At 33.4% G+C, this 57,671-nt stretch carries 46 protein-coding genes, 2 tRNA genes and 6 rRNA genes (2 of these 54 cut by a window edge); 44 read left to right on the forward strand and 10 right to left on the reverse strand.

Features of this window, described 5'->3' with window-relative positions; all coding sequences use genetic code 11:
• The 28 genes from ACN6I1_RS00270 to ACN6I1_RS00405 all read left to right on the forward strand — a co-directional run.
• Positions 1–295, forward strand: partial view of a thymidine kinase gene (locus ACN6I1_RS00270; RefSeq protein WP_148552008.1) — the 3' portion only. The gene continues 281 nt to the left of window position 1, outside the view; the window shows 295 of its 576 coding nt (coding positions 282–576); its start codon lies beyond the left edge, outside the window; the stop codon is at positions 293–295.
• Positions 296–383: 88 nt separating this feature from the next.
• Positions 384–1,280 carry a DUF1385 domain-containing protein gene (locus tag ACN6I1_RS00275; RefSeq protein WP_323729929.1) on the forward strand — a complete coding sequence of 299 codons (897 nt, stop codon included), beginning with the start codon at positions 384–386 and terminating at the stop codon, positions 1,278–1,280.
• Positions 1,281–1,294: 14 nt separating this feature from the next.
• A complete protein-coding gene (gene prmC, locus ACN6I1_RS00280) occupies positions 1,295–2,146 on the forward strand; it encodes a peptide chain release factor N(5)-glutamine methyltransferase (protein ID WP_419742355.1) in 852 nt (283 codons plus the stop codon).
• A gap of 43 nt (positions 2,147–2,189) precedes the next feature.
• On the forward strand, positions 2,190–3,254 hold the full coding sequence (gene prfA, locus ACN6I1_RS00285; RefSeq protein ID WP_021434196.1) for a peptide chain release factor 1: 1,065 nt from the start codon (positions 2,190–2,192) through the stop codon (positions 3,252–3,254).
• Between the two features lie 137 nt (positions 3,255–3,391).
• Positions 3,392–4,069 carry a ZIP family metal transporter gene (locus tag ACN6I1_RS00290; RefSeq protein ID WP_021430422.1) on the forward strand — a complete coding sequence of 226 codons (678 nt, stop codon included), beginning with the start codon at positions 3,392–3,394 and terminating at the stop codon, positions 4,067–4,069.
• 25 nt (positions 4,070–4,094) lie between these two features.
• Entirely contained in the window at positions 4,095–5,138 is a 1,044-nt protein-coding gene (locus ACN6I1_RS00295; protein WP_419742356.1) for an L-threonylcarbamoyladenylate synthase, read from the forward strand.
• A 123-nt stretch (positions 5,139–5,261) separates the two neighbouring features.
• Positions 5,262–5,708 (forward strand): ribose 5-phosphate isomerase B, encoded by a 447-nt coding sequence (gene rpiB / locus ACN6I1_RS00300; RefSeq protein ID WP_021430373.1) that lies wholly within the window; start codon positions 5,262–5,264, stop codon positions 5,706–5,708.
• A 12-nt stretch (positions 5,709–5,720) separates the two neighbouring features.
• On the forward strand, positions 5,721–6,350 hold the full coding sequence (gene upp / locus ACN6I1_RS00305; RefSeq protein WP_021430412.1) for a uracil phosphoribosyltransferase: 630 nt from the start codon (positions 5,721–5,723) through the stop codon (positions 6,348–6,350).
• A gap of 465 nt (positions 6,351–6,815) precedes the next feature.
• Positions 6,816–7,157, forward strand: coding sequence for an AtpZ/AtpI family protein (locus ACN6I1_RS00310; RefSeq protein WP_419742357.1), 342 nt, complete (start codon positions 6,816–6,818; stop codon positions 7,155–7,157).
• Positions 7,158–7,161: 4 nt separating this feature from the next.
• Positions 7,162–7,551: an ATP synthase subunit I gene (locus tag ACN6I1_RS00315; protein WP_168932693.1), complete on the forward strand. Its 390-nt coding sequence runs from the start codon at positions 7,162–7,164 to the stop codon at positions 7,549–7,551.
• 2 nt (positions 7,552–7,553) lie between these two features.
• The gene (gene atpB / locus ACN6I1_RS00320; protein ID WP_025161272.1) at positions 7,554–8,255 is read left to right on the forward strand and encodes a F0F1 ATP synthase subunit A; all 702 of its coding nucleotides are present in this window, start codon (positions 7,554–7,556) and stop codon (positions 8,253–8,255) included.
• A gap of 59 nt (positions 8,256–8,314) precedes the next feature.
• On the forward strand, positions 8,315–8,569 hold the full coding sequence (atpE, locus tag ACN6I1_RS00325) for an ATP synthase F0 subunit C (protein WP_021430381.1): 255 nt from the start codon (positions 8,315–8,317) through the stop codon (positions 8,567–8,569).
• A gap of 85 nt (positions 8,570–8,654) precedes the next feature.
• Entirely contained in the window at positions 8,655–9,155 is a 501-nt protein-coding gene (gene atpF, locus ACN6I1_RS00330) for a F0F1 ATP synthase subunit B (protein WP_021430394.1), read from the forward strand.
• A complete protein-coding gene (locus ACN6I1_RS00335) occupies positions 9,152–9,694 on the forward strand; it encodes a F0F1 ATP synthase subunit delta (protein WP_021430392.1) in 543 nt (180 codons plus the stop codon). The genes atpF and ACN6I1_RS00335 overlap by 4 nt, the downstream gene beginning before the upstream one ends.
• A gap of 15 nt (positions 9,695–9,709) precedes the next feature.
• Complete coding sequence (atpA, locus tag ACN6I1_RS00340; RefSeq protein ID WP_021434189.1) at positions 9,710–11,212, forward strand: F0F1 ATP synthase subunit alpha; 1,503 nt, start codon at positions 9,710–9,712, stop codon at positions 11,210–11,212.
• Positions 11,213–11,240: 28 nt separating this feature from the next.
• Positions 11,241–12,104 carry an ATP synthase F1 subunit gamma gene (gene atpG, locus ACN6I1_RS00345; protein ID WP_220795947.1) on the forward strand — a complete coding sequence of 288 codons (864 nt, stop codon included), beginning with the start codon at positions 11,241–11,243 and terminating at the stop codon, positions 12,102–12,104.
• 16 nt (positions 12,105–12,120) lie between these two features.
• Positions 12,121–13,515: a F0F1 ATP synthase subunit beta gene (gene atpD, locus ACN6I1_RS00350; protein WP_021430421.1), complete on the forward strand. Its 1,395-nt coding sequence runs from the start codon at positions 12,121–12,123 to the stop codon at positions 13,513–13,515.
• Between the two features lie 2 nt (positions 13,516–13,517).
• Positions 13,518–13,778 (forward strand): ATP synthase F1 subunit epsilon, encoded by a 261-nt coding sequence (gene atpC, locus ACN6I1_RS00355; RefSeq protein ID WP_021430426.1) that lies wholly within the window; start codon positions 13,518–13,520, stop codon positions 13,776–13,778.
• 219 nt (positions 13,779–13,997) lie between these two features.
• Positions 13,998–14,378, forward strand: coding sequence for a holo-ACP synthase (gene acpS, locus ACN6I1_RS00360; protein WP_025161275.1), 381 nt, complete (start codon positions 13,998–14,000; stop codon positions 14,376–14,378).
• Between the two features lie 4 nt (positions 14,379–14,382).
• Positions 14,383–14,844 carry a CBS domain-containing protein gene (locus ACN6I1_RS00365; RefSeq protein ID WP_419742358.1) on the forward strand — a complete coding sequence of 154 codons (462 nt, stop codon included), beginning with the start codon at positions 14,383–14,385 and terminating at the stop codon, positions 14,842–14,844.
• Positions 14,845–14,866: 22 nt separating this feature from the next.
• Positions 14,867–15,457 carry a germination lipoprotein GerS gene (gerS, locus tag ACN6I1_RS00370; protein ID WP_021430359.1) on the forward strand — a complete coding sequence of 197 codons (591 nt, stop codon included), beginning with the start codon at positions 14,867–14,869 and terminating at the stop codon, positions 15,455–15,457.
• A 14-nt stretch (positions 15,458–15,471) separates the two neighbouring features.
• Positions 15,472–16,635: an alanine racemase gene (alr, locus tag ACN6I1_RS00375; protein WP_234249430.1), complete on the forward strand. Its 1,164-nt coding sequence runs from the start codon at positions 15,472–15,474 to the stop codon at positions 16,633–16,635.
• 42 nt (positions 16,636–16,677) lie between these two features.
• A complete protein-coding gene (locus ACN6I1_RS00380) occupies positions 16,678–16,953 on the forward strand; it encodes a hypothetical protein (RefSeq protein WP_035118413.1) in 276 nt (91 codons plus the stop codon).
• A gap of 10 nt (positions 16,954–16,963) precedes the next feature.
• A complete protein-coding gene (locus ACN6I1_RS00385) occupies positions 16,964–17,308 on the forward strand; it encodes a type II toxin-antitoxin system PemK/MazF family toxin (protein WP_370014220.1) in 345 nt (114 codons plus the stop codon).
• 164 nt (positions 17,309–17,472) lie between these two features.
• Positions 17,473–18,300, forward strand: coding sequence for a transketolase (locus ACN6I1_RS00390; protein ID WP_021430364.1), 828 nt, complete (start codon positions 17,473–17,475; stop codon positions 18,298–18,300).
• The gene (locus ACN6I1_RS00395; protein WP_195947999.1) at positions 18,293–19,228 is read left to right on the forward strand and encodes a transketolase family protein; all 936 of its coding nucleotides are present in this window, start codon (positions 18,293–18,295) and stop codon (positions 19,226–19,228) included. The genes ACN6I1_RS00390 and ACN6I1_RS00395 overlap by 8 nt, the downstream gene beginning before the upstream one ends.
• Positions 19,229–19,345: 117 nt before the next feature.
• Complete coding sequence (locus ACN6I1_RS00400; protein ID WP_025161277.1) at positions 19,346–19,771, forward strand: hypothetical protein; 426 nt, start codon at positions 19,346–19,348, stop codon at positions 19,769–19,771.
• Positions 19,772–19,973: 202 nt separating this feature from the next.
• The gene (locus ACN6I1_RS00405) at positions 19,974–22,355 is read left to right on the forward strand and encodes a Lon protease family protein (RefSeq protein WP_419742359.1); all 2,382 of its coding nucleotides are present in this window, start codon (positions 19,974–19,976) and stop codon (positions 22,353–22,355) included.
• Between the two features lie 44 nt (positions 22,356–22,399).
• Here ACN6I1_RS00405 and ACN6I1_RS00410 read toward each other — a convergent pair whose 3' ends face one another.
• Entirely contained in the window at positions 22,400–22,963 is a 564-nt protein-coding gene (locus ACN6I1_RS00410) for a 5-formyltetrahydrofolate cyclo-ligase (protein WP_419742360.1), read from the reverse strand.
• Positions 22,964–23,125: 162 nt separating this feature from the next.
• Between ACN6I1_RS00410 and ACN6I1_RS00415 the strand changes: the two genes are divergently transcribed.
• Complete coding sequence (locus ACN6I1_RS00415) at positions 23,126–24,247, forward strand: S41 family peptidase (protein ID WP_419742361.1); 1,122 nt, start codon at positions 23,126–23,128, stop codon at positions 24,245–24,247.
• Positions 24,248–24,319: 72 nt separating this feature from the next.
• Here ACN6I1_RS00415 and ACN6I1_RS00420 read toward each other — a convergent pair whose 3' ends face one another.
• Complete coding sequence (locus ACN6I1_RS00420; protein WP_419742362.1) at positions 24,320–25,195, reverse strand: aldose 1-epimerase family protein; 876 nt, start codon at positions 25,193–25,195, stop codon at positions 24,320–24,322.
• Between the two features lie 263 nt (positions 25,196–25,458).
• Between ACN6I1_RS00420 and ACN6I1_RS00425 the strand changes: the two genes are divergently transcribed.
• The 11 genes from ACN6I1_RS00425 (at position 25,459) to uvrA (ending at position 42,304) form a co-directional block, all read left to right on the forward strand.
• A 16S ribosomal RNA gene (locus tag ACN6I1_RS00425) occupies positions 25,459–26,960 on the forward strand.
• 120 nt (positions 26,961–27,080) lie between these two features.
• Positions 27,081–27,156 (forward strand) — tRNA-Ala (locus ACN6I1_RS00430).
• Positions 27,157–27,252: 96 nt separating this feature from the next.
• Positions 27,253–30,167 (forward strand): 23S ribosomal RNA (locus ACN6I1_RS00435).
• Between the two features lie 60 nt (positions 30,168–30,227).
• Positions 30,228–30,344: ribosomal RNA gene (gene rrf, locus ACN6I1_RS00440) — 5S ribosomal RNA — on the forward strand.
• A gap of 1,031 nt (positions 30,345–31,375) precedes the next feature.
• A 16S ribosomal RNA gene (locus ACN6I1_RS00445) occupies positions 31,376–32,877 on the forward strand.
• 58 nt (positions 32,878–32,935) lie between these two features.
• Positions 32,936–33,011, forward strand: a tRNA-Ala gene (locus ACN6I1_RS00450).
• 165 nt (positions 33,012–33,176) lie between these two features.
• A 23S ribosomal RNA gene (locus ACN6I1_RS00455) occupies positions 33,177–36,091 on the forward strand.
• Positions 36,092–36,151: 60 nt separating this feature from the next.
• Positions 36,152–36,268 (forward strand): 5S ribosomal RNA (gene rrf / locus ACN6I1_RS00460).
• Together the 16S, 23S and 5S rRNA genes with 2 tRNA genes alongside form the textbook arrangement of a ribosomal RNA operon.
• A gap of 404 nt (positions 36,269–36,672) precedes the next feature.
• Positions 36,673–37,089, forward strand: a complete 417-nt coding sequence (locus ACN6I1_RS00465) for an acyl-CoA thioesterase (protein WP_419742363.1) — start codon at positions 36,673–36,675, stop codon at positions 37,087–37,089.
• Between the two features lie 383 nt (positions 37,090–37,472).
• Entirely contained in the window at positions 37,473–39,440 is a 1,968-nt protein-coding gene (uvrB, locus tag ACN6I1_RS00470; RefSeq protein WP_419742364.1) for an excinuclease ABC subunit UvrB, read from the forward strand.
• 35 nt (positions 39,441–39,475) lie between these two features.
• Positions 39,476–42,304: an excinuclease ABC subunit UvrA gene (gene uvrA, locus ACN6I1_RS00475; RefSeq protein WP_419742365.1), complete on the forward strand. Its 2,829-nt coding sequence runs from the start codon at positions 39,476–39,478 to the stop codon at positions 42,302–42,304.
• Between the two features lie 47 nt (positions 42,305–42,351).
• Here the strand turns inward: uvrA and ACN6I1_RS00480 are convergent, their stop codons facing one another.
• The 5 genes from ACN6I1_RS00480 to ACN6I1_RS00500 all read right to left on the reverse strand — a co-directional run bounded on the left by ACN6I1_RS00480 (position 42,352) and on the right by ACN6I1_RS00500 (position 46,836).
• On the reverse strand, positions 42,352–43,305 hold the full coding sequence (locus ACN6I1_RS00480; protein ID WP_419742366.1) for an ABC transporter ATP-binding protein: 954 nt from the start codon (positions 43,303–43,305) through the stop codon (positions 42,352–42,354).
• Positions 43,298–44,338 (reverse strand): ABC transporter ATP-binding protein, encoded by a 1,041-nt coding sequence (locus tag ACN6I1_RS00485; protein ID WP_419742367.1) that lies wholly within the window; start codon positions 44,336–44,338, stop codon positions 43,298–43,300. Before ACN6I1_RS00485 ends, ACN6I1_RS00480 begins: the two co-directional genes overlap by 8 nt.
• A gap of 11 nt (positions 44,339–44,349) precedes the next feature.
• Positions 44,350–45,411, reverse strand: coding sequence for an oligopeptide ABC transporter permease (opp3C, locus tag ACN6I1_RS00490; RefSeq protein ID WP_419742368.1), 1,062 nt, complete (start codon positions 45,409–45,411; stop codon positions 44,350–44,352).
• Positions 45,411–46,355: an ABC transporter permease gene (locus ACN6I1_RS00495; RefSeq protein WP_419742369.1), complete on the reverse strand. Its 945-nt coding sequence runs from the start codon at positions 46,353–46,355 to the stop codon at positions 45,411–45,413. Before ACN6I1_RS00495 ends, opp3C begins: the two co-directional genes overlap by 1 nt.
• Before the next feature lie 121 nt (positions 46,356–46,476).
• Positions 46,477–46,836 carry a DUF3899 domain-containing protein gene (locus tag ACN6I1_RS00500; RefSeq protein WP_419742370.1) on the reverse strand — a complete coding sequence of 120 codons (360 nt, stop codon included), beginning with the start codon at positions 46,834–46,836 and terminating at the stop codon, positions 46,477–46,479.
• A gap of 326 nt (positions 46,837–47,162) precedes the next feature.
• Between ACN6I1_RS00500 and ACN6I1_RS00505 the strand changes: the two genes are divergently transcribed.
• From ACN6I1_RS00505 to hprK, 4 genes are all read left to right on the forward strand, one after another.
• Positions 47,163–48,842, forward strand: a complete 1,680-nt coding sequence (locus tag ACN6I1_RS00505) for an ABC transporter substrate-binding protein (protein WP_419742371.1) — start codon at positions 47,163–47,165, stop codon at positions 48,840–48,842.
• A 172-nt stretch (positions 48,843–49,014) separates the two neighbouring features.
• The gene (locus ACN6I1_RS00510) at positions 49,015–50,676 is read left to right on the forward strand and encodes an ABC transporter substrate-binding protein (RefSeq protein WP_419742372.1); all 1,662 of its coding nucleotides are present in this window, start codon (positions 49,015–49,017) and stop codon (positions 50,674–50,676) included.
• A gap of 191 nt (positions 50,677–50,867) precedes the next feature.
• Positions 50,868–52,679, forward strand: a complete 1,812-nt coding sequence (uvrC, locus tag ACN6I1_RS00515) for an excinuclease ABC subunit UvrC (protein ID WP_419742373.1) — start codon at positions 50,868–50,870, stop codon at positions 52,677–52,679.
• A gap of 25 nt (positions 52,680–52,704) precedes the next feature.
• Complete coding sequence (hprK, locus tag ACN6I1_RS00520; RefSeq protein WP_021430144.1) at positions 52,705–53,652, forward strand: HPr(Ser) kinase/phosphatase; 948 nt, start codon at positions 52,705–52,707, stop codon at positions 53,650–53,652.
• Positions 53,653–53,703: 51 nt separating this feature from the next.
• Here hprK and ACN6I1_RS00525 read toward each other — a convergent pair whose 3' ends face one another.
• The 3 genes in view from ACN6I1_RS00525 to ACN6I1_RS00535 are tightly spaced (at most 19 nt apart) and all read right to left on the reverse strand, a layout consistent with a single transcriptional unit that may run on beyond the window.
• Positions 53,704–55,476 (reverse strand): NADH-dependent [FeFe] hydrogenase, group A6, encoded by a 1,773-nt coding sequence (locus ACN6I1_RS00525; RefSeq protein ID WP_419742374.1) that lies wholly within the window; start codon positions 55,474–55,476, stop codon positions 53,704–53,706.
• A gap of 12 nt (positions 55,477–55,488) precedes the next feature.
• A complete protein-coding gene (locus ACN6I1_RS00530) occupies positions 55,489–57,363 on the reverse strand; it encodes an NADH-ubiquinone oxidoreductase-F iron-sulfur binding region domain-containing protein (RefSeq protein WP_419742375.1) in 1,875 nt (624 codons plus the stop codon).
• A 19-nt stretch (positions 57,364–57,382) separates the two neighbouring features.
• On the reverse strand, positions 57,383–57,671 hold the 3' portion of the coding sequence (locus tag ACN6I1_RS00535; protein ID WP_419742376.1) for an NAD(P)H-dependent oxidoreductase subunit E. It continues 209 nt past the right edge of the window; 289 of the gene's 498 nt are visible here — the last part of the coding sequence; its start codon lies off the right edge, out of view — the gene reads right to left on this strand; the stop codon is at positions 57,383–57,385.

Genomic DNA, 57,671 nt, shown 5'->3' on the forward strand with positions numbered 1-57,671 from the left:
TAATGAAGTAGTTGATATGGCTATAAAGTTAGCGGATAAAGGAATTAGAGTTATTGCAGCTGGATTAGATATGGATTTTAAAGGAGAGCCTTTTGGACCTACTCCTAAATTATTGGCTGTGGCTGAATTTGTAGATAAAATTCAAGCTATATGCTCAGTTTGTGGACAACCAGCAACTAGATCTCAAAGACTTATAAATGGTAAACCAGCTAAGTATGATGAACCAATAATACAAGTTGGAGCTATAGAGAGTTATGAAGCTAGATGTAGAAAATGTCATGTAGTTGAAAAATAAATTTATAAACAACAAACACCTTTTAGGTGTTTTTTCTTTGCCTAATATAGTAATATTATATATATAGTTTAGGAGTAGAGGTGAATATATGAAAAAACAACCGGTAGGTGGTCAAGCTGTAATAGAAGGAGTTATGATGCAATCTAAAAACAAGAGAGCCATAGCTGTTAGAAAAAATGATGGAGAAATTATAATTAGAAAAAGAAATATAAAAAGTTGGATATCTGACAAGAATATAGATAAGATTCCTTTTTTAAGGGGTGCATTTATATTAATAGAGACTATGATTGAAGGAATAAACAGTATGAATTTTTCATCTGAATTTTTCCTAGATGACGAAGAAGAAGAGTCGGGGTTTGATAAATTCATAAATAAGCTATTTAAAGATAAGGCAAATGATGTAATAATAATAATTTCCCTAATAATAGGATTGTTTTTTGCTATGTTATTATTTGTAGTAACGCCCACGATGATAGGTGGATTATTTTCAAGATTTATAAATAGCGACTTAATATTAAATCTAATAGAAGGTTTTACGAGAATATGTATTTTATTTATCTATATACTTTTAATATCTATGAATAAAGATATTAAAAGAGTGTTTGAGTATCATGGAGCTGAGCATAAAGCTATTTATTGTTATGAAAATGATTTAGATTTAACTGTTGAAAATGCAAGGAAATTTAAGACACAACATCCAAGATGTGGAACTAATTTTTTATTTATAGTAATGTTCACTTCCATAATACTTTTTTCTTTTTTTGGATGGCCTAATCCAATTATAAGAATAGTTATGAGAATTGTATGTGTTCCTATAGTTGCGGGAATATCATATGAAATAATAAAATTGCTTGGGAAATATAATAACATTTTGACAAAAATTGTAGCTTATCCAGGAATGATGTTACAAAAACTTACAACTAAGGAACCAGATGATAAACAACTTGAAGTTGCATTAAAAGCATTAGATGCTGTCATAAAGTAAAAAAGGAGAATTATATGACAATAAGAGAAATTTTAATTAAATATATGGAGGAGTTATCAAACATCAGTGATACTCCGAGATTAGATACAGAAATAATATTGCAGAAAGTATTAGGTGATGTTGATAGGCTGTATATTCAATTAAACTTGAACAAAAAACTTTCACATGAACAAATGGAAGACTTTAATAGAATGATTAAGGAAAGATTAGATGGAAGACCTATTGCATATATCGTTAATAATAGAGAATTTATGGGATTAGATTTTTTTGTAGAAGAAGGAGTTTTAATTCCAAGACCAGATACTGAACCGTTAGTTGAGGAAATAATAGAACTTACTAATGGTAAGGAAATGTTAAACATAGTTGATATAGGAACTGGATCAGGGGCTATATCTGTAAGTTTAGCAAAGTATATAAAGGATTGTCATGTTTATTCACTAGACATATCCGAAAAAGCTTTAAGTGTAGGCAAAAAGAATGCTATAAGTAATGGAGTTGACAATAAAATTGATTTTATAGAATCTAATTTATTTAGTGGGATTGAAGATAAAAACATAAAGTTAGATTTAATAGTTTCTAATCCTCCGTATATAAGAAAAAAAGATATAGAGACGCTTCATACTCAAGTTAAAGATTATGAACCATATATAGCTCTTGAAGGTGGAGAAGATGGTTTAGATTTTTATAGGGCAATAACTAAACAATCTGTTTGTTATTTAAAGGACGGAGGAATATTAGCTTTTGAAGTTGGCCATGATCAAGCTAAAGATGTATGTGATATTATGAACGATAATGGTTACTCTAAAATATATACAAAGAAAGACTTGCAAGGAATCGATAGAGTTGTTATAGGTTATAAACTATGATATAATCAACTATTGATATTTTACAATTAAAGAGGTGAAAAGTATGCTAAACAAATTAGAAGTACTAGAAGATAAATATAAAGAACTAAGTGAAAAAATAGCAGACCCGGAAATAATAAATGACCAAAAAGTATGGCAGAAATTTATAAAAGAACATGCTGAAGTAGAGCCAATTGTAATGAAATTTAGAGAATATAAAGATGTAATGAACGCTATAGCTGATTCTAAAACTATCTTACAAGAGGAATCAGATGAAGAACTAAGAGAATTAGCTAAAATGGAACTATCTGAAATGGAAGAAAAAGTTGAGCCTATAGAGGAAGAATTAAAAATATTATTATTACCAAAGGACCCTAATGATGACAAAAACGTTATAGTTGAAATCAGAGGAGGAGCTGGAGGAGATGAAGCAGCTCTATTTGCTGGGGACTTATTTAGAATGTACTGCAGATATGCAGAAAGAAGAAAATGGAAAATTGAGTTACTAAGTGCTAGTGATACTGGTGTTGGGGGATATAAAGAAGTATCTTTCATGATAAAAGGTAATGGAGCATACTCTGTTCTTAAATATGAATCAGGAGTTCATAGGGTTCAAAGAATACCATCTACTGAATCAGGAGGAAGAATACATACATCAACAGCAACAGTTGCAGTTTTACCAGAGGTAGAAGATGTTGAAGTAGAAATAAACGCAAATGACTTAAGAATAGATGTTTTCCGTTCTTCAGGAAATGGGGGACAAAGTGTTAATACTACAGACTCTGCAGTAAGGGTTACACATATACCTACAGGAGAAGTAGTATCTTGCCAAGATGGAAAATCTCAATTAAAGAATAAAGAGCAAGCATTAAAAATATTAAAAGCTAGATTATATGATAAAGCAGTTGCTGCACAACATAAAGATATAGCTGCAGAAAGAAAAAGTCAGGTTGGAACAGGGGACAGATCTGAAAGAATAAGAACTTACAACTTCCCTCAAGGAAGAGTAAGTGATCATAGAATAAACTTAACTTTATACAAATTAGATGCATTCTTAGATGGAGATTTAAATGAAATGATAGATGCATTAATAACTGTAGATCAAACTGAAAAAATGATGTCTATATAGTTTTAATATAAAAAAATCCCTATTAAAAATAGGGATTTTTTGCAAGTAAAAAGAGTTATTATCTAGTATTGTAATAATAGTAATTTATATTACATAAAATTTAGAGCAAGTTAAATAATACTAGGGGGTAACAAGAATTGTTTCGAATAACATTGATTGGATTGATATCTGGAGTTATAGGGACAGGAATCGGAGGCATTATATCCACTGTTTTTAGAAAAAATGTAAAAAGATATATAAGTTTTTTTATGGGAATATCTGGAGGCGTAATGCTAGCTGTTGTGGTATTTGATCTTCTTAAAGAATCCATGAACCAAATAGGAGTTATTTATACAAGTTTGTTTGTATTTGCTGGAGCTTTACTTACTATGTTAATAAAAAATAAACTAGAAGTAGAATCGGATCTTAAATCAGGGTATTTAATATTTTTAAGTATACTTTTACATAACTTACCGGAAGGTTTAGCGATAGGATCTTCATTTATAGCAACTGAAAACCTAGGAATTACCTTAGCAATTGTAATAGGTATTCATAATATACCAGAAGGTCTAGCAATGGCGCTTAGTTTAGCTGGGAGTAAAATGAGCACGTTTAAAGTTGTATTATTAACATTAATAGCAGGAATTCCTATGGGTATAGGTAGTTTTTTTGGCGCATATTTCGCAGGTATGTGTACTTCTTTAATAGGGGGGTTCTTAGCTATAGCAGCAGGAACTATGATGTATGTAGTTTTAGAAGAAATATTTCCATCAGCAAAATCTATGTATTCTATAATAGGTTTTTTGATCGGAATTTTAGTAGTCAGCTATATATAAACTAAATATGAAGGAAGGTATACTAATGATAAATACAAAAATAAGTAAAATCGATGAATCAAATATAGATATAGAAGAAATAAGAAAGCATGCAAAATTATTATCTGAAGGAAATACAGTTATTTTTCCTACAGAAACAGTTTATGGTTTAGGTGCAAATGCTTTAGATGAAGATGCTGTAAAAAAAATATATGAAGCAAAAGGACGACCTAGTGATAACCCTTTAATAGTACATATATGTGAAAAAGATGAGATAAATAAATTGGCTACACATATAAATGAAAAAGCTAAAAAATTAATGGATGAATTTTGGCCAGGGCCACTTACTATGATTTTTAAGAAAAAAGAAATAGTTCCACAAAGAACTAGTGGTGGTTTAGATACAGTAGCTATAAGAATGCCTTCGAATCTTATTGCCAGAGAAATTATAAGACAATCAGGAGTACCTATAGCTGCTCCATCAGCTAATATATCAGGTAGACCATCTCCAACAAAGGGACAGCATGTATGCGATGAAATGAACGGAAGGGTAAATGGAATTATAGTTGCAGGAGACTGTGATTTTGGACTTGAATCTACGGTTGTAGATATGACATCTGAAAAGCCTATGATCTTAAGACCTGGAAGTGTTACTAAAGAGCAAATGGAACTTTTAATAGGAGAAGTTCTTATAGACCCGTCTATTGAGGGTAAAGCAGACGTAAAAAAAGCTAAAGCACCAGGAATGAAATATACACACTATTCACCAAATGGAGACGTTTTTATAGTAAAAGGAGAAGATTTAAAAGTAATTAATAAAATAAATTCTTTAATAGATGAAAATGAAGAAAAAGGATTAAGATGTGGTGTTATGTGTCTTAATAAAAATAAAGAAAACTATAAAGGCGAAGTGATAGGTCTTGGAGATAATTTAGAAGAAGTTGGAAGCAACCTTTTTAATGCATTAATAGAAATGGATAAAAAAGAAATGGATATAATATATTCTGAAGCTTTTTCTAACCATGGAGTTGGTAGAGCTATAATGAATAGGTTAATGAAGTCAGCTGGGTATAAAATTATAGAATTATAAATAATAAAGTCTAAAAAATATATGAAATAATTATGTATAAAGGATGCAAAAATATTTAAAGTTTAGTATAATATAAAATTAAGTATAAATCTATGTATACAAAAGTATTGGAGGTATTGGACTATGAAGATAGGTTTAGGTAGCGATCACGGTGGATACAATTTAAAAGAAGAAATAAAAAAACACTTACAATCAAAAGGAATTGAATGTGTAGACTTTGGAACTGAAAATGGAGTAGATTCAGTTGATTATCCTATATATGGAGAAAAGGTTGCCAAAGCGGTTGTTAGCAAGGACGTAGACTATGGGATATTATGTTGCGGGACAGGTATAGGAATCTCATTAGCAGCTAACAAAGTTAAAGGTATTAGATGTGCTGTTGTTTCAGATACATTTTCAGCTAAAATGTCAAAAGCACATAATAATGCAAACATGCTTTCTTTAGGAGAGAGAGTAATTGGAAAAGGGCTAGCTCTTGAGATAGTTGATGCGTGGATAAACACTGAATTTGAAGGTGAAAGACACTTAAGAAGAGTAAATATGTTAAATGACATAGAACAAAAAAATTAGGAGGCTTACATAATGAAAAAAGTAGTAGTTGCAGATCATCCATTAATACAACACAAATTAACTTTAATGAGGGATAAAAATACAGGATCTAAAGATTTTAGAGAACTTCTAACAGAAATAACAATGCTTATGGGATATGAAATAACAAGAGAATTACCTTTAGAGGAAATAGAAATAGAAACTCCTGTTGTTAAAACTAAAGCAAAAGTTATAGCTGGAAAGAAATTAGGAATAGTTCCAATATTAAGAGCTGGATTAGGAATGGTAGATGGACTTGTAAACTTAGTTCCAGCAGCTAAAGTTGGACATGTTGGTTTATACAGAGACCCAGAAACTTTACAACCAGTTGAATACTATAGTAAATTCCCACAAGATATACAAGAAAGAGAAATGATAGTAGTAGATCCAATGTTAGCTACTGGTGGATCTGCTGTAGCAGCGATAGATGTATTAAAGAGAGATGGAGCTAAAACTATAAAACTAGTTAATTTAGTTGCTTCTCCAGAAGGTATAGAAGAAGTTCACAAATATCACCCAGATGTTGATATATACGTAGCTAATATCGATGAGAAATTAAATGATCATGGATATATAGTTCCAGGATTAGGAGACGCTGGAGACAGATTATTTGGAACTAAGTAATAAGTTTAAACAAGGTATCTATAAAGTTTTATAGATGCCTTTTTCCGTTGAGTCATTAGCTCAAATATTAGGAAAACACTTATTAAAATAACCAATGTATACTATAAAAAAATTAAATTTAAAAAAATATTTTAAAATATTTTTTTAAAATGTAATTATTTGTAGAAAAATTTTCATAAAAGGTATAATATATATATATCTTTTATGGATTTATATCCAAAATTTAAATTAAAAAGTTTAAATTTTTCAAATGTTTTAAAAAGTAAAAATGTGCATAAATACTAGCATAATGAAGATTATATAAGTATAAACTAAAAAATGAAATGAATTATACAAAAATTATTTCATAATATATACATTTGAATAATTAAAAAAAAATTATTCAAAATTTATACAAAAATGAAAAAACTGAAATTTAAAAATCAATATTAGGTATTGATAAAAATATTTAAAAGAAATATAATAATGAAATATAATTTACAATTAAAATATTCAACGTTTCAAACAAACATCTTACATATGTACAATAAATTAATAGAATTTAAAATAAATTACGATACAAGAGGTATGATATTTATGGAAGATAAACATAGAAAATATGTACAGGCTCTTAGTATGCTTTCTTTAATAAGCCAAGTAGGATTAATGATTTTAATCCCTATTTTAGGATGTGCTTTTATAGGAAAGTACTTAGATGATAAATTTGGAACTAGTCCATTTTTATTATTGATTTTCCTTTTATTAGGAATAGGCGGTGCATTTAGTGGTGTTTATAAAACCTTAATTGTATACGCAAGAAGGAAGTGATTAAATGAATGATGGTTTAGGAAAACAAATAAGAGACGTAAATAAAGGTATACTCATAATTGATTTAATCGCAGCTATCCTTATTGTTTTTTTATCAAACTCTCCAAAAGAAATGCTTACAGGTCTTTTGTTTGGGAGCATAATAGCTATGTTAAATTTTAGATTACTAGCTATCTCGTTACAAAAATCAGTAACGTATCCTCCTACTAAGGCTCAAATATATTCAACTAGTAGATACATAATAAGGATGACAATAGTAGGTGTGGTTTTATTTGTTTCAGCAAAATCTCCACATATAAGTGTTATTGGAACTACCATAGGCTTATTGAGCACTAAGTTTTCTATATTAGGCAAAAGAGTAGTAGTAGACAAACTTAAAAGAAAGGAGGCGTAACTGTGAGTCAAGCTAAATATATACTATATTTTGGAAACTTCAAGTTAAGTGATACAGTTATAACAAGTTGGATAATATTAGCAGGTCTTGCTATAGCATCTTATTTTTTAACTAGAAACTTAAAGAAAGTTCCAACTAGTAAAGTACAAATATTTTTAGAATTTGTTATAGGCGGATTTGATAAGTTTGTAAAAGCAACTATGGGACCAACAGCTATAAAAGAATTACCTTTTATGGTTCCGTATGTAGGAAGTTTATTCTTATTCTTCGCATGTTCAAACCTTATAGGACTATTAGGATTTAGATCACCTACAACAGATTTAGACACTACATTAGCATGGGCATTAATAACATTTGTTATGATTTACTATGCAGGTGTCAAGAAAAAAGGTATGGGAATGTTCAAGGAGTTACTTGAGCCAATACCATTCTTATTACCACTTAATATAATAGGTGAGTTAGCAAAACCTATATCATTAAGTTTCCGTCCATTTGGTAATATATTAGGAGGATCTGTTATAATGGCACTTTTATATCAATTCTTAGGATTCGTGTCAACAAGCTTAACAGGCATAAATATACCTTTTGGACAATTAATAATACCAGTACCATTACATTTATACTTTGATATATTTGCTGGTGTATTACAAGCGTTCATATTCATAATGCTTACAATGGTATTTGTATCAAATGCTACAGAGTAATTGATATGTAAATAAACAAAAAACAATAAAAATTATTGAAATTTAAGGAGGAAACAATCATGGAAACAGCTATATTATTAGCAGGTTCAGCTATAGGAGCAGGTATCGCAGTTGCAACAGGTATAGGAGCAGGAATAGGACAAGGATTCGCAGCAGGTAAAGCTGCAGAGGCAGTTGGAAATCAACCAGAAGCTAAAGGTGATATAACTCAAACAATGTTACTTGGAGCTGCAGTTGCAGAGTCTTCAGCAATATATGGTTTAGTTGTAGCTATAATACTTCTATTCGCTAATCCATTCATAACAAAATTATAAGAATTAAATTTTAGGCATAATAAAATAGGAGGTGGGGAACCATCTCCTAATTACGAATTGTGATTAGTAGAAAGGAGGAATAAGGATGGAAATAAAACCACTAATTGGGTTAACATATGAATTACTATTCCAATTAATAAATACATTCTTAGTGTTTGTTATTTTAAAGAAACTTTTATTTAAACCTGTTTTAGGAATAATAGAAGCTAGAGAAAAAGATATTCAAACAAACTTAGCTCAAGGAGAGAAATCTAAATCTGAGGGTGAAAAGTTCAAAAAAGAATTTGAAGAAAAGTTAAGTTCTGCTAAAGAGCAAGGGCAAGAGATAATAAAACAAGCAACTGTAAGAGCAGAACAAAAATCAGAGGAAATAATATCTACAGCTAAAAATGAAGCTACAAGCATAAAAGAAAAAGCTAGCAAAGATATAGTACAAGAAAGACAAAAAGTTATGAATGAAGTTAAGGATGATATATCTTCAATAGCTTTACTTGCAGCATCTAAGGTTATAGAAAGCGACCTAGATAAGTCTAAGCATGAAAAGCTAATAAATGACTTTATAAAAGAGGTAGGCGAAGCTCAATGATAAATATAGTTGCAAGCAGATACGCTGAAGCCTTATTCCAAGTTGGAGAAGACTCTAAGTCGACTGAAAAACTATATAATGAGCTAAAGGCTGTAGTAGATATAATAAATGAAAATAAAGAGTTTGCAAATATATTAAAATCTCCAATAGTTTCAAAGGACGATAAAAAAGATTTAATATCTAATGTATTTGGATCTCAATTAAATAAAGAAATGTTAAATTTCATGAAAATATTAGCTGATAAAGATAGATTATCTTTAATAACTGGTATAGCAGAAGCTTTTAAAGCTTTATTAAATGATAAAAACAATATATTAGAAGGAGTTGCTATAACAGCAGTTCCTATGGAAAGTGAAGAACTTGAAGGACTTCAAGCTAAACTTTCAACTAAATATAACAAAACAGTTATTTTAAAAAATGAAGTAGATGAGTCTGTATTAGGTGGAGTCCTAGTTAGACTTGGAAACGAAGAGATAGATGGAACAGTTAAAAATCGTTTAGATAAGATGAAGGAACAACTATCTCAAGTAATATCTTAGGAGGGCGGTGAACCCATGAATTTAAAACCAGAAGAAATAAGTGCTATAATAAAAGAGCAAATAAAGAATTACGAAAATAAAGTAGAGTTAACAGATACAGGAAGTGTTTTAAAAGTTGGGGACGGTATAGCTAGTGTTTACGGATTAGAAAAAGCTATGGCTGGTGAGTTATTAGAGTTCCCAGGTAAAGTATACGGAATGGCTCTTAACCTTGAAGAAGAAATGGTTGGGGCAGTTATGCTAGGAGATGACTCTGGAATAAAAGAAGGAGACATCGTAAAAAGAACTGGTAACATAGTTCAAGTTCCAGTTGGAGACGAAATGATAGGTAGAGTTGTAAACTCATTAGGTCAACCAGTTGATGGAAAAGGACCTATAAATGCAACTAAATTCAGACCAGTTGAATCTGAAGCTACAGGAATAATGGCTAGAAAATCTGTTCATGAGCCATTACAAACAGGTATAAAAGCTATAGATGCCATGATACCAATAGGTAAAGGGCAAAGAGAGCTTGTTATCGGAGATAGACAAACAGGTAAAACATCTATATGTGTAGATACAATACTTAACCAAAAAGGTAAAGATGTTATATGTATATATGTTGCAATAGGACAAAAACGTTCTACTGTTTCTCAAGTTGTTAGTACATTAGAAAAAGGTGGAGCAATGGATTATACAATAGTAGTTTCTGCTACTGCATCTGAATCTGCACCACTTCAATTCTTAGCTCCATATGCAGGTGTTGCTATGGGTGAAGAATTCATGTTCAATGGAAAACATGTATTAATAGTATATGATGACTTAACTAAGCATGCCGTTGCATACAGAGAAATGTCATTATTACTTAAGAGACCACCAGGTCGTGAAGCGTACCCAGGAGACGTATTCTACCTACATTCAAGATTACTTGAAAGAGCAGCTAAGTTATCTGATGAATTAGGAGCAGGATCAATAACTGCATTACCTATAATAGAAACTCAAGGTGGAGACGTTTCTGCTTATATACCAACTAACGTTATATCTATAACAGACGGACAAATATACCTTGTACCAGAATTATTCTACGCAGGAATAAGACCTGCAGTTGACCCTGGTATATCAGTTTCAAGGGTTGGAGGATCTGCACAAATAAAATCAATGAAAAAAGTTGCAGGACCATTAAAACTTCTTTACTCACAATATAAAGAACTTGCTGCATTCTCTCAATTTGGATCTGACTTAGATGAAGATACTAAGAAGAGACTTGCTCAAGGGGAAAGAATAGTTGAGGTTCTTAAACAAGGAGAACATCAACCAATGGAAGTTTCAAATCAAGTTGTAATGGTATTTGCAGTTACAAATAACTTATTAGCAGATATACCTGTAAATAACATAAAGAGATTTGAAGCAGAATTATTAGAATTTATAGATGCTAATTATCCACAAATAGGAGAAAAAATTCTTGCAAATGAAGATTTTGCTCAAGAATTAACGAACGCTATAAACGATTTCAAAAAGAAATTTGTTATAGAAGCGTAATCCTTTTTAAAAAAAGGAGGTAACTCAATTGGCAGGAGCTGGAATGAAGGAAATTAAAACTCGTATTGCCAGTGTTGAAAATACGAAACAAATAACTAAAGCAATGGAATTAGTTTCTTCTTCTAAATTTAGAAGAGCTAAGGAAAAAGCTGAAAGTTCTAAAGCGTATTTTAACACTTTAAAAGAAGCTGTAGAGAATATAGCTAAGAGTACGAGCGGAGTTAAAAGTGAATTTCTTAAACAAAGAGAAGTTAAAAATAGATGTTATGTAGTAATAGCAGGAGATAGAGGTCTTGCAGGTGGATACAACGCAAATGTATTTAAAGCATTAGCGGCTGAAACTCAAGGTTCTAAAAATATTAAAGTTGTTACTATAGGAAAAAAAGCAAAAGAATTTGTTAGCAAAAGAGACTTTGAAGTAATAGGATCAATACCTTCTGTTGAAAATGCTAGCTATGAAGATATAATGAATATATCAAAAACTGTAATGGATTCGTATCAAAACGGAGACATAGACGAAGTTAAATTAATATATACAGAGTTCGTTTCTGCATTAAGTCAAGAGCCAAGATTAGTTAAGCTTTTACCAATAAGTATAGAAGCTAACAAAGGTGAAGAGAAGAAGCAAAGTGGAGCGGCAGTTCAATACTTACCTTCTGCAGACGCTGTGCTTGGATTTATAGTTCCTAAGTATGTATCAGGAATGATATACGGAGGATTAGCTGAGTCTTACGCTTCAGAGCAAGCTGCAAGAAGAACAGCTATGGAATCAGCAACAGACAATGCAAATGAAATGATATCTAATTTAGAATTACAATACAATAGAGCAAGACAAGCTGCAGTTACTCAAGAAATATCTGAGATAGTTGCAGGAGCTTCTTCAGCTCAATAAATAAGGAGGTTAGGACATGGCAAACATAGGTAAAATAGTTCAGGTTATCGGGCCAGTTGTTGACGTAAAGTTCAATGATGAAAAAAGCTTACCTAATCTATTAAATGCATTAGAGATAAAGCACGGAGATAAAAAAATAGTTGTAGAGGTTGCACAACATGTTGGTGATGATACTGTAAGATGTATATCAATGAGTTCAACTGATGGACTAGTAAGAGGTATGGAAGTTGTTGATACAGGAGCTGCTATAAGTGTTCCTGTAGGAGAAGAAACTTTAGGAAGAATATTCAATGTATTAGGTGAGCCAGTTGATGGTAAAGAAGCTCCAAAAGATGCTCCTAAAAACCCTATACATAGAGAAGCACCAGCATTCGATGAATTAAACCCAGGAGCTGAGATATTAGAGACTGGTATAAAAGTTGTTGACTTACTAGCACCATACTTAAAAGGTGGTAAGATAGGTCTATTCGGAGGGGCTGGAGTTGGTAAAACAGTTCTTATACAAGAGCTTATCAACAATATAGCTACTCAACACGGTGGTATATCAGTATTCGCAGGTGTTGGAGAGAGAACAAGAGAAGGTAACGACTTATTCCATGAGATGAGCGATACAGGAGTTATAAATAAAACAGCTCTAGTATTCGGACAAATGAATGAGCCACCTGGAGCAAGAATGAGAGTTGCTTTAACTGGTCTTACAATGGCTGAATACTTCAGAGATCAACAAGGACAAGACGTTTTATTATTCGTAGATAATATATTCCGTTTCACTCAAGCAGGATCTGAGGTTTCTGCACTTCTTGGACGTACTCCATCAGCAGTTGGATACCAACCAACATTAGCAACAGAGATGGGTAGATTACAAGAGAGAATAACATCTACAAATAAAGGGTCTATAACATCAGTTCAGGCTGTATATGTACCTGCCGATGACTTAACTGACCCAGCACCAGCTACAACATTCACTCACTTAGATGCTAAAACAGTTTTATCTAGACAAAAAGCTTCTCTAGGTATATTCCCAGCTGTTGACCCATTAGAGTCTACATCTAGAGTTCTTGACCCAGCTATAGTTGGTAAAGAACATTACGAGATAGCAGTATCAGTTCAATCTATACTTCAAAAGTATAAAGAACTTCAAGATATAATAGCTATACTTGGTATGGATGAATTATCTGATGAAGATAAGATAACTGTTAACAGAGCTAGAAAGATAGAGAGATTCTTATCTCAACCATTCTTCGTTGGTGAGCAGTTCACAGGAATACCAGGTAAATATGTACCTGTTAAAGAAACTGTAAGAAGTTTCAAAGAAATATTAGAAGGTAAGCATGATAACTTACCAGAATCAGCTTTCTTATTCGTAGGAAGTATAGAAGAGGCAGTTGAAAAAGCGAAGGAGAGTAGATAATAATGGCAAGCGAATTTGCGGTTAAAATTGTTACTCCTGAAAAAGTCTTCTATGAAGGTCAAACAGAGATGATAATAGTGAGAACTACTGAAGGAGATAGAGGTATATTAAAAAACCACAGACCTTTAGTTGCAGGATTATCAGATGGAACTCTACGTCTAAAAAGAGAAGGTAAATTTAAAGAAGCAAAAATATCTGGAGGATTCGTTCAAGTTGAAAAAGAGCAAGCTGTTATTTTAACTGAATCTGCAGAATGGTTATAGAAAAAAGGCTAGAGTTTAACTCTAGCCTTTTTATTTTTTTATAACTAAGTAAATTTGTAACCACTATTCACTTAAATTTAAATACTTGTGGAACTATTAAAATAAATTTCTCTATAGTAATATAAAAATAGATTTGTAAATAAAATTTAGTATAAACAATTGAATAGATTTGAATTTAAGTCACAAAATAGTAATATATACATAAATTTGGAGGTATCCATGAATATATTGGGTATAGGTATAGATATAGTAGAAATAGAAAGAATAGAAAACATATTAAAAAATAAAAAAAGATTTTTAAATAAAATATTCACTGATGAAGAGATAAAGTATTTTGAATCAAAAAATTTTAGATCTGAAACTATAGCTGGAAATTTCTCTGCAAAAGAAGCCATAAGTAAAGCTTTTGGAACAGGCATTAAAAATTTTAATTTTGATGACATAGAGGTTTTAAGAGATAAAAATGGAAAGCCTATAGTTAAAACTTATAATAATTTAAGACAAATGTGCATAGATTATAATGTTTTAGAAATACAAGTATCTATATCTCATAGTGAAAATTATGCTGTAGCTAATGCTATGGTAATAGTTAAGGAGTGATAAGATGAAAACTAAAAAAGCGAAAGATATAATGACTACTAATGTAAAGGTAGCAAGAGAAACTGATAATATACAGGATATAGCTAACATTCTTATAACTGAGAAAATAGGTGGAGTACCTGTAGTGGATAAAGATAATAAAGTTGTAGGTATTATCTCAGAAACAGATATAATGAAAAAAGAAAAATACGTAGATCCTCCAGAGTACATAACATTTTTACAAGGGTTAATATGTATTAATGATTTTAAAAAGATAGAACATGATATAAAAGATATAGCAGCTACTAAAGTCAAAGACTTAATGTCTAAAGATGTAATAAAAGTTTATGAGAATGATACATTTGATGATATTGCAAACATAATGATAAAAAAATCAGTAAACAGAGTTCCTGTAGTTGATGAAAATGACAAAATAAAAGGAATAATTTGTAGATACGATATAATAAAATCTATGTATGAAGAATAGGTTTTAAATTAGGAGGTATTGTGTGAAACGCAAGTGGACGTTATTTTTGATTTTAGTTATAAGCTTTACGACTATATTTATAGGTTGTGAAAAAAGCAAGTCCACAAAAGAAGAGGTATACAAAAACTTTCAAAATGACATATCGAAGATGAAGTACTATAAGTGTAAAGCAGATATAGAAGTTATAGGAAATAAAAAATCTCATAAATACTCTTTTTTGCATGAATATAATGGTCCTGGCAACTTTAAATTAGTTGCCTTACAACCTGAGCATCTTAAGGGTAAGACTATAGAATACAAACAAGATAAGATAATTGTAACTAACCCAGAGGTAGAAGATAAATTGATTTTACCTAATGTAGGAAAAGATAGTCAGCATTTATTTGTTGGAGATTTTGTGGAGAATTATCTACAAGGGGAAGATGTAGAGATTGGAATGAAAAATGGGTATTTAATGCTTACAGTATCAATACCTGGGAACACTAAATATTTCAACAAGCAGATACTTTATATAGACTCAAAAGAAAATTATCCTGCTAAATTAGAAATATTAGATCAGGAAGGGAATACCAGATTTATAGTCAATTATTCTGATTTTAAGTACAAGAAATAGCAAGGAGATAGACAATGAAGATAAATATAACAGCTCCTACATGGGCGGAGATAAATCTAGATAATATAAGTAATAATTTAAAAAATATAAAAAAAATATTAAAAGAAGATACTAAAATTTGTGGAGTGGTTAAGGCTAATGCATATAGTCATGGGGCAGTGCATATATCAAAGTTTTTAGAAAGAGAAAATGTAGATTATTTAGCAGTATCTAGGCTTGAAGAAGGTCTAGAACTTAGACAAAATGATATAGGATTACCTATATTATGTTTAGGATATATACCAAATCAATCTTTAGAAGAAGCTATAATTAATGACATCAGTTTAACTATATTTTCATATGAAACTGCATTTTTAGCAAATAAAATCGCAAAAAAACATAACAAAAAAGCTAAAATTCATATAAAAATAGATACAGGAATGAGTAGGATAGGATTTCAAGTAAATGATGAATCTATAACTGAAATAATTAGAATTAATCAACTTGAAAATATTTTTATAGAGGGCATATATACACATTTTGCTACAGCTGATGAAAGAAATAAAGAATACACTTATGGTCAAGTTTATAAATTTAACTTAGTAATTGAAAAATTGCAATCTGCAGACATTGATATTCCTATAAAACATGTTTCTAATAGTGCAGCAACTATGGAATGTAAAGATTTAAATTTTAATATGGTTAGATGTGGAATTATACTTTATGGACATTATCCTTCTGATGAGGTGAATAAAGATATAATTGATTTAAAACCTGCTATGACATTGAAAACTAGAGTTTCTCATATAAAGGAAGTAGATGAGAATATAGGTATAAGTTATGGTCTTAAATATGTAACTAAATCTAAAGAAAGAATAGTTACGGTACCTATTGGATATGCTGATGGATTTACAAGAATGCAAAAAAATCCTAAGGCTTATATACAAGGATTAGAGTTTGATGTTGTAGGAACTATATGTATGGATCAATGTATGATAAAAATAGATAAAGATATAGACATAAAAATTGACGATGAGGTTATAATATTTTCTGAGAGCGAAAATCAGAGTGTAGAAAAAATAGCTAAAGACTTAGGAACAATAAATTATGAAGTCTTATGTATGATTTCTAGACGAGTTGAACGTGTTTATATGGAAAGAAATGCAATTGTACAAAAAGATAATTATTTGGTAAAATAAAGATTATAGTATTACCCCCTAGGAGGCGATTTTGTGCACAATATGAGCAAAGAGAAAATTGTGTTTACTCTACCTGACTCTTTGATTTCTGAAGTTGATCATATAGTACAGATAGAGAACTCTAACAGAGAAGATTTTGCAAAAGCTGCTTTTCAATTCTACATTACACAAAAGAAAAAATTTGACTTAAAAGAATCCATGATCAAGGGTTATAAAGAAATGGGTCAAATAAATTTAACTTTAGCCGAGCTAGGAATGACAAATGAGGTATCTTCTGATGATAACCTTGAAGGGACTATAGCTCAAGGTGAGTTCTAACAATTTAGATATAAAACGCGGACATTTATTTTATGCCGATTTAAGCCCTGTAGTTGGATCTGAACAAGGTGGAATAAGACCAGTTCTAATCATTCAAAATGATATAGGAAACAAGTACAGTCCAACTGTTATTGTTGCGGCAATAACTTCGCAAATTAACAAGGCTAAATTACCAACTCATATTGAAATTAGTTCGAATGAGTATGGGCTTAATAAAGATTCCGTTATTCTCTTAGAGCAAATAAGAACTATAGATAAAAAGCGTTTAAGAGAAAAAATAGGTTATCTAGATGAATGTATGATGGAAAAAGTGAATAATAGTCTGCTTATAAGTTTGGGATTATTTCAAATTTAATTTAAATTATTGGTGTATTGAAAGAGTATATCAATAATTTTTTTTGGATTTTTAAGCAAAAAAAACGCAAAAAGTGATATAATAATATGGAATTAGTATGGTACAATTGCAAAGTACATAATATAGAGTCAGTAGTTTTACTCACAAAACAAGGAGGTAATTACATGAGAGACCATAAAGTATTAAATGGAATTGCACGTAATATAAGAAGAGATATAGTTACCATGATACATAGTTCTAAATCTGGACATCCAGGAGGATCATTATCTGCAGTTGAAATATTAACATCACTTTATTTTGATGAAATGAATGTAGATTCTAGAAATCCAAAGATGGAAGATAGAGATAGATTTGTACTATCAAAAGGACACGCAGCTCCAGTTTTATATTCTACATTAGCTGAGAAGGGTTATTTTGATAAAGCAGAATTAAACTCATTAAGAAAAATAGGAGCAATGTTACAAGGTCATCCAGATATGAAGGGAATACCAGGAGTTGAAATGTCAACAGGTTCTTTAGGACAAGGTTTTTCAGTAGCATGTGGTATGGCAATGGCATCTAAATTAGATAATGCGCCATGGAGAGTATACACATTACTTGGGGATGGAGAAATACAAGAAGGTATAGTTTGGGAAGCAGCAATGAGTGCAGCTCACTATAAATTAGATAATTTAGTAGCATTTTTAGATTACAATGGATTACAAATTGACGGAGAAGTTGAAAAAGTTATGAATGTAGGTCCTGCAATGGATAAATTCAAAAGCTTTGGATGGAACGTTATTGAAATAGATGGACATGATTTTGATCAAATATTCGCAGCTCTTGATATGGCTAAAGAAACAGTAGGGAAACCTACAATGATAATAGCTAAAACTGTTAAGGGTAAAGGTGTTTCTTTTATGGAAAATAATGCTGGATGGCATGGAACAGCACCTAGTGATAGCGATTTAGAAAAAGCATTACAAGAATTAGGAGGTTCGGATAATGAGTAGTATAGCAACTAGAGAAGCATATGGAAAAGCCTTAGTTAAATTAGGTCAAGTAAATGATAATGTGGTTGTTTTAGATGCAGATTTATCTAAATCTACAAAAACAAATGACTTTTCAAAAGCATTCCCTGATAGATTTTTCAATATGGGGATAGCGGAACAAAACTTAATAGGTGCAGCTTGTGGATTAGCAGCAGCAGGTAAAATACCTTTTGCAAGTAGTTTTGCTATGTTTGCAACAGGAAGAGGATTTGAAATAATAAGAAACTCTGCATGTTATCCTAAGTTAAATGTAAAAGTATGTGCTACACATGCAGGTATAACTGTAGGAGAAGATGGAGCATCTCACCAAAGTGTAGAAGATATAGCTATAATGAGATCAATACCTAATATGACTGTTATCGTTCCAGCTGATGGAGTTGAAACAGAACAAGTTATATTTGAAATTGCTAAATACAATGGACCGGTATATGTTAGACTTGGAAGATCTGCAGTTCCAACTTTATTTGATGAGAACTACAAGTTTGAAATTGGTAAAGGGGTAGTAGTAAGAGAAGGTAATGACGCTACTATAATAGCTTGCGGAATAATGGTTAATGAAGCTGTAATAGCACATGAGCAATTAAAAGAAGAAGGTATAAATGTTAGAGTTATAAATATGCCTACTATAAAGCCAATAGATAAAGAAATAATATTAAATGCAGCTAAAGAAACTAAAGTAATAGTTACAGCTGAGGAACATAATATAATTGGTGGACTAGGATCTGCAGTTAGTGAAGTTGTTAGTGAAGAGTGCCCAGTTATAGTTAAAAAAGTTGGTGTTAATGATGTATTTGGACAATCAGGAACACCGAAAGAATTATTAGAAGCTTATGGATTAACTTCTAAGGAAATAGTTAAGAGTGTAAAAGAAGCTATAGCTAAAAAATAAATTTATGATTATTTAGCCGCAAATATTAGGTATTATATCTAATATTTGCGGCTTTTTATTTTTCAAAAATCTTCTATTATTAAAAACAAGCTCATATATTTATATGGGGGTGATTAATTGAAAGTTAAATTTAATATTAGGGGCGTAATCTATGGAATGATAGTTTTGATTCTACTATTAGGAGGTTTTGTATTTGTGCCAAAAATGTTTATGGATGAGTCAAAACCTGTAGATTATATAATGCTTCAAAAAAATGAAATTCCAGAAAAGATTCTTGATATGATGGGTAAATATACAGATGAAGAAAGAGCTCTAGCTGTTAAACTAGATGGCAAAATATATGTAGTTGTAACTAGAGGTAAAGATGCAAATAAGGGAATAGAGATGAACTCTATAAAAATGTTTAAAGAAGAAGATAAAAATGTAATGAAAGTTGAAGTTGTACATAAAAATAAAGAGGAATCACATCCTTACATAGTAGTAGAGACTAACTTAAAAGAACTACCAGATAGAATTGAACTGAATTCAAAGGTAGAAAAATAAAAAAAAGTTATAAATAATTAGGCTAAACTAATTATTTATAACTTTTTTTATGTTTAAAAAGTTTTATGCGCAAACTAAATTTTATATTTTATAGATGTGGATTAAAAATATTAGTTTGAAGAATATTGTTTATAAGTAAAGTACATTATTTATGTTATATAGGTAAAACTAAATGTAAAAATAAATGCTATGAGGTGAATGGATGTTTAATTCGGATAAGTTTAAATTAGATATTGAGAAATTGAAATGTACTTGTGATTTAGATAATATAGAATTCAAATCTACAGAAGATATAGAACCAGTTAGGGATATAATTGGTCAAGATAGAGCTGTTAAAGCTATAGAATTTGGTCTTAATATGAAACAAAAAGGTTATAACATTTATGTTGCAGGAAGTAGTGGCACAGGAAGAAATAGCTATACGAATATGCTTATAAGTAAAGTTAAGAAAAATAATAAAAATATAAAAGATTGGGCATATGTTTATAATTTTAAGAATAATAACGAACCAATAGCTTTATCTTTTGAATGTGGACAAGGTAAGTTATTTAAAAAAGATATGGAAGATATTATTGAAAAGTTAAAAGTAGAGATACCTAAGATTTTTAGTACTAAGGAATATGAATATCATAATAGATTATTGATGACAGAACTTGAAAGTAATATTCAATATATAATAGATAAGCTAAATGGAATTGCAAAACCTAGAGGATTTAAATTTGAAGTAACAGAAAGAGGGTTGATAAGTGTCCCCATAAACTCAGATGGTGATATGCTGGAAGAAGCAGAAATTGGGAACTTAACACCTCAAGAGATAAAAGATTTAAGAGAAGAGGGCTTAAAGTTAAATCAAGATAGTAAAGAATATATTAATGAAATAAAGTTATGTGAAGATCAATATAAAGAGAAACTTGATGAATTAGATAAAAATGTAGGTAAAAGCTTGGTTGGATTCTATGAGAGATATTTACTAGAAAGATATGGAGAATGTAAAAAAGTTAAAGAGTATATAAATGATTTATGCGATGATATTGTGCAAAATATAAGTAAATTTAAGACTTCAGGAGAAGAAAATAATCAAAATCCAATGGCATTATTAGGTTTAATGGGGCCTAAAAGTGATGCTAAGTTTTTTATTAGATATGGAGTTAATTTACTAATTGATAATAGCGAGTGTACGGAAGGCAAGGTTATAAATGAGAACAATCCTACATATTACAATTTGGCAGGATCGATAGACTATAAAAATGAAATAGGATCATTAACTACTAGTTTTATGGAAATAAAGCCAGGATCATTACACAAGGCTAATGGAGGATTTATAATAATAAATGCTAAAGATTTATTATCAAGTCCTTTTTCATGGGAATGTCTAAAAAGATCACTTAAGACAGGTAAAATATCAATAGAATCTCTAAATAAGCAGTATGGATACTTAGTTACATCTAATTTGAAACCAGAACCTATTGATTTAGATATAAAGGTGATTTTAATAGGAGACAATTATATTTATAATATATTGTACTCTTATGAGGAAGATTTTAGAAATTTATTTAAAATAATGGCTGACTTTGATGTTGAAATTAATAAAAATAATGAAAATATATATAAAATTATTAAGCTTATATCAAATCAATGTAAAGAATATAATTTAAAACATTTTGATAGAGGAGCGATAGAAAGAGTTTTACAATACAGTGTAAGGCTTAGTGACGATAAAGAAAAATTGACAGCTAAATTTAATAAAATTGTAGATTTGATTTTTGAATCTGAAGCTCTTAGTAAAGAAGATTCAAAATATGTAACTAAATCAGATGTAGAGAAGGCTATTAATCAAAAAAGATATAGAAATAATAAATATGAAGAAAAGTTAAATGAAATGTTTGAAGATGGAACCTTATTAATAGACATAGATGGAGAAAAAGTTGGTCAAATAAATGGACTAGCTGTAATGGGAACAGGTGAATATAGTTTCGGAAAGCCTTCTAAAATAACTGCATCAACATATAAAGGTAGAAGTGGGATTATAAATATAGAAAGAGAAATAAAGCAAAGTGGAAGTATACATGATAAAGGAGTTTTAATATTAACTGGATACCTAGGAGAAAGATATGGTAAGGAGAAACCTTTATCTATATCAACATCTATAACTTTTGAACAAAACTATTGTGGTGTAGATGGAGATAGTGCATCTAGTACTGAATTATATGCAGTAATATCTAGTATATCTAAAATACCAATTAAACAGAATATAGCAGTAACTGGATCTGTAAGCCAAAAGGGTGAAATTCAGCCTATAGGAGGAATAAATGAAAAAATAGAAGGATTTTTTGATGTTTGTAAGATAAAAGGATTAAATGGAAAACAAGGTGTAATGATGCCTATACAAAATGTTAAAAATTTAATGTTAAAAGATGAAGTTGTAGAAGCTGTAAAAAATGGGGAATTTAGCATATATGCAATATCTAATATAGAAGATGGACTAGGAATACTTACAGGACTTACTATAGAAGAAATAGATAAAAAAGTTATAGAACAATTAAATATATATAGAAAAAGTGATGATGATAAAAAAGATAAATAGTTATTAAATAGAGTAAAGATAATACTTTACTCTATTTAATATTTTTATTTTAAAATTCTTTCTTCTGTCACAATGTAATTTAGTTTAGCATCATGACTTTCTTTTGGTATAGAATCGAAAATTTGAAATTCAAAAGCTATGCCTATGGTTATACTATCAGGTCTTAGTTTTTCTATAAATCTATCGTAGAATCCACCTCCATAGCCTAATCTAAATTTATTTATATCAAAGGCAACTGCAGGTACTATTAAAACATCTATTGATTCAATATCTGTTACTCTTATAAATTCTTTTTTAGGCTCTCTTATGCCATAGGTTCCTATTGAAACTTCTGTATTTATATTTTTGATTTGTGAAGGTACAAGGGTTTTGTTTTCTTTTGCGGTAATAGGTACTAATACTTTTTTACCTAGAGAGATTAATGAGTTTACTAGGCTATCAGTTTTTACTTCGTTGTTAAAGTCTAAGTAAACCATTATAGTAGAGGCTTTTTTTACATCCTCTAACGACAAAATTATATCGGAAATTTTTTTAGATTTATAAATTATAGATTGAGTAGATTGTTTTTTTCTAAGCTCTATAACTTTTTTTCTAAAATCTTTTTTCAATTTAAATCACCTTTCTTTAATGTGGTATAATATGGTATAAAAACTTCCTAATAAGAAGTTTAGTATTAAAATATGATAACATCAACTGAAAGACATGCAGTAATAAAAATAATATGAAGGCATATAATAATAAAGTATATTATGTAAAAGGAGATGCATAAAATGATATCCAAAAAAAGGGCTATAATATACTCTATTATAATTGTAATCGCTACGGCATTAATAACATCTCAAGTAGTAGGTTTCAAGTATAAGGGGTATGATAAAATTGCTGGTTTAAAAAGAACGATAGATAAAGATTTTTATAAGGACCCTGATAATGAAAAATTGATGACAGGATCTATAAAAGGGATGTTTGAAAGCTTGGATGATCCATACTCACAATACTATACAAAAGAAGAGTTTGAGAAGCTACAAGAACAAACATCAGGTAGTTATGTAGGAATAGGGGTAGTTATAGGTCCAACATCTGATGATGAATTAATAACTGTTGTATCTCCTATAGAAGGATCTCCTGCTGAAAAAAGTGGAATAAAATCAGGAGATAAAATAATTAAAGTTAATGGAAAAGAAGTTACTTCTAAAGATATGGATAAGGCAATGAGTCTTATAAAAGGAAAAGCAGGAACAGATGTTAAGTTAACTATAAAAAGAGGTAGTGAAGTATTAGATATAAATGTTAAAAGAGAAGAAATAGTAATGAAAACTATAGATTCTAAAGTTTTAGAAAATGATATTGGATACATAAAAATTTCGTCATTTGATGAACATACTTATGATGACTTTAAAAAGGCTTTAAATAGTTTAAATAAAAAAGGTATAAAAGGTCTAGTGTTAGATTTACGAGATAATCCAGGAGGATTATTAAATATATGTGATGATATAGCAGATGAAATATTACCTGAGGGAGATACTATAGTGTCTGTTAAAGATAATAGTGGTAAAGCTAAGTATTTAAAATCTGACAATAATAGGGATTTAAATTTACCGATAGCTTTACTTATAAACGGAGGTAGTGCATCTGCATCTGAAATACTTACAGGAGCTATAGTTGATAATAATAGAGGAATAGCTATAGGGACAACTACATTTGGTAAAGGATTAGTTCAAACTGTAAGAGGTTTAAATGATGGAACAGGTTATAAACTTACTACAGCTCAGTATTATACTCCGAGTGGAGACTATATAAATAAAAAGGGTATAAAGCCTAAAATAGAAGAAAAAGATGAAAACAAGCAACTTCAAGTTGCTATAGATTGGATGAATAATCAAATAAATAAATAAAATTAAAAGGACTGAGGGAAATTAATTCACTTTAGATGAAATTAGATTGCCTCAGTCCTTTATTATTATAAATTATGAATTTATAGTTATTGAATAAGAAGCCTCGAAAGTTTTATTTGGAGATAATTGATTTATTCCTAATTTGTTTTTAAAAATTTTGTTAGAATCTAAACAGTCGGCTATTCCAAACCAAGGTTCTATACATACAAAAGGTGCTATTGTATTATCTTCTTTGTTATAAGGAGACCAAACTCCAACAAATGGGAAATTATCAAATTTTACATTTATAGATGTAGAACTATTTTTAGAGGATATACTAATTTCATCTACATTATCATATATTAGAGCGTCATTTTTAAAAATTTCTGGATATAATTTAATTGATTTTAAACTATCAACTTTTGATTTTTTATAAACAAAAGGCCCTTGCAATAAATAGTTAGATACTTCATCTCTAGTTTTAAAGTTTAAGTAGTAATTGTCAATAGTAGTATCTTTATCAAATGGAACATTAAAAGCTGGATGAGCGCCTATTGAAAAAAATATATCACTACAATCTGTATTTATAACTTTCCAGCAAACTTTAATTTCAGTTTCAGTGATTATGTATTTAATGAATAATTCAAAATCATAAGGATAGTACTTTTTAGTTTCGCCAGTAGAAGCTAATTTATATGTTAAAGAGTTTTGATCTTTTTCTATTAAATTAAAATCAAAATCTCGAGCAAATCCGTGTTGATTCATATTGTATGTTTTTTCATCTATAATAGTTTCGTTATCTTTTAGTCTTCCTACAATAGGAAATAGAATAGGAGAATGTCTTCCCCAAAACTTTTTATTTCCATTCCATAAAAACTCTTTATTAAGGGTTTTAGAGTATATTCGACTTAGTTCAGCCCCTGTATTTTTAACTTCAATAATTAAATCTTTATTTTCAAGTTTATTCATTTTAAAACTCCTTTATTTGATATACTTTTATTCACGCTTTCATTATATAATAAAAAATAACTAAATAAAAAATAAAATAAATAAAAAAAGTATTGACGAAAGATAAAAGAGGTGGTAAAGTATAACTTGTAGAAAAAAATGTAAGAACTTTGAAAATTAAACAGTAGGTTAATTATAAAAATTCTTTTTTAAGAATTAAACACAAACAACCAAGCCAGATATTCAGATAATGATTAGCTGAGCGATGGACAACTTTTTAAATTATATTTGAGAGTTTGATCCTGGCTCAGGATGAACGCTGGCGGCGTGCCTAACACATGCAAGTCGAGCGATCTCTTCGGAGAGAGCGGCGGACGGGTGAGTAACGCGTGGGTAACCTGCCCTGTACACACGGATAACATACCGAAAGGTATACTAATACGGGATAACATACGAAAGTCGCATGGCTTTTGTATCAAAGCTCCGGCGGTACAGGATGGACCCGCGTCTGATTAGCTAGTTGGTAAGGTAATGGCTTACCAAGGCAACGATCAGTAGCCGACCTGAGAGGGTGATCGGCCACACTGGAACTGAGACACGGTCCAGACTCCTACGGGAGGCAGCAGTGGGGAATATTGCACAATGGGCGAAAGCCTGATGCAGCAACGCCGCGTGAGCGATGAAGGCCTTCGGGTCGTAAAGCTCTGTCCTCAAGGAAGATAATGACGGTACTTGAGGAGGAAGCCCCGGCTAACTACGTGCCAGCAGCCGCGGTAATACGTAGGGGGCTAGCGTTATCCGGAATTACTGGGCGTAAAGGGTGCGTAGGTGGTTTTTTAAGTCAGAAGTGAAAGGCTACGGCTCAACCGTAGTAAGCTTTTGAAACTAGAGAACTTGAGTGCAGGAGAGGAGAGTAGAATTCCTAGTGTAGCGGTGAAATGCGTAGATATTAGGAGGAATACCAGTAGCGAAGGCGGCTCTCTGGACTGTAACTGACACTGAGGCACGAAAGCGTGGGGAGCAAACAGGATTAGATACCCTGGTAGTCCACGCCGTAAACGATGAGTACTAGGTGTCGGGGGTTACCCCCCTCGGTGCCGCAGCTAACGCATTAAGTACTCCGCCTGGGAAGTACGCTCGCAAGAGTGAAACTCAAAGGAATTGACGGGGACCCGCACAAGTAGCGGAGCATGTGGTTTAATTCGAAGCAACGCGAAGAACCTTACCTAAGCTTGACATCCCACTGACCTCTCCCTAATCGGAGATTTCCCTTCGGGGACAGTGGTGACAGGTGGTGCATGGTTGTCGTCAGCTCGTGTCGTGAGATGTTGGGTTAAGTCCCGCAACGAGCGCAACCCTTGCCTTTAGTTGCCAGCATTAAGTTGGGCACTCTAGAGGGACTGCCGAGGATAACTCGGAGGAAGGTGGGGATGACGTCAAATCATCATGCCCCTTATGCTTAGGGCTACACACGTGCTACAATGGGTGGTACAGAGGGTTGCCAAGCCGCGAGGTGGAGCTAATCCCTTAAAGCCATTCTCAGTTCGGATTGTAGGCTGAAACTCGCCTACATGAAGCTGGAGTTACTAGTAATCGCAGATCAGAATGCTGCGGTGAATGCGTTCCCGGGTCTTGTACACACCGCCCGTCACACCATGGAAGTTGGGGGCGCCCGAAGCCGGTTAGCTAACCTTTTAGGAAGCGGCCGTCGAAGGTGAAACCAATGACTGGGGTGAAGTCGTAACAAGGTAGCCGTATCGGAAGGTGCGGCTGGATCACCTCCTTTCTAAGGAGTAATTGCCTACTGTTTAATTTTGAGAGTTCTTAAAAACTTTCAAAAATATGTTTGACAAATTGTCAGAGATATGCTATTATATTTTGTGTCGAAAAAAGTCGAATGAAATATGGGGGTGTAGCTCAGCTGGGAGAGCACTTGCCTTGCACGCAAGGGGTCAGGAGTTCGATCCTCCTCATCTCCACCATATTAGTACTTTGAAAACTGCATAACATTTAGTGATGATTAAATAAACCAATTATAAGAGAAGAAAACTCTTTAAAAAATAACACTTTTAATAACTGGTCAAGTTATTAAGGGCGCAGGGCGGATGCCTTGGCACTAAGAGCCGATGAAGGACGCGATAAGCTGCGATAAGCTTCGGGGAGTTGCACGTAAACTTTGATCCGAAGATTTCCGAATGAGGAAACTCACTTAGAGTAATGTCTAAGTATCATTAAGTGAATACATAGCTTAGTGAGGGGAACTCGGGGAACTGAAACATCTAAGTACCCGGAGGAAAAGAAAGAAATTCGATTCCGTAAGTAGCGGCGAGCGAACGCGGAATAGCCCAAACCAGTGAAGTTTTCTTCACTGGGGTTGCGGACATATCACAAACAAGAGGTCATCGTAAACGAAGAGAGTTGGAAAGCTCCGCTATAAAGTGTAATAGCCACGTAGTTGAAACGATAATTCTTTAGATATGATCCAGAGTACCACGGGACACGTGAAACCCTGTGGGAAGCAGGAGGGACCATCCTCCAAGGCTAAATACTACTTAGTGACCGATAGCGCATAGTACCGTGAGGGAAAGGTGAAAAGAACCCCGGGAGGGGAGTGAAATAGAACCTGAAACCCTGCGCTTACAAGCTGTGGAAGCACTTTATATGTGTGACCGCGTACTTTTTGTAGAACGGGCCAACGAGTTACGATAGTAAGCTAGGTTAAGTACTTAAGGTATGGAGCCGTAGTGAAAGCGAGTCTTAAATGGGCGTTAAGTTTGCTGTCGTAGACCCGAAACCGAGCGACCTATCCATGAGCAGGATGAAGCGAAAGTAAAATTTCGTGGAGGTCCGAACCCACGAGCGTTGAAAAGCTCGGGGATGACTTGTGGATAGCGGTGAAATTCCAATCGAGCTCGGAGATAGCTGGTTCTCCCCGAAATAGCTTTAGGGCTAGCCTCAAGGTTGAGAAATACGGAGGTAGAGCACTGAATATCCTAGGGGGCATTGCGCTTACCGAAGATTATCAAACTCCGAATGCCGTTATTTTATACTTGGGAGTCAGACTGTGGGTAATAAGATTCATAGTCGAGAGGGCAACAGCCCAGATCGTCAGCTAAGGTCCCTAAATGTAAGTTAAGTGGTAAAGGATGTGGGATTGCATAGACAACCAGGATGTTGGCTTAGAAGCAGCCACTCATTTAAAGAGTGCGTAATAGCTCACTGGTCGAGTGATCCTGCGCCGAAGATTACCGGGGCTAAAACTTACTACCGAAGCTACGATATCATTTATGATAGGTAGGGGAGCTTCCTATGCAGGCTGAAGCATGACCGTAAGGACGTGTGGACAGTATAGGAGTGAGAATGTTGGCATGAGTAGCGAGACGTGGGTGAGAATCCCACGGGCCGTAAACCCAAGGTTTCCAGGGGAAGGTTCGTCCGCCCTGGGTTAGTCGGGACCTAAGCCGAGGCCGAAAGGCGTAGGTGATGGACAACAGGTTGAGATTCCTGTACCACCGATAATCGTTTGAGAGATGGAATGACACAGTAGGATAAGCTAACCACACTGTTGGTTATGTGTGGCTAAGTACTGAGGCAGTCAAGGCAGGCAAATCCGCCATGATAATGCTGGGGTACGATGGGGAGCGAAATTAAGTAGCGAAGTAGCTGATTTCACACTGTCGAGAAAAGTTTCTATCGAGATTAAAGGTGCCCGTACCGCAAACCGACACAGGTGGGTGAGGAGAGTATCCTAAGGCCAGCGAGAGAACTGTTGTTAAGGAACTCGGCAAAATGACCCCGTAACTTAGGGAGAAGGGGTGCCACGTTAGGGTTAACGCCCGAGGTGGCCGCAGAGAATAGGCCCAAGCGACTGTTTACCAAAAACACAGGTTTCTGCTAAGTCGTAAGACGATGTATAGGAGCTGACGCCTGCCCGGTGCTGGAAGGTTAAGGGGATCTGTTAGGATTTATCCGAAGCAGTGAACTTAAGCCCCAGTAAACGGCGGCCGTAACTATAACGGTCCTAAGGTAGCGAAATTCCTTGTCGGGTAAGTTCCGACCCGCACGAAAGGCGTAACGATTTGGGCACTGTCTCAACAACAGACTCGGTGAAATTGTAATCCCGGTGAAGATGCCGGGTACCTGCGACAGGACGGAAAGACCCCATGGAGCTTTACTGTAGCTTGACATTGAATTTTGGTGCTACATGTACAGGATAGGTGGGAGGCTATGAAATCGGGACGCCAGTCTCGGTGGAGCCATCCTTGGGATACCACCCTTGTAGTACTGAGATTCTAACCAGATACCTTGAATCAGGTATTGGGACACTGTCAGGTGGGCAGTTTGACTGGGGCGGTCGCCTCCCAAAGAGTAACGGAGGCGCTCAAAGGTTCTCTCAGCACGGTCGGAAATCGTGCGTAGAGTGTAAAGGCAGAAGAGAGCTTGATTGCAAGACATACAGGTCGAGCAAGGACGAAAGTCGGACTTAGTGATCCGGTGGTTCCGCATGGAAGGGCCATCGCTCAACGGATAAAAGCTACCCTGGGGATAACAGGCTTATCTCCCCCAAGAGTCCACATCGACGGGGAGGTTTGGCACCTCGATGTCGGCTCATCACATCCTGGGGCTGTAGTAGGTCCCAAGGGTTGGGCTGTTCGCCCATTAAAGTGGTACGCGAGCTGGGTTCAGAACGTCGTGAGACAGTTCGGTCCCTATCCGTCGCAGGCGTAGGAAATTTGAGGAGACCTGTCCTTAGTACGAGAGGACCGGGATGGACGTACCTCTGGTGTACCAGTTGTTCTGCCAAGGGCATGGCTGGGTAGCTATGTACGGAATGGATAAGCGCTGAAAGCATCTAAGCGCGAAGCCAACTTCAAGATAAGATTTCCCACCGTAAGGGTAAGATCCCAGGAAGACTACCTGGTTGATAGGTCGGAGGTGTAAGTGCAGCAATGTATGTAGCTTACCGATACTAATAGATCGAGGACTTGACCAAGATTATTTAATCTTACAAATGTTATTCAGTTTTTAGAGTATTAACTCTAAATAAAGATTATGCGGTTATTACAGCAAAGAGGATACACCTGTTCCCATTCCGAACACAGAAGTTAAGCTCTTTAGCGCCGATGGTACTTGGTGGGAAGCTGCCTGGGAGAGTAGGACGTAGCCGCGTAATCTTTTTTATTTTACGTGGATTTAAGTGGTGGTTGATATTTAGTTTGCGCTTGGGTCATAAAGCTGAGAAAATGCTTTGAATGACCGCTGCGCTACAAACTAAGTATCAACCACTTTTTGTTATGCAAAATTAAAGAAGAATTACGCTTGTACGGTATGATATAAAGAGATGAGAAAAGATGATCTTAATGACCACTTAGCTGAAAACTAAACCTTAACAACTTTTTTCATGTGTAAAATAAAGAAGAATTACGCTTGTACGGTATGATTTAAAGGAATAAGAAAGGATGCTTTGAATTAACTCGCATTGCAAACTAAACCTTAGCCGCTTTTTTGATGTGTAAAATAAAGAAGAATTACGCTTATACGGTATGAGTTAAAGGATAAGCAAAGATGATTTGGATGACTGCTGAGTTACAAATTAAATATAAATTTGTTATGCGAAATATAAATAAAGGGTTATGTATTTATAAGATATTATTTTGAATGATTATTATGTTGTAAATTAAGTATTGATAGTTTTGATAATTAAATGATAAATAAGAGGTGTTATATAATATATAAGGATATTAGAAATTAAATAGTAATATAATTTTGTAAATTTTAACTAATTTATTATCTAAGTATTTAATAAATTAGTTAAAATATGATATAAAAAGTAATAAATTTAAAAAATATTTTTATATATGTATAAAATTAGTGGAAATGTGGATAATAAAGTATGAATGACTATATAAGTTATGTACAAGTTGTATATAATGTTAATAACTTTAAATGTAATTGTGGATATACTTAATTAAATAAAGCATTATGAAAAAAATGTAAAAAAAATTAAGAAAAAGTATTTACAAATAAAACTTAGGGTGGTATAGTATTACTTGTCCTTAAGAAAAGGGCAAAACAAGTTAAGAACTTTGAAAATTAAACAGTAGGTTAATTATAAAAATTCTTTTTTAAAGAATTAAACACAAACAACCAAGCCAGATATTCAGATAATGATTAGCTGAGCGATGGACAACTTTTTAAATTATATTTGAGAGTTTGATCCTGGCTCAGGATGAACGCTGGCGGCGTGCCTAACACATGCAAGTCGAGCGATCTCTTCGGAGAGAGCGGCGGACGGGTGAGTAACGCGTGGGTAACCTGCCCTGTACACACGGATAACATACCGAAAGGTATACTAATACGGGATAACATATGAAAGTCGCATGGCTTTCATATCAAAGCTCCGGCGGTACAGGATGGACCCGCGTCTGATTAGCTAGTTGGTAAGGTAATGGCTTACCAAGGCAACGATCAGTAGCCGACCTGAGAGGGTGATCGGCCACACTGGAACTGAGACACGGTCCAGACTCCTACGGGAGGCAGCAGTGGGGAATATTGCACAATGGGCGAAAGCCTGATGCAGCAACGCCGCGTGAGCGATGAAGGCCTTCGGGTCGTAAAGCTCTGTCCTCAAGGAAGATAATGACGGTACTTGAGGAGGAAGCCCCGGCTAACTACGTGCCAGCAGCCGCGGTAATACGTAGGGGGCTAGCGTTATCCGGAATTACTGGGCGTAAAGGGTGCGTAGGTGGTTTTTTAAGTCAGAAGTGAAAGGCTACGGCTCAACCGTAGTAAGCTTTTGAAACTAGAGAACTTGAGTGCAGGAGAGGAGAGTAGAATTCCTAGTGTAGCGGTGAAATGCGTAGATATTAGGAGGAATACCAGTAGCGAAGGCGGCTCTCTGGACTGTAACTGACACTGAGGCACGAAAGCGTGGGGAGCAAACAGGATTAGATACCCTGGTAGTCCACGCCGTAAACGATGAGTACTAGGTGTCGGGGGTTACCCCCCTCGGTGCCGCAGCTAACGCATTAAGTACTCCGCCTGGGAAGTACGCTCGCAAGAGTGAAACTCAAAGGAATTGACGGGGACCCGCACAAGTAGCGGAGCATGTGGTTTAATTCGAAGCAACGCGAAGAACCTTACCTAAGCTTGACATCCCACTGACCTCTCCCTAATCGGAGATTTCCCTTCGGGGACAGTGGTGACAGGTGGTGCATGGTTGTCGTCAGCTCGTGTCGTGAGATGTTGGGTTAAGTCCCGCAACGAGCGCAACCCTTGCCTTTAGTTGCCAGCATTAAGTTGGGCACTCTAGAGGGACTGCCGAGGATAACTCGGAGGAAGGTGGGGATGACGTCAAATCATCATGCCCCTTATGCTTAGGGCTACACACGTGCTACAATGGGTGGTACAGAGGGTTGCCAAGCCGCGAGGTGGAGCTAATCCCTTAAAGCCATTCTCAGTTCGGATTGTAGGCTGAAACTCGCCTACATGAAGCTGGAGTTACTAGTAATCGCAGATCAGAATGCTGCGGTGAATGCGTTCCCGGGTCTTGTACACACCGCCCGTCACACCATGGAAGTTGGGGGCGCCCGAAGCCGGTTAGCTAACCTTTTAGGAAGCGGCCGTCGAAGGTGAAACCAATGACTGGGGTGAAGTCGTAACAAGGTAGCCGTATCGGAAGGTGCGGCTGGATCACCTCCTTTCTAAGGAGTAATTACCTACTGTTTAATTTTGAGAGTTCTTAAATGAACTTCATATTGTGGGGGTGTAGCTCAGCTGGGAGAGCACTTGCCTTGCACGCAAGGGGTCAGGAGTTCGATCCTCCTCATCTCCACCATAGTAGTACTTAATTGTACTTTAGTACTTTGAAAACTGCATAACATTTAGTGATGATTAAATAAACCAATTATAAGAGAAGAAAACTCTTTAAAAAATAACACTTTTAAGCAATGGGACATGAGTCATATTGACGAATGGACATTGGCGAAGTCATTTAATAACTGGTCAAGTTATTAAGGGCGCAGGGCGGATGCCTTGGCACTAAGAGCCGATGAAGGACGCGATAAGCTGCGATAAGCTTCGGGGAGTTGCACGTAAACTTTGATCCGAAGATTTCCGAATGAGGAAACTCACTTAGAGTAATGTCTAAGTATCATTAAGTGAATACATAGCTTAGTGAGGGGAACCCGGGGAACTGAAACATCTAAGTACCCGGAGGAAAAGAAAGAAATTCGATTCCGTAAGTAGCGGCGAGCGAACGCGGAACAGCCCAAACCAGTGAAGTTTTCTTCGCTGGGGTTGCGGACATATCACAAACAAGAGGTCATCGTAAACGAAGAGAGTTGGAAAGCTCCGCTATAAAGTGTAATAGCCACGTAGTTGAAACGATAATTCTTTAGATATGATCCAGAGTACCACGGGACACGTGAAACCCTGTGGGAAGCAGGAGGGACCATCCTCCAAGGCTAAATACTACTTAGTGACCGATAGCGCATAGTACCGTGAGGGAAAGGTGAAAAGAACCCCGGGAGGGGAGTGAAATAGAACCTGAAACCCTGCGCTTACAAGCTGTGGAAGCACTTTATATGTGTGACCGCGTACTTTTTGTAGAACGGGCCAACGAGTTACGATAGTAAGCTAGGTTAAGTACTTAAGGTATGGAGCCGTAGTGAAAGCGAGTCTTAAATGGGCGTTAAGTTTGCTGTCGTAGACCCGAAACCGAGCGACCTATCCATGAGCAGGATGAAGCGAAAGTAAAATTTCGTGGAGGTCCGAACCCACGAGCGTTGAAAAGCTCGGGGATGACTTGTGGATAGCGGTGAAATTCCAATCGAGCTCGGAGATAGCTGGTTCTCCCCGAAATAGCTTTAGGGCTAGCCTCAAGGTTGAGAAATACGGAGGTAGAGCACTGAATATCCTAGGGGGCATTGCGCTTACCGAAGATTATCAAACTCCGAATGCCGTTATTTTATACTTGGGAGTCAGACTGTGGGTAATAAGATTCATAGTCGAGAGGGCAACAGCCCAGATCGTCAGCTAAGGTCCCTAAATGTAAGTTAAGTGGTAAAGGATGTGGGATTGCATAGACAACCAGGATGTTGGCTTAGAAGCAGCCACTCATTTAAAGAGTGCGTAATAGCTCACTGGTCGAGTGATCCTGCGCCGAAGATTACCGGGGCTAAAACTTACTACCGAAGCTACGATATCATTTATGATAGGTAGGGGAGCTTCCTATGCAGGCTGAAGCATGACCGTAAGGACGTGTGGACAGTATAGGAGTGAGAATGTTGGCATGAGTAGCGAGACGTGGGTGAGAATCCCACGGGCCGTAAACCCAAGGTTTCCAGGGGAAGGTTCGTCCGCCCTGGGTTAGTCGGGACCTAAGCCGAGGCCGAAAGGCGTAGGTGATGGACAACAGGTTGAGATTCCTGTACCACCGATAATCGTTTGAGAGATGGAATGACACAGTAGGATAAGCTAACCACACTGTTGGTTATGTGTGGCTAAGTACTGAGGCAGTCAAGGCAGGCAAATCCGCCATGATAATGCTGGGGTACGATGGGGAGCGAAATTAAGTAGCGAAGTAGCTGATTTCACACTGTCGAGAAAAGTTTCTATCGAGATTAAAGGTGCCCGTACCGCAAACCGACACAGGTGGGTGAGGAGAGTATCCTAAGGCCAGCGAGAGAACTGTTGTTAAGGAACTCGGCAAAATGACCCCGTAACTTAGGGAGAAGGGGTGCCACGTTAGGGTTAACGCCCGAGGTGGCCGCAGAGAATAGGCCCAAGCGACTGTTTACCAAAAACACAGGTTTCTGCTAAGTCGTAAGACGATGTATAGGAGCTGACGCCTGCCCGGTGCTGGAAGGTTAAGGGGATCTGTTAGGATTTATCCGAAGCAGTGAACTTAAGCCCCAGTAAACGGCGGCCGTAACTATAACGGTCCTAAGGTAGCGAAATTCCTTGTCGGGTAAGTTCCGACCCGCACGAAAGGCGTAACGATTTGGGCACTGTCTCAACAACAGACTCGGTGAAATTGTAATCCCGGTGAAGATGCCGGGTACCTGCGACAGGACGGAAAGACCCCATGGAGCTTTACTGTAGCTTGACATTGAATTTTGGTGCTACATGTACAGGATAGGTGGGAGGCTATGAAATCGGGACGCCAGTCTCGGTGGAGCCATCCTTGGGATACCACCCTTGTAGTACTGAGATTCTAACCAGATACCTTGAATCAGGTATTGGGACACTGTCAGGTGGGCAGTTTGACTGGGGCGGTCGCCTCCCAAAGAGTAACGGAGGCGCTCAAAGGTTCTCTCAGCACGGTCGGAAATCGTGCGTAGAGTGTAAAGGCAGAAGAGAGCTTGATTGCAAGACATACAGGTCGAGCAAGGACGAAAGTCGGACTTAGTGATCCGGTGGTTCCGCATGGAAGGGCCATCGCTCAACGGATAAAAGCTACCCTGGGGATAACAGGCTTATCTCCCCCAAGAGTCCACATCGACGGGGAGGTTTGGCACCTCGATGTCGGCTCATCACATCCTGGGGCTGTAGTAGGTCCCAAGGGTTGGGCTGTTCGCCCATTAAAGTGGTACGCGAGCTGGGTTCAGAACGTCGTGAGACAGTTCGGTCCCTATCCGTCGCAGGCGTAGGAAATTTGAGGAGACCTGTCCTTAGTACGAGAGGACCGGGATGGACGTACCTCTGGTGTACCAGTTGTTCTGCCAAGGGCATGGCTGGGTAGCTATGTACGGAATGGATAAGCGCTGAAAGCATCTAAGCGCGAAGCCAACTTCAAGATAAGATTTCCCACCGTAAGGGTAAGATCCCAGGAAGACTACCTGGTTGATAGGTCGGAGGTGTAAGTGCAGCAATGTATGCAGCTTACCGATACTAATAGATCGAGGACTTGACCAAGATTATTTAATCTTACAAATGTTATTCAGTTTTTAGAGTACTAACTCTAAATAAAGATTATGCGGTTATTACAGCAAAGAGGATACACCTGTTCCCATTCCGAACACAGAAGTTAAGCTCTTTAGCGCCGATGGTACTTGGTGGGAAGCTGCCTGGGAGAGTAGGACGTAGCCGCGTAATCTTTTTTATTTTACGTGGATTTGTGTAGTGGTTGATATTTAGTTTGTGCTTGGGTCATAAATCTGAGAAGATGCTTTAAATGACCACTTCGCTGCAAACTAAATATCAACCACTTTTTGTTGTAGAAAATAAAGAAGAATTACGCTTAAATAAAAATAAATAAAAAATTTTAAAATAATGTATATAAATCTTAGAATGGGACATTATATAAGTATAAATAAATACTCAATCTCCCCCATTTAAGAGGTCTCTATCCCCCATAGAGGCCTCATTTTTTTATGAGTATTTGTAAAATAAATTTAACAAAAAACATGTTGTATATTGCTATTTTTACGTATAGTATAATTAGTATATAAGAAAAGTCTTATACATTAACTAACATATGCCAGGGGGGTATTTATATGGAGTTTTACGATACACATAGACTTGTTAAAAGTGAAGATTTAAATCACCATGGGACATTATTTGCAGGAAGGATGACAGAGTGGTTTGTTGAGAGTTGTTTTATAACAGTAGCAAATGAATATGGACATCCTGAAAATTTAGTTTGTTTAAAAGTACATGAAGTTAAATTTGCAAAACCTATAAAAAAAGGTGATATTATAAAAATAAAATCAGCAATAGTATATGCTGGAAAAACTAGTTTAACAGTTTATGGGAAAGTTATTAGAAATGAAAGTATTATTGTTGAAGGATTTTTAACTTTTGTATGTGTAGATGAAAATGGAGTTAAGATGCCTCATAATATAGTACTAGAGGAACCAACAAACGAGGAAGATATAAAGATTTTAGAACAAGTTAAAAATTTAAGAAAATAATTTACATAAATAAAAAGAGGTATCTTTATATAAAGATACCTCTTTTTTACGTTTAAGGAAATTTTAGTTAATTAAAATTCATTTATAAGCTATAAAATTATCTATAAAATAGTATATATTTTTATTTAAAAAGATTTTTTAACAATGGAGGAAGTTGTTTAGATAATGGGTGAATGAATTTGGAGACTATATATTTAAAACTTGAAATGTAGGAGTATTAAACAATTCCTATAATCACTATCTCAAATGAAGTAAATTTTTAAATAAAAATATTTAAAATACTTTAAATAAGAGAATATTAATATAGAGTGAAAAAAATTAAAAACCTATGTTATAATTAAGATATTATGATGTGAACTAATGTTCGGTTAGGAGTGGATATTGTGGAATTTAAAATTCAATCGGAATATAAGCCTACGGGTGACCAACCTGAAGCTATAGATAAAATTACAGATGCTTTAAATAGAAATGAAAAGTTCAATACATTACTTGGAGTTACTGGATCAGGAAAGACTTTTACCATGGCTAATATAATAAAAAACGTAAATAAGCCTACTTTAATAATAGCTCATAATAAAACTTTAGCAGCACAACTTTATAGTGAGTTTAAGGAATTTTTCCCAGAGAATGCGGTTGAGTATTTTGTAAGTTACTATGATTATTATCAACCTGAGGCTTATGTAGCACATAGTGATACGTATATAGAAAAAGATGCAAGTATAAATGATGAGATAGATAAATTACGACACTCAGCAACTGCTGCAGTTTTAGAAAGAAGAGATTGTATAATAATTTCTTCTGTATCATGTATATATGGATTAGGGGATCCAGAAGATTATAAAAAACTTATGGTTTCTTTAAGACCAGGTATGGAGAAAGATAGAGATGAAATTATAAAAAAATTAATAGAGATACAATATGAAAGAAATGATGTTAATTTCACACGTGGAACTTTTAGAGTTAGAGGTGATATTCTAGAGATATTCCCAGCTAATACAGATGAAAGAGCTATTAGAATAGAATTTTTTGGAGATGAAATAGATAGAATAACAGAAATAGACTATTTAACAGGAAAACTTGTAGGACTTAGAAATCATGTAGTTATATTCCCGGCATCTCACTATGTTACAACACCAGAAAGAATAGATAAAGCAATAATTGATATTCAAAAAGAATTAAAAGATAGAATAGATTATTTTAAAGAAAATGATAAATTGGTTGAAGCACAAAGAATAGACCAACGAACTAGATATGATATAGAAATGTTAAAAGAGATAGGGTTCTGCCAGGGGATAGAAAATTATTCTAGACATATAACAGGAAGAGAACCGGGAGAAAAACCATATACATTAATGGATTTCTTCCCAGATGATTTTTTAATCATAGTTGATGAATCTCACGTAACAGTTCCACAAGTAAGAGGTATGTATGCAGGCGATAGATCAAGAAAATCGTCTCTTATAGATAATGGTTTTAGATTACCTTCAGCTTATGATAATAGACCTTTAAACTTTAATGAATTTGAGGAGAATATAAATCAAATACTATTTGTAACTGCAACTCCAGGACCTTATGAAATAGAACATTCAACTACAATAGCAGAACAAATAATAAGACCTACTGGACTTTTAGATCCAATAATTGAAGTAAGACCTATAAATAATCAAATTGATAATTTAGTTGGAGAAATAAACTCTATTACAGAAAAAGGAGAAAGAGTTCTTATAACTACTTTAACTAAAAAGATGAGTGAGGATTTGACTAATTATCTTAAAGATATAGGGATTAAAGTTAAGTATTTACATTCAGATATAGATACATTAGAAAGAATAGAAATAATAAGGGATTTAAGATTAGGTAAATTTGACGTATTAGTGGGTATAAACTTATTAAGAGAAGGTTTAGATATACCAGAAGTTTCGCTAGTTGCAATACTTGATGCTGATAAAGAAGGTTTCTTAAGATCAGAAACTTCTCTTATACAAACTATAGGTAGAGCAGCTAGAAATTCAAATGGAAAAGTTATAATGTATGCAGATAAGATAACTAGATCTATGCAAAGTGCTATAGAAGAGACAAAGAGAAGAAGAGAAATACAGATGCATTATAATGAGGTTAATAATATAATTCCTACAACAATTCAAAAAGGAATAAGAAAAGGAATAGAAGCAACAGTTGTTGCAGATGAAGAAGTGGTTTATGGAGATATAAATGAAAATAATGAAGACAGTATAAGAGAATCAATAGAAAATCTTAAAGTAGAAATGATGGAAGCTGCACAAAATCTTCAATTTGAGAGAGCAGCACAATTAAGAGATAAGATAAAAGAATTAGAAGATAAATTAAATTAATTACTTATAAAGCTGAGTATGAAAGGAAAAAGTATATGAATGATAAAATTATAATAAAAGGAGCTAAAGAGCATAATTTAAAAAATGTAGATTTAACTTTGCCTAGAGATAAATTTATTGTTTTTACTGGTCTTTCAGGATCGGGAAAATCATCTTTAGCTTTTGACACTATATATGCAGAAGGACAAAGAAGATACGTAGAGAGTCTATCTGCATATGCTAGACAATTCTTAGGGCAAATGGAAAAACCTAATGTAGAGTATATTGAAGGGTTATCACCAGCTATATCAATAGATCAGAAAACAACATCAAAAAATCCTCGCTCTACAGTAGGTACAGTAACAGAAATATATGATTATTTAAGATTATTATTTGCAAGAGTCGGCGAAGTATATTGTCCAACATGTGGGAAAAAGATAAGTCAAATGACAGTACAAGAAATAGTAGATAAGATGATGGATTTCCCAGAAAGAACTAAGTTACAAATATTATCACCTGTAGTTAGAGGTCAAAAGGGAACGCATAAGAAAGTTATTGAAAACATAAAAAAAGAGGGATTTGTAAGATTAAGAGTAGATGGAACTAATTATGAAGTTACAGATGAAATAGATTTAAATAAAAACCAAAAACATAATATAGAGGTAGTAGTTGATAGAATTGTGATGAAAGATGGTATAGAAAATAGATTAGCTGATTCTATAGAAACTGCTGTAAAGCTATCTGAAGGTTTAGTTATAGCTCAAATAATAGATGGAGAAGAAATTCTTTATTCAACTAAATTTGCATGTCCAGAACATGGTATAGGAATAGAGGAATTATCTCCTAGAATGTTCTCTTTCAACAGTCCTTTTGGAGCTTGTGACACATGTAATGGATTAGGTGAGAGTAAAGAGGTTGATCCAGATCTAGTAGTTCCAAATAAAGAACTTTCTATAAAACAAGGGGCTATAGCTGCTTGGGGTTCAGTTGGAACTAATGATGATACTTACTATAGTAAAATGGTAAAGAGTTTAGCTGAAAAATTTAATGTGGATTTAGCTACTCCATTTAAAGATTTACCTGAAGAATTTGTTCAAGAGCTACTTTACGGACATGATAATGTTATGGTTAAATTTGTATATGAATCAAAGTATGGAGGAAATAGATTATACAAAGCTCCATTTGAAGGTGTAATAGTAAACTTAGAGAGAAGATATAGAGAAACAAACTCAGAACATTCTAGAGAAAAAATAGAAGAGTTTATGGGGGAAAGACCTTGTCCTAAGTGTAAAGGAAATAGATTAAGAAAAGAAGTTTTATCTGTATTAGTAGATAATAAAAATATAATGGAAGTAACTGATTACTCAGTTAATGAGCTTATAGAATATATTGGAAATATAAACCTAACAGATAAGCAAAAGTTCATAGCTCATGAGATTTTAAAGGAAATAAAAGCTAGAGCATCATTCTTAAGAGATGTTGGACTAGATTATTTAAACTTATCTAGAAAAGCTGGTACATTATCAGGAGGAGAAGCTCAACGTATTAGATTAGCGACACAAATTGGTTCAGCGCTTGTAGGAGTGTTATATGTTTTAGATGAGCCTAGTATAGGATTACATCAAAGAGATAATGACAGATTAATAAAAACTTTAAGACATTTAACTGATATAGGAAATACTCTTATAGTTGTAGAGCATGATGAAGATACAATGAGGGAAGCTGATTATATAGTAGATATAGGTCCTGGAGCAGGAGTTCATGGTGGAGAAATAGTAGCAGAAGGAAATCTTGATGAAATACTTAGAAATCCTAACTCATTAACAGGACAATATTTAAGTGGTAAAAAGATTATACCAATACCTGAAATTACAAGAGAAGGAAATGGTAATTTCATAGAGGTAGTTAAAGCATCAGAAAATAATTTAAAAAATATAAATGCTAAAATTCCATTAGGAAAGTTTACTTGTATTACAGGTGTATCTGGATCAGGAAAAAGTACATTAATTAATGATATTTTATATAAAGGGATAGCTACAAAAGTTAACAGATTAAGAGACAAGCCAGGTAAACATAAAGAGATAAAAGGAATAGAAAATATAGATAAAATAATAAATATAGATCAAAGTCCAATAGGAAGAACTCCGCGTTCAAATCCTGCAACTTATACAGGGGTATTTGATTTAATAAGAGATTTATTTGCATCAACTAATGAAGCTAAAGCTAGAGGATATCAAAAAGGAAGATTTAGTTTTAATGTTAAAGGTGGAAGATGTGAAGCTTGCAAAGGTGATGGGATAATAAAAATAGAAATGCATTTCTTACCGGATGTTTATGTTCCTTGTGAAATATGTAAGGGAGAAAGATACAATAGAGAAACTCTTCAAGTTAAATATAAAGATAAAACAATATCCGATGTTTTAGATATGAATGTTGAAGAAGCTTCAGCTTTCTTTGAGAACATACCAACAATAAAAAGAAAACTAGATACTCTTATGGATGTTGGGCTTTCATATATAAAATTAGGACAACCATCGACTCAATTATCAGGAGGAGAAGCTCAACGTATTAAACTAGCAACAGAGTTAAGTAAAAGAGCTACAGGAAAAACTTTATATATATTAGATGAGCCAACTACAGGACTTCATATGGCTGATGTAGATAAACTAATAGCTGTACTACAAAGATTAGCAGATACTGGAAATACTATAGTTGTTATAGAACATAATTTAGATGTTATAAAAACATGTGATTATATAATAGATCTTGGTCCAGAAGGTGGGGATAAAGGTGGAAAAATAATTGCAACAGGAACACCAGAAGAAGTTTCTAAAAAACCAGGTTCATATACAGGACTATTTTTAAAAAAATACTTTAAGAAATAAAATAAAGGAGATGTCTTAAATTTAAGTCATCTCCTTTTAAAATTCCATTAATTAGTAGCTTCTCTTTCGGCTAATTCCTTTTCATATTTCTCCATTTCAGGATCAGAACCGAAAATAAAATGCCCTGGTCTTATTTCAACCCACTTAGGATTATGTTCAGAATAATCATGAACACTAGTATCGTATTTTATACGAACTCTATGTCTTTCATGCTCTGGATCTGGAAGTGGGATAGCTGATAACAATGATTTTGTATAAGGATGTAGAGGGTTAGCATAAAGTTCTTCAGAAGTAGTTAATTCAACTAATCTTCCGTGATGCATAACTCCAATACGATCACTTATATATTTAACCATTGAAAGGTCATGAGCTATAAATAAATAAGTTAATCCTTTTTCTTTTTGTAACTTTCTAAGCAAGTTAACAACTTGAGCCTGGATAGAAACATCAAGAGCAGATATAGGTTCGTCAGCTATTATAAACTTAGGTTGTATAGCTAGTGAGCGAGCTATACCTATACGCTGTCTTTGCCCTCCAGAGAACTCATGAGGATATCTTCCTGCATGTTGTTCATTTAATCCAACAGTTCTTAATAATTCGTAAACAGTCTTAGTTCTTTCCTCTTTTGTTTTACATAATCCATGTATATCAAGACCTTCAGCTATTATATCCATAACGGTCATACGAGGATTAAGACAAGCCATAGGATCTTGGAATATCATTTGCATATTTTTATTTACAAATGATTTAATATTTTTATCTAATTTTTTACTTGATATATTTTTACCATCAAATACTATTTCACCAGCAGTAGGGTCATATAATCTTATTATAGCTCTACCAGTAGTAGATTTACCAGAACCAGACTCTCCAACAAGACCAAAAGTTTCACCTTCATAAATATGAAAACTTATATCATCAACAGCTTTTACAACTGTACTTTTATCTATTGGAAAGTATTGCTTAAGATTTTTAACTTCTAATAGTTTTTTCTTAGTCATTTGAAGACACCTTCTTTCTTCCTATACTTGCAGGTCTTTCTATTTTAGGAGCTAAAGGGTGTAATAACCATGTAGCAGCACTATGAGTTTCACTTATTTTAAACATAGGAGGCTCTGCAACAAAATCTATTTTAAGAGCATTTGTATTACGTAAGGCAAAAGCATCACCCTCAGGCGGATTCATTAAATCTGGAGGTGTACCTGGTATATTATATAAATCATTTTCACCAACATCTAAACTAGGCATAGAAGCTAGTAGCCCCCAAGTATATGGATGTTGAGGATTATAGAATACATCATCAGAAGTACCGACCTCTATTATTTTACCAGCGTACATAACAGCAACTCTATCTGCCATATTTGCAACAACACCAAGGTCATGAGTTATAAATATAACAGCAACTCCAGTTTTCTTTTGAATATCTTTTATAAGCTCTAGTATTTGAGCTTGTATAGTAACATCAAGAGCTGTAGTAGGCTCATCCGCTATAAGGATTTTAGGATTACAAGCAAGAGCAATGGCTATAACTATACGTTGACGCATACCACCTGAGAATTGATGCGGATATTGTTTCGCTCTCTTTTCAGGGAAAGGTATACCAACAAGGTCTATAAGTTCAATAGCTTTTTTCATTGCTTCATCTTTAGATAATCCTTGATGTTTTATTATACCTTCTGCTATTTGTTTACCAATAGTAGTAGTAGGGTTTAATGAAGTCATAGGGTCTTGGAATATCATTGCTATATCTTTACCCCTTATAGCTTCCATTTCTTTTTCTGGTAACTTTGCTAAATTTTTTCCGTTAAATAAAATTTCGCCCTCTTTTATAACAGCATTTGAAGACATTATTCTCATAATAGTTTTACAGGCAACAGATTTACCAGAACCTGATTCTCCAACTATCGCGAGAGTTTCTCCTTTATGTAGATCAAAAGTAACATTTCTTACGGCTTGAACTTCACCACCAAAAGTTTTGAAGTGAACCTTTAAATTCTTAACTTGTAACAATTTTTCTTTTTCCACAAAACTCATCCCCTTTCTAACTATTGATTACGCATTTTAGGGTCAACAGCATCCCTTAATCCATCAGCAAGTAAGTTTAAACTAAATATTAATAAACATATTACCATTGAAGGTATGAACATCATATATGGATTTGTTTGTAACTGTTTAAATCCATCGTTTATCAATACTCCTAATGATGCATATGGAGGTTGCAGTCCTAATCCTATAAAACTTAAGAATGCTTCATAGAATATAGCAGAAGGTAATGAGAACATCATCATAACAACTACAGGACCTATTATATTAGGGAATAAGTGTTTCACAATTATCTTCTTATCAGATGAACCTAATGTTCTAGAAGCTAAAACGAACTCTTGATTCTTAATTCTAAGAACGTGAGAACGAACTATTCTAGACATTCCGGTCCATCCGGAAATAGCCATTGCAAGGGACATTGATAAAACACCTGGTTCAAATACTAAGATAAATAATGTAAGTATAACTAAACTAGGTATACCAGTAAGTATTTCAATAAAACGTTGCATATACATATCCACTTTTCCACCGTAATAAGCAGAAACACCACCATAAGTAACACCGATTAATAAATCATAAATAGCAGCTAGTATAGCTATAAAAAGAGATACTCTAGCTCCAGTCCAAGTACGAGTCCATAAGTCACGTCCTAAGTCATCTGTACCAAACCAGTGATTAACTCCATCTTCTACACCTTTTTGTTTGTATGAATCAACTCTTTCTTGAGTTCCATCAAATTTTTTCTCTATTTTAGTACCGTCCATGATTCCTAAAGAAGAAACAACAGGCATTCTTGGAGGTAATTTAGCATGACGTAAATTTTGTTGATCATAAGCATATTCATTAAACATTGGGCCAAATACAGTAAGGAAACATATTATAGATAATATGATTAAACCTGTAAGAGCACCTTTATTTCTAAACAGCCTTTTTCTAGCATCTTGCCAAAATGTTAAACTTGGTCTAGTTATAGCTTCATGCTGAGTCATATCAGCAGGACTGACTTCAAATAAGTCAGCAGTAAGTTGAACTTCTTTACCATCAATAATAACTTTATCTATCATTAAGCTTTCCCCCCTGCAACACGAATTCTAGGATCGATTATTCCATAAAGGATGTCAACTAATAAAATAACTCCTATATAAAGTGCACTATAGAATATAGAAACACCTGATATACAGAATAGGTCATTAGTAGTTATAGATGATACTAATAAATCTCCTAATCCAGGAACAGCGAAAACTTTTTCAACAACTAGAGAACCAGTAAGTAGACCAACAGTTAAAGGTCCAAGCATAGTTACAACTGGTATTAAAGCATTTCTTAAAGCATGTTTTACTATTACAGCGGCTTTAGTTAAACCTTTAGATTTTGCAGTTACTATATAGTCTGCATTTAAAACTTCAACAAGTTCAGTTCTAGTAAAACGAGCTATACTTGCTATAGAGAAAAATGCTAATGCTATAGATGGTAAAACAGTCCAAGCATATCTAAAATCTGAGCCTATAGGCATACCCCAAGTAACTGGGAAAATTTGATGTCGTGTAGTTAAATACAATTGCAATAGTGCGGCTAAAACGAATGATGGAACAGAAACTCCTAAAACAGAAATTACAGTTGCAAAGTAATCCCAGAAAGTATTCTTTTTAAGTGCAGCTACTATACCTAAAGTTAAACCAACCACACTTCCTATTAATAGCGCTTGAGCACCTAACATAGCAGAAGGTTTTAAACGAGTACTTATTAAATCCTCAACCTTTTTATTGTCATACTTGAAAGATCTTCCTAAATCACCTGTAAAAACTCCTGTCATATATCTTACATATTGAACTGGGACAGGTGCATCCAAACCATACTGCTTGTTAATCATTTCGACTTGTTGTGCATTCAACTTCTCATCGTTAAATGGGCTTCCAGGTAATAATCTTACCAAGAAAAATGTAACAGAAATAACGATTAGTAGTGTCATAAGCATAAGAGTAAGACGTTTTAAAATATAGCGACCCATCGCTACACCCCCTTGAATAAAATAGTATTAATTTAAAAATAAATTCTGATATGTATTAATGTCAGAATTTTGAAACTATTCAAAATGTAGTTTTATTAAGTTTATGATGCATTATGTAAACTTATGAATAAATTGTAAAACTTATTATTAACGTGCTTAAAGATATGATTAAACCTGATGATAAAAGTGAATTTGTGTTAGTAAAATGGTATCTTCTTTTTATATAATCATCTATATCTATATTTCCTTCAGACAACAAGCCTCTACTTTTTTGAATTTGATTACAAACTTTATTATATGCATAAATTGTTAAATTAAAAAAACCTTGTTCTGTAACATAAAAGAAAATTCCTAGTGTTAAATAAAATAGTCCTATCATGAAAGATGAATTTATAAAAGAAAATCCTTCAAAACCATTAAACAAACAATATGAAAAACTTATAACTAAATTTAATACAATTAACATATTAAATTTCTTCAAAATATTAATCCTCCCATCTGATTTTAAATTTATAACGGTACTGAAATTAGTTTTATTATAATATTAGTACGGTTTTGCAAAAAAAACAATAATTTATATAAAAAATTTATAATATTTAAAAAATTTAATTAAAGGGTTTTTTGGAATAAAGTCTAACTTTTATTAATATAAATTAATATGAGCATAATAAAATGCCATATGCATGACGAAAAATAAATATGTCTAAAAAATAAATATTCAAAAAATAATGACATTTTAAAAAAATTATCCTATAATGTAAATTAATAAATCAATATGGTTGAAATAACCAATAAGGGGGATGTGTTATGGTTTTAAAGAAAAAAATGGCTGTAATGTGTGCAACATCGGCAATTGCTGTTATGGCATTAGTTGGATGTAGTAGCACAGGAGGGAATACATCTAGTGGAGGTAGCAGCACAGGAAAAGGAGACGGCAAGGCTTTAGAAGTACTTGCGAATAAAAATGCTAGAGCCGCGATTGCTATGTCCGTTGATAGACAAGCAATGTGCGATACTATATTAAACAATGGTACAATACCAGCATCATATTATGTAGCTGAAAAGTTAGCATATAATGAAGCTGGAAAAGATTATAGAGAAGTAGCTGGGAAAATGGGATATGAACATAATAAAGAAGAAGCTACTAAATTATGGGAAAAAGCAAAAGAAGAAGTTGGTTTTGATACAGTAAAATTAGAATTATTATCATTTGATTCTGAAAGTAGTAAAAGAACAGCTGAATTTATGCAATCAGAACTTCAAAGTGCTCTTCCAGGATTAACAGTTGAAATAAAGTCACAACCATTTAAACAAAAGCTTGATTTAGAAAGTAAAGGAGATTTTGATTTATCTTATGCTTCTTGGAATCCAGATTACGCAGATCCATTAACATTCTTAGAAACTATGCAACCAGGAATACAATATGCTAAAAATACAAGTTATAAAAATGATGAATATAATAAGCTTATAGAAGAAGCTAAAAATGCAGAAAAGCAAGAAGATAGTTGGGCTAAATATGCAGAAGCTGAAAAAATGATGTTAGATGATGCATATCTAGTTCCATTGGTACAACAAGGATCTTCATATTTACAAAAACCGTATGTAAGTGGAAGACTTACTCCATCATTTGGGGTTCCAGCAATATATAACTGGGTACAATTAGGAGAAGGTAAAAAAGAACTTAATATAACAAATACTTCAGATATACCTACATTAGATATAAGTAAAGCTGAAGACACAGTTTCATCAGAAGTACTTATGAACACTATGGAAGGTCTAGTTAAGTTAGATAAAGACGGGAAGATAGCGCCAGGAGTTGCTGAGAAGTGGGAAAAATCAGAAGATGGTAAATCATGGACTTTCCATTTAAGAAAAGATGCTAAATGGTCAAATGGAGATACAGTAACAGCTAAAGATTTCGAATACTCATGGAAAAGAACTTTAGATCCAGCAACAGCATCAACTTATGGATTCATTATGTATGATATAGTAGGTGCAAAAGATTATAACTTAGGAAAAACTGATAACGCAGATGGAGTAGGAATAAAAGCAGTAGACGATTATACATTAAAAGTTGATTTAGCAAGACCAGTGCATTACTTTGATAGTTTAATGTTCTTTAAATCATTCTTACCACAAAATGAAAAAGTTGTAAAAGAGTTTGGAAGTGAGTACGGAACTGCAGTTGATAAAGTTGTTTATAATGGTCCATTTACATTAAGCAATTGGAAGTTAGAAGATATGTACACAATGAGTAAAAACCCTAATTACTGGGATGCAAGTTCAGTCAAGATAGATAAAGTAAATACTAAGATAGTTAAAGATGCAAATGCAGCTCTTAACTTATATGAAACAGGATCTATAGATTTAGTAGGATTAAGTTCTGAAAATGTTGATAAATACAAAGATTCTCCAGAATTTAAAACAACATTAAAAGCATCAGTAAACTTCTTCCAAATAAATGGAGGTAAAGGTGATAGTAAGTAATAGTTAAATTTAAAATAGCAGGAATGTATCAAAAGTTATATATTCCTGCTATTTTATTATAAAAATATAAATTTAGGAATTAAGGACAAATTTAGGCACATATAATATAAAAACATATATATGCATTATCACAAAAGTACTTAAAAATTAACTTATTTGGGGAGGTAATTCAATGGTTTTTAAAAAGAAAATGGCATTAATGAGTGCTACTGCAGCAATAACTGTAATGAGTATGGTTGGATGTAGTAACAGTGGTGGTTCCTCATCAGGAAGTGGAGAAGCAGGGGATCCATATGAAGTGCTTGCTAACAAAAATGCAAGAGCAGCTATATCTATGGCTATAGATAAAGAAACTCTATGTGACACAATAATAAATAATGGATGTACAGCAGCTGATTATATAGTTGCAGAAAAATTAGCATTTAATGAAGAGGGTAAAGATTATAGAGAAGTAGCTGGAGAAATGGGTTATAAATACAACAAAGAAGAAGCTACTAAACTATGGGAAAAAGCTAAAGAAGAGGTTGGATTTGATACTGTAACATTAGAATTATTATCATTTGACGCAGAAAGCGCTAAAAAAGAAGTTGAATTTATGCAAGCAGAACTTCAAAATGCATTACCAGGATTAAAAGTAGAAATAAAAGTACAGCCATTTAAACAAAAACTTGCATTAGAAGAAAAGGGAGATTTCCAACTTACTCATTCAGGATGGTCACCAGATTACCCAGACCCACTAACATTCTTAGAGACTATGCAAAGTGGATTACAATACGCTAAAAATACAGGATATAATAATCCAGAATACGATAAGCTTATAGAAGAAGGTAAAACAGCTGGAAGTCAAAAAGAAAGTTGGGAAAAATATGCAAAAGCTGAAAAAATGATGTTAGAAGATGGATTCTTATCTCCTCTTTACCAAAAAGGTGTATCTTACCTTCAAAAACCATATGTAAGTGGAAGACTTACTCCAACTTTTGGAGTTGATGCAATATATAATTGGGTAGAACTAGGAGAAGGTAAAAAGGAACTTAACTTATCACTTACATCAGATATACCTACACTAGATATAAGTAAAGCTACAGATACAGTTTCATCAGAAGTATTGATGAACACTATGGAAGGATTAGTTAAACAAGATAAAGACGGTAAGTTAGCTCCAGGTATGGCTGAAAAATGGGAAAAATCAGAAGATGGTAAATCATGGACTTTCCATTTAAGAAAAGATGCTAAATGGTCAAATGGAGACCCAGTAACAGCTAAAGACTTTGAATATTCATGGAAGAGAACTTTAGATCCAGCAACAGCATCAACTTACGGATTCATTATGTATGATATAGTAGGAGCTAAAGATTTCAACTTAGGAAAAACAGATAATGCAGATGGTGTAGGAATAAAAGCAGTAGATGATTATACATTAAAAGTAGATTTAGTAAGACCAGTTCACTACTTCGATAGTTTAATGTTCTTCAAATCATTCTTACCACAAAATGAAAAAGCTGTAAAAGAATTCGGAAGTGAGTACGGAACTGCAGCAGATAAGATATACTATAATGGACCATTTACATTAAGTAATTGGAAAATAGAAGATGTATTTACAATGAGTAAAAATCCAGATTATTGGGATGCAAGTTCAGTTAAGATAGATAAAGTAAATACTAAGATAGTTAAAGATGCAAATGCAGCTCTTAATTTATATGAAACAGGATCTATAGATATAGTAGGATTAACTTCTGAAAATGTTGATAAATACAAAGATTCTCCAGAGTTTAAAACAAGAGAATCTGCAGGAACATATTTCTTACAAGTTAATGGAGGAAAAGCAAAGAAATAAAAAAATTGAATATAAAATAATTTAAATTAGAAGGATAAATATAAGGTGAACTTTAAGCTGCAAAGGCTTTTAAAGTTATTAAAACTTGTATTTATCCTTCTTTAATTATTTTAATACTTACTTTAAATATCTTATTATTTAAATGTTATTTAGGGTATAATTTTATTATAAATTAAAGCCGAGGTGAAATAATGTTTGATATACAAGAACAGTTAAAAAAGCTTCCAGCAGAACCTGGGGTTTATTTAATGAAAAATGAAAATGATAAGATTATATATGTTGGAAAAGCCATATCTCTTAAAAATAGAGTAAGGCAATACTTCCAATCTTCTAAAAATCATACATCGAAAGTAAAATCAATGGTAAAGAACATTGCCAAATTTGAATATATAATAACTGATTCAGAATTAGAAGCGTTAATTTTAGAATGTAACTTAATAAAGCAATACAGACCTAAGTATAATGTGCTTCTTAGAGATGATAAAACATATCCATATATAAAAGTAACTGTAAATGAAGATTATCCAAGAGTTTTAAAAGTAAGAAAGGTTTTGAAGGATAAGGCTAAATATTTTGGGCCATATACAAATATAACTGCTGTAAATGATACTCTTGAGATAATAAGAAATACATATCCTATAAGAACATGTAATATAGATATAGAAAAAGCAATAGCAAATAAAGTTCGCCCATGTTTAAATAAACATATTAAAAAATGTATAGGCCCATGCACAGGTGAAGTAAGCAAAGAAGAATATAATAAAATGATAGAGGAAGTAATTTTATTTTTATCTGGAAAAGAAGAAAAATTAATAGAAATTTTAAAAGAAAAGATGAATAAATGTGCAATGGATTTTAATTTTGAAGATGCAGCAATGTATAGAGATAAAATTAGAAGTTTAGAAGATATGGTTCAAAAGCAAAAGATAGACTCAGGAACTTCAGATTTAAATCAAGATATAATAGCTATGGCTAGAGCTCATGACGAAGCTTGTGTACAAGTGTTTTTTATAAGAAATGGAAAAATAGTTGGAAGAGAACACTTTATTTTAGAAGGTGTTATGGATAGTTCTCGTAAATCTATTTTATCATCTTTTGTTAAACAGTTTTATATATCTCAAGATTATATACCTAAAGAAATTATAATAGAAGATGAGATAGAAGATAGTTTTGTTTTAGAAGAATGGTTAACAGATAAGAAAGGTCAAAAGGTAAGTATAAAGGTTCCTCAGAAGGGGGACAAGAAGAACTTGATAGAAATGGTTAGAAAAAATGCTATTGAGTATCTAGAAAAGTTCTCAAATCTAAATAAATTAAAGTATCAAAAGAGTATAGGTGCTCTTGAAGAACTTAAGAATATTTTAGGATTAAAAGATATACCAAAACGAATAGAATCATTTGATATATCAAATATACAAGGTGTAGATTCTATTGGATCAATGGTTGTATTTACAGATGGTAAAAAGGATAAAAAAGAGTATAGAAGATATAAGATAAAAACAGTTGAAGGTCCAAATGATTATGACTCTATGGCGGAGATAGTGGAAAGAAGAATAAAATATGAAAACTTTCCAGATTTAATACTGCTAGATGGAGGAAAAGGTCAAGTAAGCTCAGTTAAAAAAGTTTTAGACAGATACGGTGTCAATATTCCTCTATGGGGCATGTATAAAGACGATAAACATAGAACAAAAGGATTAATTTCCCAGGAAAAAGAAATAGAACTCGATAAAACATCTAATTTGTATAGATTTGTAGCAAGCATACAAGAAGAGGTTCACAACTATGCTATTTCATATCATAGGAGCTTAAGGAATAAATCTTTGACAAAATCAGTGTTAGATGATATACAAGGAATAGGAGAAAAAAGAAAGAAAGCATTATTGAGTCACTTTAAAAGCATAGAAGAAATAAAAGTTGCTAGTTTCGAAGATTTATTAGAAGTAGAGGGAATGAATAAGTCTTCAGCAGAAAGTGTATTTAAATTTTTTAACAACAAATAACTTTTATAAAGGAGTAAATTACACAATGGAAATAGATAATGAGAGAAGTGAAAAGTCGGTTTCAATTAGGCAATTAATAAAAGATTTAGATTTAGAAGTAGTAAATTTACCTGATGATGTAGAATATTATGTCCACTATCAAGATATACACAGACCAGGTTTACAGTTTGCAGGTTATTTTGAGCACTTTACTTATGATAGAATCCAAATAGTAGGAAGAACAGAATATACTTATTTTAGTCATATGGATAAGAATGTGAGAAGGTCGGTTCTAGATAAATTTTTTAGTTATGAAGTTCCAGCTTTAATAGTTTCTAGGGGTTTAACAGTAAAAGATGATGTTATAGAAATGGCTAAAAAACATAATAGAGTAGTTTTAGCAACAAAACGTAATACTACAAGATTAATAAATAAATTATCTAATTATTTAGACTCAAAATTATCTCCTACAACTACTATACATGGGGTTTTAGTGGATGTATTTGGAGTTGGAGTGTTAATAAGAGGGGAAAGTAGTGTTGGTAAATCAGAAACAGCTTTAGAACTTGTTCAAAGAGGACATAGATTAATAGCAGATGATGCAGTAGAAATAACTAAAGTTGACGAGAATATACTTATGGGACAAGCTCCAGAAGTATTAAGACACTTTATGGAAATAAGAGGAATAGGTATAATAGATGTAAGAAGCATGTATGGAATAGGTGCTGTAAAAGATTCTAAGGTTATAGATTTAGTTATACGATTAGAATCTTGGAATGATAAAACTTATTATGATAGATTAGGATTAGATAAAGAGTATGAGGAAATATTAGGAATAGATGTAGAAAAACTAATAGTTCCAGTAAAACCAGGAAGAAATACAGCTATGATTTTAGAGGTTGCAGCTATGAACTTTAGACAAAAGCGTATGGGATATGATGCAGCAAAAGAGTTTACAAAGAAGTTAGCGACTTTAATAGATAAAAATAAATAAGGGGTGACGACTTGTCACACCTTATTTTTATGTTTAATATAAGCAAATTTACTATTCAGTAGCTTTAGCTAATTCTTCATCGCATTCGAAAAAGTTGCTTTTATCGAAGTAGTGAGTATGAAGATATTTATGAGCTAAATCACCACATGGATTACCTAAAAACTCATCATATAGTGTATTTACTGCAGGATTTTTATGTGATTTACGGATTTCTTTATTAGAATCTATATTGTATAATCCTTCAGATCTTGATTTAACTATAGAATAATCTCCGCGGTGATAAGGTTGACCTGCTCCTGCTATACATCCTCCAGGACAAGCCATTATTTCTATTATGTGATACTTAGAATTACCAGCTTGAACATCATCCATTATTTTCTTTGCATTTCCTAAACTACTAGCAGCGCAAACATTTATTATTGAGTCTCCAATAGTAATACTAGCTTCTTTTATTCCATCAAGACCTCTAACAGATTTAAAATCTAAACTTTCTAGTTCTTGACCAGTAACCCATTCGTAAGATGTACGAAGAGCAGCTTCTAATACGCCTCCTGTAGTACCGAATATATCGGCTGCACCTGTAGATTCGCCCATTGGATTATCGAAATTTTCATCATCTAAATTTAAAAAATCTATTCCAGATTCTTTTATCATTTTAGCAAGTTCTCTAGTAGTGATAGATACGTCAACATCTAAAATACCATCATTTCCTAGTTCAGTTCTAGAAACTTCATATTTCTTTGCGATACAAGGCATAACAGAAACTACAGTTATATCTTTAGGAGATATATTTATTTTAGAAGTAAAGTAGTTTTTAGCTATAGCTCCAAACATGTTTTGAGGAGACTTACAGCTAGAAGCTAAATTTAAACATTCAGGATAATGGTGTTCTAAGTAGTTTATCCAAGCAGGGCAGCAACTTGTTAAAATTGGTAAATTTTTATTTTCCCTTAATCTATTTATAAATTCAGAAGCCTCTTCAAGTATAGTTATATCAGCTGCAAAATTTGTATCAAATACATATTTAAAACCTAATAACTTAAGAGCAGAAACCATCTTTCCAGTAGTTATAGTACCTGGAGCAAGCCCAAATTCTTCACCTAAAGCAACTCTTACAGCTGGAGCAACTTGAACCACTGTTGTTTTTTTAGGGTTATTAATCTCATCCCAAACTAAATCTATATTATTAACTTCAGATAAAGCTCCTGTAGGACAGACAGCAACGCATTGCCCGCAGAAAGAACAGTTAGTCTTAGCCATATCTTCGTTAAAGAATGTAGATACCATAGTTTCAAATCCACGATTAACTCCTGATAAAACTCCTACCTTTTGTATTTCACTACACATAGTTTCACATCTTCTGCAAAGTATACATTTATCATGGTTTTTAACTATAGATTTACTAGAATTATCAATTCCTAAATTAGTTTTTTCACCTTGATAAGTTATATTTCTTACTCCTAAGTCATGAGCAATAGTTTGAAGTTCACAATTTCCATTTTTATCACAAACCAAACAATCTTGAGGATGGTCTGATAATAAAAGTTCAACTACAGTTCTTCTTGCATTTAAAGCACGAGGAGTATTAGTTTGAACTTCCATACCTTCCTTAACATTAGTAGCACAAGCAGGTACTAAACCTCTTTTAGTATCAACCATACATACACGGCAAGAAGCGCATTTATTATGCATATTTATTTCATCCATATGAAGATGACATAATGTTGGAATTTTTATATTTAATTTTTTAGCTGCATCAAGTATTGTAGTTTCGTTCTCAACAGATATATTTTTACCATTTATAGTTAAATTAACTAGACTCATTGATTATCCCCCTTATCTCTTAATTATTGCATTAAATTTACAGTTGTCCATGCAAGCTCCACATTTCAAACATTTTGACACATCTATTTCATGCTTTTCTTTAACTGAACCAGATATACATCCAGCAGGGCAAACTTTAGAACATTTTGTACACCCTATACATGAATCAGTTATAACAAAGTTTAATAGTGCTTGACATTTGCCAGAAGGACATTTTTTATCAATAACATGAGATTTATATTCATCATAGAAATAGTTAAGAGTACTTAGAACTGGGTTAGGAGCAGATTTTCCTAATCCACATAAAGATGTACTTACTATAGTTTTAGATAAATTTTTTAAATCTATTAAATCTTGTTCCGTACCTTTTCCATCTGTTATTTTTGTTAATATTTCAAGTAGTCTCTTATTACCTATACGACAAGGTGTACATTTACCGCAAGATTCTTCGACTGTGAATCCTAAGAAGAATTTGGCGATATCAACCATACAGTCAGTATCATCTAAAATAAGCATACCTCCTGAACCCATCATAGAACCTAGGTTACTTAAATTATCAAAATCTATAGGAGTATCTAAGTAATCAGAAGGAATGCAACCTCCAGATGGACCACCTGTAAGTACTGCTTTGAACTCTCGACCATCCGGTATACCACCGCCTATATTATATATTACATCTCTTAGAGTTGTACCCATTGGTATTTCAACAAGTCCTACATTATTTATCTTTCCTCCAAGAGCAAAAACTTTAGTTCCAGAAGATTTCTCAGTTCCTATATTTTTATACCAATTACCGCCATTGCTCAAAATAGGAGGTATATTGGCAAAAGTCTCAACGTTATTTGCACAAGTTGGAACATCCCAAAGACCTTTTTTAGTTGAGCTATAAGTTTTCATTCTAGGCTCTCCACGATTACCTTCTATTGATCTCATTAATGCTGTACCTTCACCACAGACGAATGCACCAGCCCCGTATTTAAGTTCTATATTAAAGTTAAAATCAGTTCCTAATATATTATTACCAAGAAGTCCTAAATTTTTAGCTTGAGATATAGCTAGTTGAAGTCTTTCTATAGCGAGTGGATATTCAGCTCTTATATAAATATAACCAGTATCTGAACCTACTGCATAACCACAAATAGCCATAGCCTCTAGAACTTTATGGGGGTCTCCTTCTAATATAGATCTATCCATAAATGCACCAGGATCGCCTTCATCTGCATTACAAACAACATACTTTTGATCAGAGATAGATTTTCTAGTAGCTTCCCATTTTACTCCTGTTGGGAACCCTGCACCGCCTCTACCTCTAAGTCCTGAAACTTTTACTTCTTCTATAACTTGTTCAGGTGTTAGCTCAGTTATACATTTACCAAGCGTTAAATAACCATCGTTTGCTATATAATCTTCAACTTTTTCAGGATTTATGTATCCACAATTATGTAGAGCTATACGCATTTGTTGTTTATAAAAAGAAATATCCTCAGAAGCATGTACCTTTTTATTTTCTGAAGCTTCCAAATACAACAATCTATCTACTACAGTTCCTTTTACTAAATGTTCTTGAACAATTTCTTTGGCATCATCGGCACTAACCTTTACATAGAAAACGTTATCAGGATGAACCTTAACAATTGGACCTTGAGCACAAAAACCAAAACAACCTGTTAAAGATACACTCACAGTATCTTCTAAGCCTGCATTTTTTATTTCGGCTTTCAAACTATCGATTATAGGCATACTATTTGCAGCTCTACAGCCTGTATCTCCACAAACTAGTAATTCTTTTTTACTATTTTCATGGATTGTATTATTTCTTAAAGATAAATTTGGTTTTAACTCATCAATTAGATCTCTTAATTCATTAAATGACTTTATTTTACTCATCTATTCCCTTCCCCCTTAATTAACAAGTAGCTTCTATTTGTTTATATTCAGCTATTATATCTTTTACTTGGTCAACCTTAACTTGACCATAAACTTTTCCATTTACAACAACTACAGGAGCTAAGCCACAAGCTCCAACACATCTAAGACCTTCAAGAGAGAACATAAGGTCAGATGTAGTTTCACCAGATTTAATCCCCAATTGTTTTTCAAATTCAGCAAGTATTTTGTCTGCACCTTTTACGAAACAAACCGTGCCTAGACAGACACTTATTTTATATTCACCTTTTTGTTCAGTGGTAAAGTAA

The sequence above is a fragment of the Paraclostridium dentum genome (assembly GCF_048568265.1).
In the GTDB taxonomy this organism is placed as follows: Bacteria; Bacillota; Clostridia; order Peptostreptococcales; family Peptostreptococcaceae; genus Paraclostridium; species Paraclostridium dentum.

Coding starts and splice junctions, on each gene's coding strand:
- ACN6I1_RS00275 (WP_323729929.1), top strand. CDS start 384: ATGAAAAAACAACCGGTAGGTGGTCAAGCTGTAATAGAAGGAGTTATG.
- prmC (WP_419742355.1), top strand. CDS start 1,295: ATGACAATAAGAGAAATTTTAATTAAATATATGGAGGAGTTATCAAAC.
- prfA (WP_021434196.1), top strand. CDS start 2,190: ATGCTAAACAAATTAGAAGTACTAGAAGATAAATATAAAGAACTAAGT.
- ACN6I1_RS00295 (WP_419742356.1), top strand. CDS start 4,095: ATGATAAATACAAAAATAAGTAAAATCGATGAATCAAATATAGATATA.
- rpiB (WP_021430373.1), top strand. CDS start 5,262: ATGAAGATAGGTTTAGGTAGCGATCACGGTGGATACAATTTAAAAGAA.
- upp (WP_021430412.1), top strand. CDS start 5,721: ATGAAAAAAGTAGTAGTTGCAGATCATCCATTAATACAACACAAATTA.
- ACN6I1_RS00310 (WP_419742357.1), top strand. CDS start 6,816: ATGAAATATAATTTACAATTAAAATATTCAACGTTTCAAACAAACATC.
- ACN6I1_RS00315 (WP_168932693.1), top strand. CDS start 7,162: ATGAATGATGGTTTAGGAAAACAAATAAGAGACGTAAATAAAGGTATA.
- atpE (WP_021430381.1), top strand. CDS start 8,315: ATGGAAACAGCTATATTATTAGCAGGTTCAGCTATAGGAGCAGGTATC.
- atpF (WP_021430394.1), top strand. CDS start 8,655: ATGGAAATAAAACCACTAATTGGGTTAACATATGAATTACTATTCCAA.
- ACN6I1_RS00335 (WP_021430392.1), top strand. CDS start 9,152: ATGATAAATATAGTTGCAAGCAGATACGCTGAAGCCTTATTCCAAGTT.
- atpA (WP_021434189.1), top strand. CDS start 9,710: ATGAATTTAAAACCAGAAGAAATAAGTGCTATAATAAAAGAGCAAATA.
- atpD (WP_021430421.1), top strand. CDS start 12,121: ATGGCAAACATAGGTAAAATAGTTCAGGTTATCGGGCCAGTTGTTGAC.
- atpC (WP_021430426.1), top strand. CDS start 13,518: ATGGCAAGCGAATTTGCGGTTAAAATTGTTACTCCTGAAAAAGTCTTC.
- acpS (WP_025161275.1), top strand. CDS start 13,998: ATGAATATATTGGGTATAGGTATAGATATAGTAGAAATAGAAAGAATA.
- ACN6I1_RS00365 (WP_419742358.1), top strand. CDS start 14,383: ATGAAAACTAAAAAAGCGAAAGATATAATGACTACTAATGTAAAGGTA.
- alr (WP_234249430.1), top strand. CDS start 15,472: ATGAAGATAAATATAACAGCTCCTACATGGGCGGAGATAAATCTAGAT.
- ACN6I1_RS00380 (WP_035118413.1), top strand. CDS start 16,678: ATGAGCAAAGAGAAAATTGTGTTTACTCTACCTGACTCTTTGATTTCT.
- ACN6I1_RS00390 (WP_021430364.1), top strand. CDS start 17,473: ATGAGAGACCATAAAGTATTAAATGGAATTGCACGTAATATAAGAAGA.
- ACN6I1_RS00395 (WP_195947999.1), top strand. CDS start 18,293: ATGAGTAGTATAGCAACTAGAGAAGCATATGGAAAAGCCTTAGTTAAA.
- ACN6I1_RS00405 (WP_419742359.1), top strand. CDS start 19,974: ATGTTTAATTCGGATAAGTTTAAATTAGATATTGAGAAATTGAAATGT.
- ACN6I1_RS00415 (WP_419742361.1), top strand. CDS start 23,126: ATGATATCCAAAAAAAGGGCTATAATATACTCTATTATAATTGTAATC.
- ACN6I1_RS00420 (WP_419742362.1), bottom strand. CDS start 25,195: ATGAATAAACTTGAAAATAAAGATTTAATTATTGAAGTTAAAAATACA.
- ACN6I1_RS00465 (WP_419742363.1), top strand. CDS start 36,673: ATGGAGTTTTACGATACACATAGACTTGTTAAAAGTGAAGATTTAAAT.
- uvrA (WP_419742365.1), top strand. CDS start 39,476: ATGAATGATAAAATTATAATAAAAGGAGCTAAAGAGCATAATTTAAAA.
- ACN6I1_RS00480 (WP_419742366.1), bottom strand. CDS start 43,305: ATGACTAAGAAAAAACTATTAGAAGTTAAAAATCTTAAGCAATACTTT.
- ACN6I1_RS00485 (WP_419742367.1), bottom strand. CDS start 44,338: ATGAGTTTTGTGGAAAAAGAAAAATTGTTACAAGTTAAGAATTTAAAG.
- opp3C (WP_419742368.1), bottom strand. CDS start 45,411: ATGATAGATAAAGTTATTATTGATGGTAAAGAAGTTCAACTTACTGCT.
- ACN6I1_RS00495 (WP_419742369.1), bottom strand. CDS start 46,355: ATGGGTCGCTATATTTTAAAACGTCTTACTCTTATGCTTATGACACTA.
- ACN6I1_RS00505 (WP_419742371.1), top strand. CDS start 47,163: ATGGTTTTAAAGAAAAAAATGGCTGTAATGTGTGCAACATCGGCAATT.
- ACN6I1_RS00510 (WP_419742372.1), top strand. CDS start 49,015: ATGGTTTTTAAAAAGAAAATGGCATTAATGAGTGCTACTGCAGCAATA.
- uvrC (WP_419742373.1), top strand. CDS start 50,868: ATGTTTGATATACAAGAACAGTTAAAAAAGCTTCCAGCAGAACCTGGG.
- hprK (WP_021430144.1), top strand. CDS start 52,705: ATGGAAATAGATAATGAGAGAAGTGAAAAGTCGGTTTCAATTAGGCAA.
- ACN6I1_RS00525 (WP_419742374.1), bottom strand. CDS start 55,476: ATGAGTCTAGTTAATTTAACTATAAATGGTAAAAATATATCTGTTGAG.
- ACN6I1_RS00530 (WP_419742375.1), bottom strand. CDS start 57,363: ATGAGTAAAATAAAGTCATTTAATGAATTAAGAGATCTAATTGATGAG.